The 55,176-nt window shown below is 57.3% G+C and carries 56 protein-coding genes, 1 tRNA gene and 2 rRNA genes (2 of these 59 running past the window's edge); 27 read left to right on the top strand and 32 right to left on the bottom strand.

Features of this window, described 5'->3' with window-relative positions; genetic code table 11:
- On the bottom strand, positions 1 to 3,215 hold the 5' portion of the coding sequence (locus E3E37_RS05940; protein ID WP_167715746.1) for a transglutaminase domain-containing protein. Its footprint begins 13 nt before the window's first position; only the first 3,215 of its 3,228 coding nucleotides appear in the window; its start codon is at positions 3,213 to 3,215; the stop codon falls past the left edge of the window.
- A 114-nt stretch (positions 3,216 to 3,329) separates the two neighbouring features.
- Here E3E37_RS05940 and E3E37_RS05935 point away from each other — a divergent pair, with 114 nt between their 5' ends.
- The 7 genes from E3E37_RS05935 (at position 3,330) to E3E37_RS05905 (ending at position 9,818) form a co-directional block, all read left to right on the top strand.
- Positions 3,330 to 4,115: a BtpA/SgcQ family protein gene (locus tag E3E37_RS05935; RefSeq protein ID WP_167715744.1), complete on the top strand. Its 786-nt coding sequence runs from the start codon at positions 3,330 to 3,332 to the stop codon at positions 4,113 to 4,115.
- A gap of 173 nt (positions 4,116 to 4,288) precedes the next feature.
- On the top strand, positions 4,289 to 5,815 hold the full coding sequence (locus tag E3E37_RS05930; protein WP_167715742.1) for a hypothetical protein: 1,527 nt from the start codon (positions 4,289 to 4,291) through the stop codon (positions 5,813 to 5,815).
- Positions 5,812 to 6,498 carry a hypothetical protein gene (locus E3E37_RS05925; protein WP_167715740.1) on the top strand — a complete coding sequence of 229 codons (687 nt, stop codon included), beginning with the start codon at positions 5,812 to 5,814 and terminating at the stop codon, positions 6,496 to 6,498. Before E3E37_RS05930 ends, E3E37_RS05925 begins: the two co-directional genes overlap by 4 nt.
- A 4-nt stretch (positions 6,499 to 6,502) precedes the next feature.
- Positions 6,503 to 6,886, top strand: a complete 384-nt coding sequence (locus tag E3E37_RS05920; protein WP_167715738.1) for a hypothetical protein — start codon at positions 6,503 to 6,505, stop codon at positions 6,884 to 6,886.
- Between the two features lie 6 nt (positions 6,887 to 6,892).
- A complete protein-coding gene (locus tag E3E37_RS05915) occupies positions 6,893 to 7,549 on the top strand; it encodes a hypothetical protein (RefSeq protein ID WP_167715737.1) in 657 nt (218 codons plus the stop codon).
- 75 nt (positions 7,550 to 7,624) lie between these two features.
- Complete coding sequence (gene glmM / locus E3E37_RS05910) at positions 7,625 to 8,974, top strand: phosphoglucosamine mutase (protein WP_167715736.1); 1,350 nt, start codon at positions 7,625 to 7,627, stop codon at positions 8,972 to 8,974.
- Positions 8,975 to 8,978: 4 nt separating this feature from the next.
- Positions 8,979 to 9,818 carry a hypothetical protein gene (locus E3E37_RS05905; RefSeq protein ID WP_167715734.1) on the top strand — a complete coding sequence of 280 codons (840 nt, stop codon included), beginning with the start codon at positions 8,979 to 8,981 and terminating at the stop codon, positions 9,816 to 9,818.
- Positions 9,819 to 9,825: 7 nt separating this feature from the next.
- Here E3E37_RS05905 and E3E37_RS05900 read toward each other — a convergent pair whose 3' ends face one another.
- The 6 genes from E3E37_RS05900 to E3E37_RS05875 are packed head-to-tail and all read right to left on the bottom strand — an operon-like array spanning position 9,826 to position 12,721.
- Positions 9,826 to 10,392, bottom strand: a complete 567-nt coding sequence (locus E3E37_RS05900) for a metal-dependent hydrolase (RefSeq protein WP_167715732.1) — start codon at positions 10,390 to 10,392, stop codon at positions 9,826 to 9,828.
- Complete coding sequence (locus tag E3E37_RS05895; RefSeq protein ID WP_167715730.1) at positions 10,389 to 10,985, bottom strand: hypothetical protein; 597 nt, start codon at positions 10,983 to 10,985, stop codon at positions 10,389 to 10,391. Before E3E37_RS05895 ends, E3E37_RS05900 begins: the two co-directional genes overlap by 4 nt.
- The gene (locus E3E37_RS05890) at positions 10,982 to 11,128 is read right to left on the bottom strand and encodes a PIN domain-containing protein (protein WP_167715728.1); all 147 of its coding nucleotides are present in this window, start codon (positions 11,126 to 11,128) and stop codon (positions 10,982 to 10,984) included. The genes E3E37_RS05895 and E3E37_RS05890 overlap by 4 nt, the downstream gene beginning before the upstream one ends.
- Positions 11,115 to 11,312 (bottom strand): antitoxin family protein, encoded by a 198-nt coding sequence (locus E3E37_RS05885; protein ID WP_167715726.1) that lies wholly within the window; start codon positions 11,310 to 11,312, stop codon positions 11,115 to 11,117. Before E3E37_RS05885 ends, E3E37_RS05890 begins: the two co-directional genes overlap by 14 nt.
- A gap of 33 nt (positions 11,313 to 11,345) precedes the next feature.
- Positions 11,346 to 11,924, bottom strand: a complete 579-nt coding sequence (locus E3E37_RS05880; RefSeq protein WP_167716330.1) for an AAA family ATPase — start codon at positions 11,922 to 11,924, stop codon at positions 11,346 to 11,348.
- Positions 11,921 to 12,721: a hypothetical protein gene (locus E3E37_RS05875; protein WP_167715724.1), complete on the bottom strand. Its 801-nt coding sequence runs from the start codon at positions 12,719 to 12,721 to the stop codon at positions 11,921 to 11,923. Before E3E37_RS05875 ends, E3E37_RS05880 begins: the two co-directional genes overlap by 4 nt.
- Positions 12,722 to 12,829: 108 nt before the next feature.
- Here E3E37_RS05875 and E3E37_RS05870 point away from each other — a divergent pair, with 108 nt between their 5' ends.
- Complete coding sequence (locus E3E37_RS05870; protein WP_240921946.1) at positions 12,830 to 13,423, top strand: hypothetical protein; 594 nt, start codon at positions 12,830 to 12,832, stop codon at positions 13,421 to 13,423.
- Here the strand turns inward: E3E37_RS05870 and E3E37_RS05865 are convergent.
- The 4 genes from E3E37_RS05865 to pyrB are packed head-to-tail and all read right to left on the bottom strand — an operon-like array spanning position 13,394 to position 16,524.
- Entirely contained in the window at positions 13,394 to 14,962 is a 1,569-nt protein-coding gene (locus E3E37_RS05865) for a D-glucuronyl C5-epimerase family protein (protein WP_240921945.1), read from the bottom strand. The two genes, E3E37_RS05870 and E3E37_RS05865, sit on opposite strands and share 30 nt — an antisense overlap.
- A 44-nt stretch (positions 14,963 to 15,006) precedes the next feature.
- Positions 15,007 to 15,462, bottom strand: a complete 456-nt coding sequence (gene pyrI, locus E3E37_RS05860) for an aspartate carbamoyltransferase regulatory subunit (protein ID WP_167715720.1) — start codon at positions 15,460 to 15,462, stop codon at positions 15,007 to 15,009.
- Positions 15,463 to 15,597 (bottom strand): hypothetical protein, encoded by a 135-nt coding sequence (locus E3E37_RS11725; protein ID WP_255453649.1) that lies wholly within the window; start codon positions 15,595 to 15,597, stop codon positions 15,463 to 15,465. It lies immediately after the preceding gene.
- Positions 15,598 to 16,524 carry an aspartate carbamoyltransferase gene (gene pyrB, locus E3E37_RS05855; RefSeq protein ID WP_167715718.1) on the bottom strand — a complete coding sequence of 309 codons (927 nt, stop codon included), beginning with the start codon at positions 16,522 to 16,524 and terminating at the stop codon, positions 15,598 to 15,600.
- Positions 16,525 to 16,642: 118 nt separating this feature from the next.
- Between pyrB and E3E37_RS05850 the strand changes: the two genes are divergently transcribed.
- Genes E3E37_RS05850 through E3E37_RS05840 form a run of 3 tightly spaced genes read left to right on the top strand, consistent with a single transcriptional unit; the run spans position 16,643 to position 18,223 of the window.
- Positions 16,643 to 17,533 (top strand): thiamine-phosphate synthase family protein, encoded by an 891-nt coding sequence (locus E3E37_RS05850; protein ID WP_167715716.1) that lies wholly within the window; start codon positions 16,643 to 16,645, stop codon positions 17,531 to 17,533.
- Entirely contained in the window at positions 17,530 to 17,868 is a 339-nt protein-coding gene (locus tag E3E37_RS05845) for a VanZ family protein (protein ID WP_167715714.1), read from the top strand. Before E3E37_RS05850 ends, E3E37_RS05845 begins: the two co-directional genes overlap by 4 nt.
- Positions 17,810 to 18,223, top strand: coding sequence for a secondary thiamine-phosphate synthase enzyme YjbQ (locus tag E3E37_RS05840; RefSeq protein WP_167715712.1), 414 nt, complete (start codon positions 17,810 to 17,812; stop codon positions 18,221 to 18,223). Before E3E37_RS05845 ends, E3E37_RS05840 begins: the two co-directional genes overlap by 59 nt.
- Positions 18,224 to 18,439: 216 nt before the next feature.
- Here E3E37_RS05840 and E3E37_RS05835 read toward each other — a convergent pair whose 3' ends face one another.
- From E3E37_RS05835 to E3E37_RS05825, 3 genes are all read right to left on the bottom strand, one after another.
- Positions 18,440 to 18,706: a PLDc N-terminal domain-containing protein gene (locus E3E37_RS05835; RefSeq protein ID WP_167715710.1), complete on the bottom strand. Its 267-nt coding sequence runs from the start codon at positions 18,704 to 18,706 to the stop codon at positions 18,440 to 18,442.
- Positions 18,707 to 18,859: 153 nt separating this feature from the next.
- Positions 18,860 to 20,206, bottom strand: a complete 1,347-nt coding sequence (locus E3E37_RS05830) for a cyclic 2,3-diphosphoglycerate synthase (protein WP_167715708.1) — start codon at positions 20,204 to 20,206, stop codon at positions 18,860 to 18,862.
- 189 nt (positions 20,207 to 20,395) lie between these two features.
- Positions 20,396 to 20,833 carry an aminoacyl-tRNA deacylase gene (locus E3E37_RS05825; RefSeq protein WP_088865290.1) on the bottom strand — a complete coding sequence of 146 codons (438 nt, stop codon included), beginning with the start codon at positions 20,831 to 20,833 and terminating at the stop codon, positions 20,396 to 20,398.
- Positions 20,834 to 20,898: 65 nt separating this feature from the next.
- Here E3E37_RS05825 and E3E37_RS05820 point away from each other — a divergent pair, with 65 nt between their 5' ends.
- Positions 20,899 to 21,354 carry an alanyl-tRNA editing protein gene (locus tag E3E37_RS05820; RefSeq protein WP_167716326.1) on the top strand — a complete coding sequence of 152 codons (456 nt, stop codon included), beginning with the start codon at positions 20,899 to 20,901 and terminating at the stop codon, positions 21,352 to 21,354.
- On the opposite strand, the gene E3E37_RS05815 is transcribed toward E3E37_RS05820, so the two are convergent.
- Genes E3E37_RS05815 through E3E37_RS05790 form a run of 6 tightly spaced genes read right to left on the bottom strand, consistent with a single transcriptional unit; the run spans position 21,351 to position 26,807 of the window.
- Positions 21,351 to 22,142 (bottom strand): extradiol dioxygenase, encoded by a 792-nt coding sequence (locus E3E37_RS05815; RefSeq protein WP_167716324.1) that lies wholly within the window; start codon positions 22,140 to 22,142, stop codon positions 21,351 to 21,353. The genes E3E37_RS05820 and E3E37_RS05815 overlap by 4 nt on opposite strands.
- Before the next feature lie 5 nt (positions 22,143 to 22,147).
- On the bottom strand, positions 22,148 to 23,278 hold the full coding sequence (gene thrC, locus E3E37_RS05810) for a threonine synthase (protein WP_167715706.1): 1,131 nt from the start codon (positions 23,276 to 23,278) through the stop codon (positions 22,148 to 22,150).
- 1 nt (position 23,279) lies between these two features.
- Positions 23,280 to 24,371 (bottom strand): hypothetical protein, encoded by a 1,092-nt coding sequence (locus E3E37_RS05805; protein WP_167715704.1) that lies wholly within the window; start codon positions 24,369 to 24,371, stop codon positions 23,280 to 23,282.
- 54 nt (positions 24,372 to 24,425) lie between these two features.
- Complete coding sequence (psmB, locus tag E3E37_RS05800; protein ID WP_167715702.1) at positions 24,426 to 25,028, bottom strand: archaeal proteasome endopeptidase complex subunit beta; 603 nt, start codon at positions 25,026 to 25,028, stop codon at positions 24,426 to 24,428.
- A 46-nt stretch (positions 25,029 to 25,074) separates the two neighbouring features.
- Complete coding sequence (locus tag E3E37_RS05795) at positions 25,075 to 25,797, bottom strand: ABC transporter ATP-binding protein (RefSeq protein WP_167715700.1); 723 nt, start codon at positions 25,795 to 25,797, stop codon at positions 25,075 to 25,077.
- A complete protein-coding gene (locus E3E37_RS05790) occupies positions 25,794 to 26,807 on the bottom strand; it encodes an iron ABC transporter permease (protein WP_167715698.1) in 1,014 nt (337 codons plus the stop codon). The genes E3E37_RS05795 and E3E37_RS05790 overlap by 4 nt, the downstream gene beginning before the upstream one ends.
- 87 nt (positions 26,808 to 26,894) lie before the next feature.
- Between E3E37_RS05790 and E3E37_RS05785 the strand changes: the two genes are divergently transcribed.
- A complete protein-coding gene (locus tag E3E37_RS05785; protein ID WP_167715696.1) occupies positions 26,895 to 28,847 on the top strand; it encodes a hypothetical protein in 1,953 nt (650 codons plus the stop codon).
- Positions 28,848 to 28,857: 10 nt separating this feature from the next.
- Here the strand turns inward: E3E37_RS05785 and nurA are convergent, their stop codons facing one another.
- From nurA to herA, 4 genes are read right to left on the bottom strand one after another with little or no spacing between them, the layout of a single operon-like run.
- On the bottom strand, positions 28,858 to 30,120 hold the full coding sequence (gene nurA, locus E3E37_RS05780) for a DNA double-strand break repair nuclease NurA (RefSeq protein WP_167716322.1): 1,263 nt from the start codon (positions 30,118 to 30,120) through the stop codon (positions 28,858 to 28,860).
- 51 nt (positions 30,121 to 30,171) lie between these two features.
- Positions 30,172 to 32,829: a DNA double-strand break repair ATPase Rad50 gene (gene rad50, locus E3E37_RS05775; protein ID WP_167716320.1), complete on the bottom strand. Its 2,658-nt coding sequence runs from the start codon at positions 32,827 to 32,829 to the stop codon at positions 30,172 to 30,174.
- Entirely contained in the window at positions 32,819 to 34,129 is a 1,311-nt protein-coding gene (mre11, locus tag E3E37_RS05770) for a DNA double-strand break repair protein Mre11 (protein ID WP_167715694.1), read from the bottom strand. Before mre11 ends, rad50 begins: the two co-directional genes overlap by 11 nt.
- A 9-nt stretch (positions 34,130 to 34,138) precedes the next feature.
- Complete coding sequence (herA, locus tag E3E37_RS05765) at positions 34,139 to 35,908, bottom strand: DNA double-strand break repair helicase HerA (protein ID WP_167715692.1); 1,770 nt, start codon at positions 35,906 to 35,908, stop codon at positions 34,139 to 34,141.
- A gap of 186 nt (positions 35,909 to 36,094) precedes the next feature.
- Between herA and rimI the strand changes: the two genes are divergently transcribed.
- Together rimI and endA are read left to right on the top strand one after the other, a co-directional pair.
- Positions 36,095 to 36,598, top strand: coding sequence for a ribosomal protein S18-alanine N-acetyltransferase (gene rimI, locus E3E37_RS05760; RefSeq protein ID WP_088865277.1), 504 nt, complete (start codon positions 36,095 to 36,097; stop codon positions 36,596 to 36,598).
- Positions 36,595 to 37,110: a tRNA-intron lyase gene (gene endA / locus E3E37_RS05755; RefSeq protein WP_088865276.1), complete on the top strand. Its 516-nt coding sequence runs from the start codon at positions 36,595 to 36,597 to the stop codon at positions 37,108 to 37,110. Before rimI ends, endA begins: the two co-directional genes overlap by 4 nt.
- Here endA and E3E37_RS05750 read toward each other — a convergent pair.
- Complete coding sequence (locus E3E37_RS05750) at positions 37,107 to 37,919, bottom strand: DUF835 domain-containing protein (RefSeq protein WP_167715690.1); 813 nt, start codon at positions 37,917 to 37,919, stop codon at positions 37,107 to 37,109. The genes endA and E3E37_RS05750 overlap by 4 nt on opposite strands.
- 185 nt (positions 37,920 to 38,104) lie before the next feature.
- Positions 38,105 to 39,292 (bottom strand): glycine C-acetyltransferase, encoded by a 1,188-nt coding sequence (locus tag E3E37_RS05745; protein WP_167716318.1) that lies wholly within the window; start codon positions 39,290 to 39,292, stop codon positions 38,105 to 38,107.
- Between E3E37_RS05745 and E3E37_RS05740 the strand changes: the two genes are divergently transcribed.
- Positions 39,291 to 40,376, top strand: a complete 1,086-nt coding sequence (locus E3E37_RS05740; protein WP_371731692.1) for a replication factor C small subunit — start codon at positions 39,291 to 39,293, stop codon at positions 40,374 to 40,376. The two genes, E3E37_RS05745 and E3E37_RS05740, sit on opposite strands and share 2 nt — an antisense overlap.
- Positions 40,377 to 40,381: 5 nt before the next feature.
- The gene (locus tag E3E37_RS05735) at positions 40,382 to 41,869 is read left to right on the top strand and encodes a replication factor C large subunit (RefSeq protein ID WP_167716314.1); all 1,488 of its coding nucleotides are present in this window, start codon (positions 40,382 to 40,384) and stop codon (positions 41,867 to 41,869) included.
- A gap of 50 nt (positions 41,870 to 41,919) precedes the next feature.
- On the opposite strand, the gene E3E37_RS05730 is transcribed toward E3E37_RS05735, so the two are convergent.
- From E3E37_RS05730 to moaA, 4 genes are read right to left on the bottom strand one after another with little or no spacing between them, the layout of a single operon-like run.
- A complete protein-coding gene (locus E3E37_RS05730) occupies positions 41,920 to 42,180 on the bottom strand; it encodes a DUF86 domain-containing protein (protein ID WP_240921928.1) in 261 nt (86 codons plus the stop codon).
- Positions 42,167 to 42,478, bottom strand: coding sequence for a nucleotidyltransferase family protein (locus E3E37_RS05725; protein WP_088865801.1), 312 nt, complete (start codon positions 42,476 to 42,478; stop codon positions 42,167 to 42,169). Before E3E37_RS05725 ends, E3E37_RS05730 begins: the two co-directional genes overlap by 14 nt.
- Positions 42,479 to 42,514: 36 nt before the next feature.
- Positions 42,515 to 43,525: a class I SAM-dependent methyltransferase family protein gene (locus E3E37_RS05720; protein WP_167715688.1), complete on the bottom strand. Its 1,011-nt coding sequence runs from the start codon at positions 43,523 to 43,525 to the stop codon at positions 42,515 to 42,517.
- A 39-nt stretch (positions 43,526 to 43,564) separates the two neighbouring features.
- Positions 43,565 to 44,491, bottom strand: coding sequence for a GTP 3',8-cyclase MoaA (gene moaA / locus E3E37_RS05715; protein WP_167715686.1), 927 nt, complete (start codon positions 44,489 to 44,491; stop codon positions 43,565 to 43,567).
- A gap of 127 nt (positions 44,492 to 44,618) precedes the next feature.
- Between moaA and E3E37_RS05710 the strand changes: the two genes are divergently transcribed.
- Entirely contained in the window at positions 44,619 to 45,365 is a 747-nt protein-coding gene (locus tag E3E37_RS05710; RefSeq protein ID WP_167715684.1) for a hypothetical protein, read from the top strand.
- On the top strand, positions 45,331 to 46,746 hold the full coding sequence (locus E3E37_RS05705; RefSeq protein ID WP_088865269.1) for a ribonuclease E/G: 1,416 nt from the start codon (positions 45,331 to 45,333) through the stop codon (positions 46,744 to 46,746). Before E3E37_RS05710 ends, E3E37_RS05705 begins: the two co-directional genes overlap by 35 nt.
- 14 nt (positions 46,747 to 46,760) lie before the next feature.
- On the opposite strand, the gene radB is transcribed toward E3E37_RS05705, so the two are convergent.
- Both radB and E3E37_RS05695 read right to left on the bottom strand, forming a co-directional pair.
- On the bottom strand, positions 46,761 to 47,444 hold the full coding sequence (gene radB, locus E3E37_RS05700; protein WP_167715683.1) for a DNA repair and recombination protein RadB: 684 nt from the start codon (positions 47,442 to 47,444) through the stop codon (positions 46,761 to 46,763).
- 11 nt (positions 47,445 to 47,455) lie between these two features.
- On the bottom strand, positions 47,456 to 48,091 hold the full coding sequence (locus E3E37_RS05695) for an MBL fold metallo-hydrolase (RefSeq protein WP_167715681.1): 636 nt from the start codon (positions 48,089 to 48,091) through the stop codon (positions 47,456 to 47,458).
- A gap of 134 nt (positions 48,092 to 48,225) precedes the next feature.
- Between E3E37_RS05695 and E3E37_RS05690 the strand changes: the two genes are divergently transcribed.
- The 8 genes from E3E37_RS05690 to E3E37_RS05655 form a co-directional block, all read left to right on the top strand.
- Entirely contained in the window at positions 48,226 to 48,603 is a 378-nt protein-coding gene (locus tag E3E37_RS05690; RefSeq protein ID WP_167715680.1) for an ASCH domain-containing protein, read from the top strand.
- A complete protein-coding gene (locus tag E3E37_RS05685) occupies positions 48,596 to 49,300 on the top strand; it encodes a DUF1614 domain-containing protein (RefSeq protein WP_167715678.1) in 705 nt (234 codons plus the stop codon). Before E3E37_RS05690 ends, E3E37_RS05685 begins: the two co-directional genes overlap by 8 nt.
- 54 nt (positions 49,301 to 49,354) lie before the next feature.
- Positions 49,355 to 50,194 (top strand): ribose-phosphate diphosphokinase, encoded by an 840-nt coding sequence (locus E3E37_RS05680; protein ID WP_167716312.1) that lies wholly within the window; start codon positions 49,355 to 49,357, stop codon positions 50,192 to 50,194.
- A 9-nt stretch (positions 50,195 to 50,203) separates the two neighbouring features.
- On the top strand, positions 50,204 to 50,500 hold the full coding sequence (locus E3E37_RS05675) for a hypothetical protein (RefSeq protein ID WP_167715676.1): 297 nt from the start codon (positions 50,204 to 50,206) through the stop codon (positions 50,498 to 50,500).
- Entirely contained in the window at positions 50,497 to 50,766 is a 270-nt protein-coding gene (locus tag E3E37_RS05670) for a hypothetical protein (protein WP_167715674.1), read from the top strand. Before E3E37_RS05675 ends, E3E37_RS05670 begins: the two co-directional genes overlap by 4 nt.
- Before the next feature lie 382 nt (positions 50,767 to 51,148).
- Positions 51,149 to 52,634 (top strand): 16S ribosomal RNA (locus tag E3E37_RS05665).
- 53 nt (positions 52,635 to 52,687) lie between these two features.
- Positions 52,688 to 52,764, top strand: a tRNA-Ala gene (locus E3E37_RS05660).
- Positions 52,765 to 52,884: 120 nt separating this feature from the next.
- A 23S ribosomal RNA gene (locus E3E37_RS05655) occupies positions 52,885 to 55,176 on the top strand (it continues 738 nt past the right edge of the window).
- Together the 16S and 23S rRNA genes with 1 tRNA gene alongside form the textbook arrangement of a ribosomal RNA operon.

Raw genomic sequence — 55,176 nt, 5'->3', positions numbered from 1 at the left:
CCACCCCCTATCACTTCGAGCACCGAGCGGTAGAAGCGTATGAACTCGTCCCTTGAGACCCTCTCCCCGCTGTACTTGGCCTTCTCAAATATCTCAGTGAGGGTCTCCACTGGCTCCCAGGGGTACATCATGTCCGTTAAAGCCCTCGCTATCTCCCTGGGCGTCAGCTCGTCCACGTCCACCCCGGAGCTTTTTGCCCAGGGAAGGAAGCACCTCTCGTAGTACTCCACCACGGCGTCGTTGTAGCTGGGAAGCACCCTGGCCCTCGCGCTCTCCACGAGCTCTCCGCAGCGGGCCTCTATCGTGTGGTCTCCAAGGGTAAGGGTCAGCCTGAAGTCCCGCCCCTTTCCGAAAGGTTTGCCGTCGACGTACAGCTCCGGCTCACCGTCGCACTCCACGCTTATCTCCATCGTCTCGCCCTCCTGAAACAGGGGTATGCCGTTGTTGAATATTATCTTCAGGATTTTTTCCCGCCTTTTTTCAGCAGGTTTTTTCCTCACGAGCCGATATCTGGCGAGTGCCAGGCCGATTGCCGCTATCAAGCCAATGTAAAGCCAGGGGATTTTCCGCTTTTTGGAGATTATCACGTGAAACCTGCCGCTCGCGGGCAGGTAGTAGGTGGAGCCCCCGAAGGTAACGATGACGGTGGCGTTGGTTCTTTCCTCGGGCACGGGTATCTCAAGGACGGCTATACCTGAGCCGTTGGTCATTGCGCGCATCTCAAGGCCGTTCACGCTGACGTTGAGGTGGATACCGCTAACGGGGTCGTTGACCGAGTTCACAACCCGGAACTCCAGCCGGGCGGTTTTTTCGCCCTTCGCCTCCGACGTCAGCAGTTCTATCCTAACCGGGGAGACCACCTCGACGGTTATCCTCTTGAGAATCCTGCCACCGTGCCTCAGCTCCACCGTCCTCTCGCCGACGGTCTGGAAGGGCTCAATCGTGAAATCGAAGCTTCCGTTGACGACGTTGACGGTGTACGTCTTTCCAGGAAACACGTAGGCTTTAAGACTGGCGTTTTCAATCCCGATGATTTTCCCCCTTATCCTGATGGGCTTTCCGAGTTCACCCGTAACTTTCTCCGGTACCTTCAGGCCAACGGTCGCAACGGTGACGTCAATGGATGCCCGCGAGTAGTTTGAGCTCCCCGGATACCTCAGGGTCAGGACGTGCTCCTCTATCCCGGGGATGCCGAGCCTCAGGGAGAACCCTCCGTCGGTGCGGGTGCTCGTGTTCCCGACGGGCTTCCCGTCGAGGTAGTAACTCACGGTAGCGTTGGCTATCGGCTCTCCGGCCCCATCGACGAGCCTTCCTACGATTGTGACGTTCCCTGGCCCGGCCAGTATCAGTTCCGGCAGCGAAAACTTTGCCAGCCCCTTTACCATGACGACTCGCGTTGTGGTTGAGGAGATGTAGGGGTACCCCAGGGGGGCGATGTAGTACACCGCAAGACTTTTCGTCCCCGGTTTCAGATTACCCGGAATCCTGACCGGGAGCGAAAAACTTCCGTTTGATAGATTTCCGTAGCCTATCAGGATGTTTCTCCTTCCATCGTTCAGGAACACCGCGACCTCCCCGGTGGCTGGCGCTCCTCCTGTGGGAATTCCCCTCACAGTGCCGTTTATTGTGAGCGAATCGCCCGCGGTGAGCGTGTTCGGTACGTCCACACTGACCGAGGTTGATTCCATGACGAAGACCGGCATATGAACCGGATATACCTTTGAACCGCTCATAACGGTCATGTTCACGATGTGCCATCCGAGTGGGTATTCCTGGGGTGAGACCAGCCTGACGTATATGCCGGTCTCGCTTCCCGGTGTCCCCCACCAGGACCACGTTTCAACGAGGGGGGATGTTGTGCTGAGCCTCACGTCCTGTGTGGCGCCCTGCACCGGAAGTCCAAGAGTAGCCTGGCTTCCCTTCAGCAGTCCAACGGCCGCTTGGTCAGGTATGACGGTTATGTCCCCGGGAACGGTTACCGCGGTAATTCGGAGCAGTGAGGCCGGGGCTCCGGCCTCTGTAGATGCCCTAACGAGGACGGGATAATAGCCGGGCCCATCAAAGGGGCCGACGGTGATGTTGTACACCCCGGATCCGTTGATGAGGGCTATCCTTTCGAGGGAGGGAATCTCAACTGTGACCGTTGAGTTGGTTCCGCTCGCAACGCGTTCAAACATAACCGTGATGGTTCCGGACGAGCCGGGATTTACCGTCATCTTGGGGGGATAAACTTTGAGCTCAAACGGCACGTAAACGTTCGGGTCGGGATGCAGGGGGTCAAAGGTCAGCCACCCGGCCCCGTTAAAGTAAACCTCCGCCCAGAAGTGCCTGTCCCTCTCGGTCACGACCTGGGTCTGGGGGACGGCATCCACGTAGGCCCCCTCGACGAGCCTCGCGGGAAGGCCGCTCAGACGGGCGAGGATTACGAAGGCCGAGGCGAAATCGTAGGAGCTCCCTTCCTTTGACTCGAACAGGAACCAGCTCAGCCTGTCCGTGTTGGCCGGGGGCGTGGCGTTTTCCACGTGCCTGTAGTTGTTCGCCAGGTATCTGGCTATTCTGAGGGCCTTCTCGTAGTCCGATAGCGAGCCGAGGGTTATGCTCCCGGCCAGCTCGGCGAGCCGGGTCTCGTTGGGGGCGGACAGGTACTCAGTCATGTTCCCGGCGGTCAGGTTGAGCAAGTAGGGCCACTCGAAGGTGTAGCTGATGGAGGAGAATGAGTATGATGTAACGTTCAGACCCGTCCGGAAAAGGTTGTATTCCGGAACCGCCTCGGCCCCGGCACCGTCAACGCGGGTCGTGTAGAGGAATGTGAACAGATTTCCGCTGAGGGGCAGGAAAGAGGTGACCGTGATCCTGTCCCTTTCGCTGTGGTGGGGGACTTTCATCTCAGGGGGAGCGATGGTGTTGCCCGGCACCACCGTCGCGTTCCTGGTCAGCCACCTCCCGTCCACGTAGTCGGTGTAGACGTTGAGTCTGAGGTAGTGTGTGTGGGCCGCACCGGTTACCAAGAGAACGAAGCGGGGAGAAATAGGAACCTCGATCGGTGGCCCGGTTTCGTTGGTCTCGTTCCCGGGCGGAAGCTTTGGGGAGAGGAGTTCCTCGATGCTCTTGGTCTCGGGGGGAGCCTCGATGAGCGCCGGCCCCAGGACGACGGAGGTAATGAGGAGGGAGAGCAGTGTGAGGGTGAGAAATGCGATGTATTTCCGCCCCACCATGATGTTTCTTACTTCAACCGCGGGTTATATAAGGCTTTGCATCAACGTACTACCATGTTCATCCCTGCCCAAAACCCTTAACTACCCCCGACTCGTCCTTGGGTTGGTGATGTTATGGACTTCGAGAGAAAGCCCCTCATAGGGATGGTTCATCTCAGGCCTCTCCCGGGCTCCTACCTGTACGACGGGAACTTTGATGCCGTCATCGAGTCCGCCCTGAGGGACGCCAGGACGTTAGAAAAAGCGGGCTTTGACGCGGTAATGGTGGAAAACTTCGGCGACGTCCCCTTCCCGAAGGTGGTCGATAAAACCACCGTCGCGGCCTTTACTGCCGTGGCCAAGGCCATAAGGGACGAGGTGAGCGTTCCCCTCGGAATAAACGTTCTCCGCAACGACGGGATCGCCGCTTACTCCATAGCCTACGCCGTCAAGGCCGACTTCATAAGGGTGAACGTGCTGAGCGGTGTAGCTTACACGGACCAGGGCGTAATCGAGGGCATCGCCCACGAGCTGGCGAGGCTCAGAAAGCTCCTTCCAAGCAGAATAGAGGTTTTCGCCGACGTCCACGTCAAGCACGCGGTCCACTTCTTCGACTTCGAGGATGCCATAAGGGACACCGTCGAGAGGGGCCTTGCCGATGCCATAGTTGTGAGTGGGAAGGCAACCGGAAAGCCAGTTGATATCGAGAAGCTCGCCCTGGCAAAGAGGGTCTCCCCCGTGCCGGTGGTGGTTGGCTCAGGGACGAGCGTTGAGAACCTCCCGTCGCTCTGGAAGCACGCCGATGCCTTCATAGTCGGCACCTCGATAAAGCGCGAGGGCAAGGTCGAGAACGAGGTTTCCCGTGAAAGAGCCGGAAAACTGGTGGAACTGGCGAGAAATCTTCGGAAGGCTTCTCCCTAATTCCCCTCCCTTCGAATTTTCTTCTCCGAAAGTCTTATTACCCAAAAACGCGTAACATTACGAAATACGAAGCCCTGTCCCGCTTTTCTTTTCCGCGAGATGGGTTGCGGTGGAAGTGGGGATTATGGTTGGAAATGAAAGGCCTGCGTTTCGGGCGTTTTGGGGATGGTTGTATGAAGATGCTTAGGCTTTGCACCGTGCTCATTGTGTTTCTTCTCCTCGCCCCCATGCTGGCACGTGGAGAGGTCACGGAGCCGTACGTGCGCTCACCCCCGGGTGATTCAGAGCTTACCTCCCTCAATCTAAAGCTGGTGGGGTGGGAGGCCACGACGCTGGGAAGCGATGGGGCATCGACCCTGGCGGAATACGCCTTCGCCTGCAGGGATCCCGGCAGGCAGGACGTTTACAACACGGAACTCTGGATGGGCTACTTCGACGATGCAGGCGCAGAGAAGGGTTTTTACGAGGAGGTCCTGTCAAAGTGGGCCTCCTTTAAGGATGAGGATGAGGTTAAAAGGGACAGCGATGGGGAGCCATACTCGGTGACCCATTACCGCTACACGATTGACGAAACCGGGGGTTCGTCCGACTTCGTGTGGGCGATTTTCAGGAGGGTCGCAACCTACGAGTGCCTCTCCTCCGGGTGTGAGAGCTGGGTTCAGAGCCACCCGGATGAGTCCATTCGCTTTGAGACGATGGTCGAGTATATCGTCGCGAGCGGCCCGTACGTCATCCGGGCGAGGGGCTACTACTACGACGGTTTTCCCTGCGACGTCGAGGGTGCCCTTCCCGCCCTCATCAACCACTACCTCAACACTATCCCAGGGAACAAGGTCTCGATACCCCTGACCGGGGGACCCGGTGCCCCGTCCGGGGGCCCGGAAGTTACCACATCGGCCACGAGTGGAACTGGGGAGGCTCAAAACAGTGATTCGGGCTTTGAGAGGCCGGGGGTGATCCTCAGTCCGGAGGCAAAGGCGAGGATGAACGAAACGCTGGGAAAGCTTGAGGGACTGAGCGGCGGGAACATCGAGGTGGTGCGCATCAAGACTCCGGAAGGGGAACTCGTCAAGGTCATCAACAGGAACGGGAAGGCCAACGGAACTGCCCTGAGCTTCAAGCTGAAGTACTACGGCAACAAATACGTCCTCGACAGGGTCGTTGACGGCTCGATGGACAAGCTGAACGACCTCCTCGGAAGGTACGCACCCGGATTGAACCTCTTCAAGGACTACGTCAAGGCCTTCAAGGACAGCGAGCTCTTCCAAGGCGAAGAGGCCGTCAGGAAAACCGCCCTCGACCTTCACGTGGACGAGAGGAGCGCCTCGCTCTACAACGACATGAGCGGCATCGAAGAGAGGGAGCTCAAGCTTTCCCCCGCGAAAAACGCCGCCCCGTCATCCACGCTGACGAAGCCCTTCGAGGACGCCATCCAGGCCATGGGGGTGGCGGTGAAGAAGGCCGTTGCGCAGGACTACGAGTGGGAGTTCAGGAAGACTGCCGAGAGGGCGGTGCTCTACAAGAAGGCCGGCCTGAAGTACAGCGAGATAATCCGGAACACGGTGAGCGACGTGACCGAGGAGACCTCGCAGTCCCGCAGGGTTCAGACCCTCAACGCCCAGTCGAAGGAGGGCTTCAGGGATCAGGAAGCGAGGATAAGGTTCTACATCAACAAGCTCTTCGAGGAGGGGGTAATATGAAGGGCAAGGTCGTCCTCTTCCTCATCCTTCTCCTCGGGGGCTACCTCTACGCGACTGGCCACATAGAGTTTAATGACTTTGACATCGACTCTTTACGGGAGAAGGCCGAAGGCTCCCCCGGCGTTGAGCGCGAGGCCCTCTCGCTCGGCGCGGAAAGGGTAAGCGTTTCGTCCTCCCCGAACGAGACCCTCGTCCGCCTCGGTGTCCCTGCCATAGACGGAAACCTCACGAACCTTCTCTATGCCGTGGCCGGGAAGGCCTACCGGGCCAACCACTCGGAAGTGGTTCGCGTCGAGGCCTACTACCTCGGAGAGCCCATCGTTGCCCTGACCGTTAGAAACGGCGATTTCGAGAACGCCGAGTTCGAGGACATAAGGAGGCCGGAGTTCAGGATCGAGACCGACCTGGGGCTCTTCGACGTTGTAATCCACGACGTTTCCGTCACGAACGAGAGCGCCAGTGTCTCGCTCGAGTACCTCGCCGACCGCGATGGCTTCTGGAAGGACTACTTCGCCATGTCGCTGGTGGTTCTTGAAGATGCCCCCTGGGTCGGGAGCGTCTCGATAACCTACCTGACCGAAAACGGGAGCGTCACGATGACGATGGGAGTGGGGGACATAGTTGGAATACACGCCGGGGAGATCGAAGACCCCTCGGCGGTTATAAAAATCGAAAGGGGGTGAGAAAATGGGACTGCTCAAAAAGCTCGTGGTCGGGTTCTTCTTGCTCCTCCTCGTTGGGGTGGCTGCTATCTTCGGGATGCAGTACTACTACGAGACGGCATACGACAAGGTCCCTGTCGAGGTTAAGAGCGAGACCGTCAGCGGGGACGTCTTCTACCTTTCGCACGTCCTTGAGCCCGGCAAATACAAGATAACCGCGGACAGCGAGGGAACGGTGGTGAAGATAACCATCCTCGACGAGAACGGCAACGTCCTGACGGAGTCGGAGACGAGCGAGTTCATCTACGGCTCAACGCAACCGTTCCAGGTGAGGATTGACTACGAGGCTCCAGAGAACGTGGAAACCTACGAAGTCTCCGTCGGCATATACAGGCTCGTGAAGAAGTGAGCCGCCATGGGGGAACTCCGCGCCGTTGTCATACTCCTGGCCCTGCTGGTGGTGGCCGGGGGATGCACGTTCGAGAGAACGCTCACTGCCGGGAACGTCACGGTACACTACTCGGGGGACATCTCCGAGGGCCAGGCGGGGGGCGTGGCGGACTTCGTCGGGGGACAACTCGGTGCAACGGGAAGAACCGACGTCCACGTCGGAAAGGCAGGTGGGGTGTACAACGTCGTGGTCACCTCGCCCTGGAGAGGTCCCATCCAGTCCGGTCTCTTCCTTGTCCTCGCCGCCTCGAAGCTTTCCCAGGACGTGTTCGGGGGCGCGCTGGTGAGGCTTCAGCTCGACTCCCCCGACGGGACAGTTCTGGCCTCGGAGATGAGCGAGTACCGCTACGTCGAGGGGGGCGGGTTCAGGGTATGGTACTCCGGCCCGGACGAGGGGACGGCCCGGAGCGTGCTCGATTACCTTCTGAACTCCCGGTTGGATGCCCCGCTGGACGTCATCGTCGAGGGAGGGGGCGGGGTGTACGAGGTGCGCCTCCTGGGAGCCGGGATGCCAGGGAAGTACGCGCAGATGGTTCCTGACCTCGAGGGGCTCCTTGATGGCCTCGTGGTGCTCCGCGTCCTTGATGGTAACGGAACCGAGCTGGCTGAGTTCGACTCCTGAGGCCGTTCCCAACTTGCCGGAAACGTTATATCCCTCCGTCGTTACCTTTCACCATAGCGCTCACGGGTGGTCGAGATGGGGAAGTACTTCGGAACCAGCGGGATTCGAGAGGTCGTCAACGAAAAGCTGACCCCGGAGCTCGCCCTCAACGTCGGAAGGGCCCTCGGGACGTTTCTCGAAGGGGGAACGGTCGTCGTAGGCATGGACACGAGGACGAGCGGCGAGATGTTAAAGCAAGCTTTAATAAGCGGCCTCCTCTCAACCGGGGTCGATGTCATAGACATAGGCCTCGCGCCCACGCCCCTTACCGGCTGTGCAATCAAACTCTATGAAGCGGATGCCGGCGTCACCATAACCGCCTCCCACAATCCCCCGGAGTACAACGGCATAAAGGTCTGGCAGGCCAACGGAATGGCCTACACCCCCGAAATGGAGAACAGACTTGAGGCTATTCTGGAGTCCGGGAACTTCAGGAAGGCCCCCTGGAACGAGATTGGAGCGCTCAAAAAAGCCGACCCGAGGGAGGAGTACATAAAAGCCGCCCTCGATATGGTTCACCTTGAGAATTCCTACACCGTTGTAATTGACGCGGGCAACGGGGCAGGCTCTGTTCTCAGCCCCTACCTCCAGCGCGAGCTGGGGAACAGGGTTATAAGCCTCAACTCCCACCCCAGCGGGTTCTTCGTCAGGGAGCTTGAGCCGAACGCCAAAAGTCTCTCGATGCTGGCCAAGACAGTTAAGGCCATGAAGGCCGATGTTGGAATAGCGCACGACGGCGACGCGGACAGGATTGGGGTTGTGGACGATGAGGGCAACTTCGTGGAATACGAGGTCATGCTGAGCCTCATAGCCGGCTACATGCTGAGGAAGTTCGGAAAGGGGAAGGTGGTAACGACGGTCGATGCCGGCTTTGCCCTCGATGACTACGTTAGGCCACTCGGCGGTGAGGTCGTGAGGACCCGCGTTGGAGATGTGGCCGTTGCCGACGAGCTGGCCAGACACGGCGGGGTCTTCGGCGGCGAGCCGAGCGGAACGTGGATAATGCCGGAGTGGAACCTAACGCCGGACGGCATTTTCGCCGGGGCGCTGGTCCTTGAGATGATCGACAGGCTCGGCCCGCTGAGCGAACTCGCTAAAGAAGTCCCGCGCTACGTGACGCTTCGCGCCAAGATACCCTGCCCCAACGAGAAGAAGGCCAGGGCGATGGAGCTTATAGCCGAGGAAGCCCTCAGGAGCTTCGACTACGAGAGGCTCATAGACATCGACGGCGTTAGGATAGAAGGTGCCGACTGGTGGATTCTGTTTAGGCCGAGCGGGACGGAGCCGATAATGCGCATAACCCTCGAAGCGCACACAGAGGAAAAAGCAAAGGCGCTGATGGAAAAGGCTGAGAAACTGGTGAGGGAGGCTATTAAGGGAGCTTAATCTGGTGATGTTTATGGAGGATATCTTTGATATCCTTTCTCTCTCGAAAGATGGAAATCTTGGAGAGTTGACGATTGTTTTGGTTTTTCTTTTTATTGCTATGTATATTGTAAACATACTTCTTAAGCTTGGTCAATTTGAGCGTCTGACTATTCGGAGGCGGCGTACTGAACTTTGGAGAGTTTTCCAGAAATATCATGAGTTTAATCAATTAATCCATGGTCTAGAACGTGAATTCGCTACTCGGGCAGGTTTCTCTCGAAGTCCATATCGCTCTGTCTGGTATTGGATGCCTCTGGTGTTATCCGGTGTCTTATTGGCCCTTTTAATCACTTTGGGAGGTATTACTTTCAATGAAGCAGCAAAAAAAGTTGCAATAATTTGGTCTATTTTGGCTGTAGCACTTCTTACCATAGCATTAACACAATTTGACTATTCCTCTTTTGAATGGCTTGGGCATTTCTTTGATTTTTCTTTAGGAATGTTATGGCCTACATATCTGTTTCCACTTTTTGGATACTTCAATGAATTCGAAAAAGGATTCTCCTTAGCGATATTTTCGTGGATCCCGCTTCTTTTGGTGCTCTTGGTCTGGTTCCCTCTATTTAAACGGCGAGCTATCTTAGCAATTTGGTATAGCCAAGAATTTTCTCCAAAACGAAAGATGCTTTTAGTCAAGTTACCGTTAGTTGAAGTTAGAACCCCTGAGGCAATTTTCGTTGGGAGAATATCTGATGTTTTTGATCAAAATTATCTGATAATCCGAGATGGAATTAGGGATGTGTTAATTCCTTGGTCTAAAATTTCATATATTGAAATTATAGGGGGGTTTAGGGTTCGGTAAAGTGTTGTCAATTCAACCTCTTCAGCTTCTTCCCTATTATCGCGAAGGTCGCTATCAGCGCCATCAGCATGACCCAGCCCAGGTTCTGGCTCGTCTCCTCTGGCAGGAGCAGGTAGGCGAAGAGCACCAGCGTGGTGAAGGTGACCAGTATCAGAACCAGCCCCTCCCCCCGCGTTCCGGTTCTTATCTTCCCCCTCGGGTGGAAGCTCGAAAAGCGGCTCCACTTTATCCCCGAGACCGTCAGGGTGTCCGCGAAGAGGTGGGAGATGTAACCGATGAAGAACGCTATGCCTGGCCAGTAGCTGTCGGTTATCCAGTAGGCAAGGCCGCCAACGAGGGCGGTTATTAAAAAAGCCGCCTCTATCGTGTGGGTCGCGCCCCTGTGCTCGACGAAGCGGGGCATGACCGTTCCACCGGGGAGCTTGGTAGAGATGTAGGACTTGGGGTGGTCTATGTCGGGCATTAAAGCTCCAAGGGCCGCCATTCCGATGTTGATTAAGCCCATCGGGGCGCCGAAGAGCACCGCTATGAGGTAGAAGAGAACCCCGAAGACAACGTGGGTGTACCACATCATTTTGCATCATCCGGCCCCAGTTCGGCAAGAACCGATTTAACCCTTTCCATGCTGCCCTCAACGTCGTCCTTGTCGAACTCGACGTAAACCCCCTCCGGGAACCTCGCGGTGAGTATCTCGAAGAGTATCCCTGGCATCTTCACGAGCTTGAAACCCTGCTCCCCCACTATCTCCTTCGAACGTCTCACTCTCTCCTTCTTTCCCAGGTAGAAGAACTCCTGCATCGCAGAGTAGGGGTAACCCTCTGGGTCGCTGGAGCTGGTGTGAAAGACACCGCAGGTCGGAGAGCCCTTGACGCCGATGAAGACGACCTTCCCTGGCCTCTCCTCGGTCAAGACCCGGCCTATGAAGTCCGCTATCACCTTGGCCCTCTCCCTCATGCCCAGCCTCCCGTAAACTTCCCGGCTCGCAGGTGCCCTCGGCCAGCCGATCAGCTCGTATTCGGGGCAGGGATAGGCTAAAACCTGCCAGTCCTCGCCTAGCTCTCCGATAAACTTCCTCAAAAGCTGGGCCGTCCTGTACTCCTTCTGTTTCGGCCCGCGGTAGACGTAGAAGGGGCTTAGAAGACAGGGTGCTATGACGAGGAGTTTCATGGCTCCTCACCGAAGGTCTTCAGGAATGGAACCCTCTTGAAGTCGGAGTCAAACGTCAGGATGAGCTTAATCCCGTGCTCCCTGCACGTTGCGGCGATTATGGCATCGTTGGGCAGTAGGTTGAAGACCTCAGAGCGACTCATAGTAGGCCTCCTTCAGGAGTTTGTAGTCGATCCCCTCGACTTTCCTTATGACCATTGAGTCAAGGAGTTCATCTAAGTCTATCTCGATGATTTTTATTCTCACCTTTGCATGATCGCGCAGATGGGGCTTTTTCAGAGGCTTCAGAACACCGTCCTCGTAAATGGCCTCTATGATCTCCTCCATGTTCCCACCATACTGGTTTTGGTGAAACCTACTTTAAACCTTCCCCGCTACCTCCTCGATAATTCTCTCGACCCGCTCCCTCAGCTCCTCCAGCGTCCCCTCGTTGACTATCACGTAATCCGCGAGGCCCTTCAGCTCGCTCGTGTGGTATAAGCGTTCCTCGGCGTCGTCCATGCTTTTAAAGTCCTCAAAGCTCTTTATGCCCTTATCCTTGCTCGCCTTCCTTTTCACCAGCCGCTTGAACCTTATCTCGGGCCTCGCCTCGACGTAAATCACCTTTCCGTCGAGTCTCTTTATCGCCTCTATCTCCTCCCGCGAGCGGACGCCGTCTATGACGATGTTCCTGCAGTTCCTCTTTTTATCGACGGCGAGCCTTATGAGGACGTCCCCGCCGTACTTCTCCTTCAGGTACTTCCCGAACTCTATGAGCCTCTCGCGCGTCGGTTCGGCCTTTTCAGGCAGTTCCGGAATCCACGAGTAGTCGGAAACGTTGTGGGTGAGCAGGTCTATCAGAGGGTCGCTGCAGGAAACCCTGCAGAATCCCTTCTCCTCGAAGAACCTGGCAACGGTAGTCTTTCCGGCGGCGATCTTTCCAACGACACCGACTATCATCTTCTCCACATCCTCCAGATTAGATTGGCCCCGTCGGTCGATTCCATAAGCCCCTCGTAGGTTAAGTCTGTGATGAACCGGATTAAGGCTTTTTTGTCGTATACCACCGGCCTCTCGAAGCCGAAGAGGTACTTCAGCTCGAAGAAGCCGATGTGGAGCAGTCTGAAGGGGTTGAGGAGGTAGATATGTCGCTCGGCCTTCAGTCCAAATGGAAAATCGGCGAGGACGAGATTTGCCCCACGATCCTCCGCGAGGGCGACCAGTTTTCCTTCCTCCGGAAAGAACAGCTCCGCCGGCTCACCCTCAATCGGCTCGTACTTCATCTTTGGAAAGGCGTATTTTAGCCCCACCGCCTCGTAGGGAAGATTCAGCCTTTCGGCGAAGCCGAGCAGGGCCTTCGCGTTGAAGCTCAGGAAGACGAGGGTTCTGACGTTCCCGCTAACCTCGGGCCACTTTCTTGGCGGGAAGCGCTTCTCGGCCTCGATTATCGGAAGGAGAAATTCAAGCTCTGTCCCCTTAACCAGCCTCTCGGCTTCCTCAAGTTTTTTCCTCTTTATCTCCAGGTCGAGGTTGGAGTAGACGGTAACCTGCTTCACCCCGAGCCTCTCGCGGAGCTTTCCGATGACGAAACTGTTGCCTATGACGACGCTCTTGTCCGTCCTGTCGTGGGCGATTATGAAGAGCTTGTCGCCTTCAGGGTCGTAGCGGACCTCGTCTATCCTGAATGGGCTGTCCGGAAAGCCGTTCTCACGCCTTATTGCCCTCACCAGCTCCGATATTCCCTCGACCGTGAACATGGCCCTTCCCTCCTACCTCGCGGGGCCGGCTTTTAAGGTTCTCGCCGGAAGGTTGTTCCGTTATAGGAACAAAAATTTATAAAATCTGGAACAAACCTTCGCCCGGTGATGGGTGTGAGGATGAGTTCGAGAGAGATAGCTCTAATCGGAATGATGCTCGGCCTCTCGCTGCTCTTCGATGTGATGCCGATTGAGATGCCCACCGTCTGGGGTATGAAGATAGACCTCGTGGCGGTTCCGATAATAATGGTTTACCTCCTCACGGGCTTCACCGGCGGCTTAACCGCAGTTCTGCTCCTCTTTGCGGGCCTGAGCGTCGTCTCCTCCGCCAGCTGGCTCGGGGCGATGATGAAGTCCTTCGCGACCCTGGCGGTCATAGTGGGCTTTGAGGTGGCGAAGAGGGCTACAGGCTTCGAGTTTTCCACTGGCAGGGGGGACCTCGTGGCCTTCGCGGTTCTGGCATATCTCGCCGGCCTTGCCGTCAGGATACCGCTCATGCTGGCCCTCAACTACTACGTTGCCCTTGAGATATGGCTCGGCCTCCCGAGGGAGCAGGTGGTTCAGGCTGTCGAGAGCTGGACCGGTGTTCCGTTCTGGGTTGCCATCGGCCTTCCGAACGCGATACAGAGCGCCATAGACGTTTTTCTGGGGCTGGCGGCGACGATACCGGTGTTAAGGAGAATTCCGCATCTGCTCGAGTAGTGCACCTATGTTTTCCGGCTTTAATCCTTTCTTTTCCAGATAGCCGTTCCATTTCTCGGCGTATTCCAAAAAAGTCTCTTCCCCGGTCTTTGAGTACAGCCAGACCAGGAGCTTGATGTGGAGGCGGTGATAAAACTCGCTCGACGTGTCGTAGATGCTGGCGTACCTGCTCCAACTGCCCGTGTCAAAATCCGGAAGAGCTTTCCTGACGCTCATGGCCCCGCTCCAGAAGAGGTCGTACGCCCTCTTGTCCCCCGTGACCTCCCAATAGTAGTACAGCCCCTGCAGGGCTATTATGTGGCCGTTGAGGACGAGCTCGTCCGGGTAGTAGTTGTACTCGAGGTACCACGGTCCGTATTTCGTTTGAGCCACGAAGCCGTTTTCACTCAGCGGAAGTTCAAACGAGTTCAGAAACAGCTCCGCGGTTATGAGATACGTCTCGTTTCCGGTAATGTTGTACGCGGCAGCGTAGAGGCCCGCGGCCATCCCCTGGGCATAGCCGGAGACCCAGGGGACGCTTGCGTTCTGGAAGTGGAAGTACACCGGGAACAGGGCGTATTCGATGCCTTCATATTGGGAGTATACAGCAAAGGGCAGGAGTTCATCCAGTATCTCGGTCATGGCGGCATAGTCTCTCCTCTCAAAATACACGTGGGCCCAGTGAAGGGCCGATACGGGATAGAGGTTGAAGCCTCTGGCGGTGTAGTACACGAAGGGCAGCCTGCTCTTTATGGGGCCGTCAGCGGCTCTGATGGCACCGTAGTAGGGAGAATCGTTTGAGAACACGAGTATTAGATCCTTTCTTCCGGGTACCTCAAAGCTGGAGTAGTAGTAATCTGTGGCAAGGATATCAAGGGTGTACGTTCTTACCGCGGTCTCGCTGAGTCTGTCGAGCTTGGCCATTAGGGCAAGTGATCTGAGATGGTACGTGAGGTCCCTGTGTATCTGCAGGTAGCTCAGGTTCCCGGTTTCCTTCCAGAGCCGTAGGTATCTCTCCCTGAGCTCCCGGTTGGCTTCAAGTTCGTCTGAGAACCCTGCCTGTTTTAGAACGTCTTCCGCGACTGTGTAATCGTCGAGGAACACCGTTGATGGCACATCCTGACCGATGACTCCGCTGAGACCCTTGTCAACCTCCATCAGGAACACTCCAGGTTCGTGAACGGGTGTTAGGGTTACCAGGTAGCTCCTCCCCGGTTCGGTGTCCAAGGAGACGGTTCCGGTTATTTCAAACTTGACCCCGTTCCAGTTGATGGTTGATCCCCTGACACTAAGGTGAACGGTTCCGGGCTTGCCCTCATAGGCCAGCACTGGAACGTTGGTCTCGCTGAGCTTTGCGTCTCCTACCTTAACCCTGAAGAGTGCCATCTCAAAGGCGGCATTTTCGTTCTCTATCATCACATAAACCCGGACGGCAGTGCCGTTTAGGGGCATGGGGGCTGGGGAACCACCATCCTCGGGAGAGCCTCTCCAGTGGGCAAACCCAGCCATCCCTGCAATGAGCACGAGAACTATTACTAACATCGCAGCGTTCCTATCCATACCACTCACGATTAAAAAATGGGGGGAGGGATTTTAAGGCTTTCTCAGAGGTTGCCCAGTATCTCCTCCTCTTCCATCGTCCTCTCGCAGTAGTGGCAGCGAACCTTGAGGGGCTCCTTTGAGACCACGTAGAATTTTGAAACGGTGTATTCGTGGTTGCTGACGCAGTTGGGGTTTGCGCAGCGAAGGATCCCGGTTATCTCGTCCGGAATCTCGACCTTGAACTTCTCCGCGACCTTGTAGTTCCTCACGATGTTGACCGTCGCGCTCGGGGCGATGAGAGCTATCTTGTTCACCTCCTCCTCGCTCAGGAACCTGCCCTCTATCTTGACTATGTCCTTCCTTCCGAGCTTCCCGCTGTGGACGTTCGAGGCGAGAAGGAGAACGCCGCCGTTTGGCCTGTTGAGGCGGAGTATCTCGATAACCTTCAGCCCCTTTCCAGCCGGGATGTGGTCTATGACGCTTCCCTCTCTGATGGCGGTAACCTTGAGCTCGGCCATTCACAGCACCCCCGGAATTTCAGCCCTTGCCTTCGCAAGCGCTGGCGGAAGTTTTGGGGTTTCACCAACGTGCTCAATCCCAAATGCATCCCCCCGCATCATCGAGAGGGGATGCAATCTCAAACCGGCATTCATTCACAGCACCCCCAGCGTTAATCCGAGCAGGGCCATCCTAACCGGAACTCCGGAGAAGACCTGCCTGAAGTAGAGCGCGTGCGGCGTTTTATCCACCTCAGGGTGTATCTCATCCACCCTCGGGAGGGGATGCATTACCCTGAGGCTCTCCTTTGCCTTCTTCAGAACCGCGCAGTTCACCTGATAGCTACCCCTTACCTTGAGGTACTCCTGCTCGTCAGGGAAGCGCTCGCGCTGGATTCTGGTGACGTAGAGGAGGTCAAGCTCTGGAATCGTTTCCTCAAGGTCGGTCGTCTCGTGGACCTTAACGCCCCTCTCACGGAGCTCTTCAACGATGTGCTTCGGCATCCTCAGGAGTTCGGGTGAGATGAGGTAAAGCTCGACGTCGTAGAAGGCCAGGGCCTCCGCGAGGCTGTGGACGGTTCTTCCGTACTTCAAATCGCCGAGCAGGCCTATGGTTAAGCCGTCGATTCTCCCGAAGGCGCGCTTTATGGTGTAGAGGTCAAGGAGCGTTTGGGTCGGGTGCTGGTTGCTGCCGTCGCCGGCGTTGATGACAGGTATCTCCGCCACCTCGGCTGCAAGCCTCGCGGCCCCTTCCATCGGGTGCCTTATCACGATGACATCGCTGTACTGCTCGACCGTCTTTATTGTGTCTGCCAGGCTCTCGCCCTTCCTGACGCTCGTGCTTGCCGCGGAGGAGAAGCCTATGACCGAGCCGCCGAGGCGGTGCATCGCGCTCTCGAAGCTCAGCCGTGTCCTCGTTGACGGCTCGAAAAAGAGGGTAGCGAGTATCTTCCCTCGTGCGTAGTCGAGCGAGCCCTTCTCGTTCAGCTCAGTTTCAAGCCTTTCGGCAACCTTCAAAACAAACTCGATATCCTCCTTCGAGAAGTCCCTTACGCTTATCACATCGCGTCCTTTCCAGTCCATAGAAGCCCTTCCGATGTAAAAATCGATGGGTTTTTAAACATTTTTTGACATAAAGTTGTCCAGACAATCCTTTAAACCTCGGTTCGAAGTTTCAATAACCTGGTTTTAGGGTGGTAGCATGAGGACTCCCAGCGTTTACATAGCCGAGGAGCTGATGCCGTTTCTGAGGGCCAAGATAGCGGAGAGGCTCTACAGCGAGGGTATGAAGCAGTCCCAGATAGCCGAGTACCTCGGCATAACCCAGGCCATGGTGAGCAAGTATCTCTCCGGCAGGTACAAGGTTCCCCCGGCGGAGGTGGCGGGCAAACTGGATGAGGTCGCCAGCGAGGTTTCCAGGTTCATCCTCTTTGGGGGGCACCGTGATGAGGCGGTTCTTCTCGTGGCGAGAAGACTCTTTGAGCTCTTTCAGAGCGGGTTCCTGTGCAGCTTTTATGCCGAGTACGCGGGGGTGAGCGAGGACGCCTGCAGGTCTCTCTTTGCCGTACGTCCACTCAGGGGGGAGATTCTTGAGGTTCTGAACATGGCACTCAACGAGCTGATCAAAAACGGGAGATTCCCCGAACTCATCCCCGAGGTCAGAAGCAACTTTGCCTATGCCCTTCCGTCCCCCAAAGGCATAGAGGACGTTGCGGCGATTCCCGGAAGGATAACGGCCGTTAAGGGGAAGGCCTTTGCGCTGCCGCCTGAGTTCGGGGCCAGCGAGTTCACCGCGAGAATACTCGTTAGGCTGGCCGGGATCAGACCTGAGATACGCAGTGTTCTCAACATCCGGTACGGCCACGACATTGAAGCCGCCCTCAGAGCCGCAGGCTTCAGAATCGCGACGGTTAAAACCGGCGGACTGAGCGAGGATGAGGCCGTGAGGGTTATAGCGGACGTCTTCAGAAAGGACTCCTACGATGCTGTCATCGACGTGGGCGGTTTCGGGGTCGAGCCGCTGGTGTATATATTCGGGGAAACACCTTTTGAGGTCGTGGAGAAGCTCAAGAGGCTGGTGGATAACCTTTGAGGCGAAGACTTCTCTTCCTCTACGTGCTCCTTCTTCTGTTTCTGAACCTGACTCCGAGGGTCCCATCGTCGCCGGTTCAGAACGGGGACAAGCTCGCACACCTGGCAGAATTCCTGCTCCTGGGCTTCCTCGGCCGGCCAGTGTGGCCATATCTCACGCTCCTCCCCTTCCTGCTGGAGTTCCTCCAGCTCTTCGTCCCCGGGAGGACGTTCTCCCTCGCCGACATGGCCGCAAACCTAATAGGCTTCTCCGCCGGAGTTCTGCTCGGGTGGTGGCATGAAGGTCGTAACGAGGGAGCTCCGCTTTTCCACGAGGGGGGAGATCGATCTGGTTGACATAACACGTGAGGTTGAGAAAACAGTTGAAGAATCCGGAATCGAGAACGGCCTCTGCCTCGTCTTCGTCCCCGGGGCAACGGGGGCCATAGTCACGATAGAGCACGAATCCGGCCTTCTGGAGGACTTCAAGAGGGCTTTGAAGGAGCTCATCCCCAAGGGCAGGGGCTACCTCCACGACAGGATAGATGACAATGCCCACAGCCACCTCCGCGCTACGCTCCTCGGGGCGAGTGAGTGTTTCCCCGTCGTTGACGGCAGGCTCGTGAGGGGCACGTGGCAGCAGATCTTCTTCGTCGAGCTCGATGTGAGGCCGAGGCACAGGCGGGTTATTGTGCAGGTCATGGGGGAGTGAGGACTCCCGGCTCTCACACCTTTATAAACCTTGAGAAGTGGGAGTTCTCAGAGTTTTAAAAAGGGAGCTCAGGTCTTGATGGAGTTTTCTGCCTTATCGCTTTTTCTTGAGCCGGACAGAATAAGGGGGTAATAACCCGCCCAAGTTCATTGACTCCGCCCTCGGCGGTGCTCCCCGGGCAAATTTACTTGGGCGTCATGCCTAAAAGGCTTCCGGTCAGTACACCCTGACGGAATCATCGGGAGTGCCGGTTTCAGGCTTCTCCTCGTACTTGCCCGTCCTCTTGACGAGCAGGTAGTACACCAGCGCCCCCAGTATCGTGAAAAGGAACGCCAGGACTATCCACAAAATCTTCTCCAGGTTCGACATCTTCTTCTGCTTTGTGAGGACGTCGTAGATGACCCACACGAGTGCCAGCAGCTGGAGGGCCATGAGTATCATGCCGAGAACCCATACCGCACTGAACATCACGAGCTCGTTCATTGAACCACCCAACAAAACAACGCTTCTGGGTAGAAAAATCTTTCTAGATCATAGGGCGTGAGGTAGGAGATCCTGCAGGTTGCCCCGGATGAGGATCACAGCGGTTCTCTGCGGTGATTCTATGAATATGAAGAAGAGAAATGGAAAAGAAGCTCACTTCTTGAGCTTCTCGCACTTCTCGACGAACTCCTTGAGAATGTCCCTGAGCTTCGGCTCGCCGATCTCCTCAAGCTCGTAGCGGACGCGAACGGCCGGCTTGTTGAGCTTCATGACGCGGCGGAGGTCGATGGGAGTTCCCATGATGACGACGTCTGCATCTGCGCGGTTGATGGTCTCCTCAAGCTCCTTGATCTGCTTGGCGCCGTAGCCCATCGCCGGAAGGATGACGTCGAGGTGGCTGTACTTCTTGTAGGTCTCAACGATCGAGCCGACGGCATAGGGCCTCGGATCGACTATCTCCTTAGCCCCGTACTTCTTGGCGGCTATGTAGCCGGCACCGTACTTCATGCCGCCGTGGGTGAGGGTTGGGCCGTCCTCAACGACGAGAACGCGCTTGCCCTTGATGAGCTCCGGCTTGTCCACGTAGAGCGGTGAGGCACCATCGATGACGATGGCGTTCGGGTTGACCTTCTCGATGCTCTCGCGGACCTTCTGGATGTCGTCCCTGTTGGCGGTGTCGATCTTGTTGATGATGATAACGTCAGCGGCGCGGAAGTTGGTCTCACCGGGGTGGTACTTGAGCTCGTGGCCGGGCCTGTGCGGGTCGGTGACGACTATCCAGAGGTCCGGCTCGTAGAACGGGAAGTCGTTGTTTCCGCCGTCCCAGAGGATTATATCGGCCTCCTTCTCGGCCTCGCGGAGGATCTTCTCGTAGTCAACGCCGGCATAGACAACCATGCCCCTGTCGATGTAGGGCTCGTACTCTTCTCTCTCTTCGATGGTGCACTCGTGCCTGTCGAGGTCCTCGTAGCTGGCGAAGCGCTGGACGACCTGCTTCCTGAGGTCGCCGTAGGGCATCGGGTGCCTTATGGCAACGACCTTGTAGCCCATTTCCTGGAGGATCTGGGCGACCTTTCTGCTGGTCTGGCTCTTTCCACAGCCGGTTCTGACTGCCGTAACCGCTATGACGGGCTTGGTGCTCTTCAGCATGGTGCTCTTCGGGCCGAGGAGCCAGAAGTCGGCACCGGCGGAGTGAGCTCTGCTCGCGAGGTGCATGACGTGCTCGTGGGAGACGTCGGAGTAGGCGAAGACAACGATGTCAATGTCGTGCTCCTTGATGATCTTCTCCATATCATCTTCGCTCCAGATGGGGATTCCGTTCGGGTAGAGCTCGCCGGCGAGCTCGGGCGGGTAAAGCCTGCCCTCAATGTCGGGAATCTGAGTTGCGGTGAAGGCCACAACCTCGTACTCGGGGTTGTCCCTGAAGAACACGTTGAAGTTGTGGAAGTCCCTACCAGCGGCGCCCAAAATGAGAACCCTCTTTCTCTTCTTTTCGGCCATGTTGACCACCTCAAAAGCTGTTAATTCGGCACTGGTGTATCGTTTTTGGCATTTATAACGGTTTTTGTTTAATGGTGCAAGCTTCTGGCGTGAATTATTCGGAACGGCCCTCAGCAAACTGAAAAACATTCAAGCGCCGCTGAATAATCTCCGTCTGAATTTACCTGCGGGGTTAATAACCCGCCCCCTCTACTCGCGAACGTCCATCACCTCGGCCTGCTGGTACTCCAGTATCCTTTCCGGCCTTATCCTGAGGAGCCGATCAATAGCCCCTCCGCCGCCGATGACGTACTCGTTCTCCAGAACCCTCTGATCCATTATCGTTCTGAGCGGCACCCCGATAGGGGGAACACCTCCGACCTCGTAGCCTGTAAGTTCTCTGACTTCCCGGGGGCTGGCAAACCTGCACCCTCCGAACTTCGCCTCCAGCTTTGCCATGCTCACCCTCGATTCGCCGTCAACTATGACGAGAAGGGGCCCGCTTTCGCTGATTATGACGAGGGACTTTATCACCTGTCTCCGTTCAACGCCAGCCTCCCGCGTGGCCTGTTCGACGGTCTTAACTGGCCTCCCGATATCGAGTATCTCCGCCCCCAGGGCCTTCGCAATTTCTTCGATATTCACCATACCAGCACCCAAGTGGAATACGGCGCAACCGTTAATAAGCCCTCCGAGAATATGGAACGATGCCTATGTCGTCGGTTGAGGTCAGGACTCACACGGCCCTGCACGTCGTTAAGGGGGCGGTCGTTAAGGTTCTCGGCGATGGGGCGAAGTGGACGGCGAGCGTTTACGTTGACGGGAACCACGGGAGGCTGGCGGTCAAGTTCGACAGGAAACCAACGCCTGAAGAAATCGCCGAGATAGAGCGCCTCGCCAACGGGAAGGTGAGGGAGAACGTTCCCATCGAGGTCTATGAGCTGCCTAGGGAGGAGGCTGAAAAGCGCTTCGGCGAGGATATGTACGACCTCTTTCCAATCCCGCCGGAGGTTAAAACGCTGAAGGTGGTCGTAATCGAAAACTGGAACGTGAACGCCTGCAACAAGGAGCACACAAAAACCACTGGCGAGATAGGGGAGATAAAAATCAGGAAGGTTCGCTTCAGGAAGAGCAAGGAGTTGCTTGAGATAAGCTTTGACGTCCTTTAGTTCTTCCTCACCCACAGAGCTTCGGCCATACCGAAGTATGTCGGACAGGCGTACGCTGAACTTTTCAGCTCGAATTCAGCCTTTCTCATCGCGCCGAGCATTATTAACATCTGCCAGTAGCTGTCCACCAAGGCGTTCCTCACGAGCTCCTCTGGAACGCTGGGGAGCTCATCGAGGCGGTTCTCTTTAATCAGCTCCATTACCAGCCTGTCGTACTCCTCGCTCTCCTTTCTGTAGCCGTAGGGTCCGTTCGGATCGTGGGCGTGCCCGTGGTCTGCGCTGACTATCAGCGCGACCCTCTTTTCCTCTTCTTCAATGACCTCCCCGAGGACCTCGCCGAACTTTATGAGGGTCTCCCTCGACACTCCCCTTGTGGGGGTCATGAGAACCAGCGGTTTCCTCTCAAGGAACTGGAGCGGGATCAGCTCCCCCCAGCTCAGGGGCCATCTTGAATACTGCCCTTTGAGGGAGGCGAAGTGCAGGTCAACGACGGGCATTTCGGCATCTTTCTCCGCGCGGTAGATTTTTTCGGCCAGCTCAACGTCGGTCTCCCACTCTCCTGGCAGTTCCTTTCCCTCGAAGCCGAGCCACGAGACGAGATGCTCCGCCATTACAACCCCGAGGTGGTCGCTCATCCTCGCGTTGTGCGGGCTTATCAGGACGTAGGAATCAGCTTTCCCGAACTCCTCGCCGATTCCCCTCAGAACCTCCGCCAGCTTCCTCGTTTCCTCGTCAGGAGGCTCAAGAACCGGGTTCCCGTGGGGCATCAGGCCTATTCCGACGAGCATTCCCATCACCCCAAACATCCCTCAAGTCTTTCGAGGGGGCATTCCCTTACCTCCCCGGCCGGCGCGTTTCTCAGAGTTCTCAAACCCGAACCGGTGAGAATGGAGACGACCTTTGCCCCCTCCGGCAGGCTGAGCTTTCTCAAAGCGGCTACCCCTGTGGCGCTCGCGGGCTGGACGAAGAGGCCCTCGCGGGCGAGCTTTCTCTGTGCATCAAGGATTTCCCCGTCGCTCACCGAAACGCAGCCCCAGCCGAACTCCCGGAGGAGCTTTAGAACCGCGTTCCCGCTCGGCGGGTAGGGGTTGGCTATGGCCTTGGCTATCGTCTTCGGGTTGTCAAAGCGCTCTATTCTCTCTTTCCCTCCCTTGAATGCCCGGCATATTGGCGAACAGCCCTCGGCCTGAACGGCGATTAGCCTCGGGAGTTCTTCAATGAGCCCGCTCTCGTATAGCTCAATGAAGCCCTTTGCTATTCCTCGGAAAAGGCCTCCCGAGCTCGTTGGAATCAAAACGTAGTCCGGTGTCAGCTCTTCCGCTATCTCGAAGGCGATGCCTTTGTAGCCCTCTATCCTGAAGGGGTTGTCCGAGTTGATGAAATAAACGCCCAGCCTTTTCCCCAGCTTCAGGCTCTCGAAGTAGAGCTTTCCATAGTCGCCGCGAACCCTGATGACGTCCCCGCCGTAGACGGAAACTGCTTTGAGCTTCTCGTCGCCCGCGCTCTCTGAGACGAGTATCTTCGCCTCCAATCCAAAGCGGGAGGCGTAGGCCGAGACGCTCGCCGCCATGTTGCCGGTTGATACCGTTCCGACAGCTCTGTAGCTGGCCCTGAGGGCGTAGCTCATCGCCAGAAAAGTCCCCCTGTCCTTGAAGCTCCACGTCGGGTTCACCGTCTCGTTCTTGAGGTGGAGCCTAACTCCAAACTCCTCTCCGAGCCCTGAGCGTACAAGCGGCGTGTCGCCCTCGCCGAGGGAAAGCTCAAGGGCCGGTTCCACCGGCCAGAAGTCCCAGAAGCGTTCCCAGGCTGTCTTTCCGATGTAAGGCTCCGCGTTGAACGGCTCGAACTCCACTGGCTCGCCGCACTCGCACCTCTGAACCGGTTCGTCGTAGGTTTTTCCGCAGATTGAACAGACCAGCCTCACATCAGTCCCTCCTTTCGGCGATCAGGAGAACGGAGCTTCCATCAATCCTTATCGTGTAGTTCGCGTAGGTGTTGCCCTCCGCGAGCCTGGAGAGGGTTTCCCCGAAAGTCCTGGCAGCCTCTGGCTTTGAGAAGACAACCATCCACTGGAGCAGGTAACCGCTCGCGTTTTGAGTCAATAGCAGTTTGTCTCCCCTCCAGGAGCTCGAAACGTTCCAGGCCGTCTCGTTGTCAAGCTTCGCAACGTCTCTGAGAAGGAGGTAGACGTAGTATTCGCCGAGCCTGTCTTCCTTGAGGACGCGCGAGTTCGGCGGTGCATCGAGGGTAACGTTGAGTGGGGTGACGTTCTTGAGGTAGAGCTCGGGATGCATGACTTGCTGAGCCGAGACGGGATAGCGGCCGTAGGCCTCGTTAACAAGCTCCCAGCCGCCTTTCTCGTAGAGGTACCTCACGAAGCGGTCGCCGAAGACGTAGGGGAAGATGTGGAGGTCGGTCAATGGCTCCCCGCTCAGGGAGCGTATCTTGTGTATCGGAATCCCGTTCCTCTCGCAGTAGATGTCCGCGACGAGGTCGGCGTCCCCTTCAATGAGGGACTGAACCGCTATGGTGCCGTCGTAGGTGTCTGCCCCGTACTTCGCGTTGAACCACTGCTTCTGGAGCACGTGAACGCTTTCATGAGCTATCGTCCTCCTGGCGGTGTCAGGGTTCGAGGCGAAGTTCTCCTGGATGATGTATATCGTATCCCTCACGGTGGCCGCTATCCAGTTGGCGCTCCGCTCGGTTTCCTTTCGTATGTACCGGTAGCCCGGCGGAAGGAGAAGGGTCATCTTATACGTCAGTTCCTCTGTTTTCATCCTCTCCATGTCCGCCTTGCCGGGCCGCCACTTGGCCAGGGCCTCGTCCTTTGTAAGAACCACTATCCTCGGCCTCTCCTTGAAGGTGAGGTTCCTTATCTCCTGAACCTGGTCAAGTATTTCGTTTACCTCTCCCAGAACAGCGCTTGGATTGACGGTCAGTCTCTCCGCTGCGTAGAGCGCCGAGACGAGCAGGACTATCAGCCCAAGAACCGCAAGCTTCTCTGGGAGATCCTTCATACCACCAACTCGAAAAGAGGATTAAAAAGGGCTTTGGTGCAACCGTTGAACGGTTCACCCCTTGAACTCAACGAACTCCTCCTTCATGCCGTCCTTCGTGATGACGACGACCTGAACCTTCCTGCTGCCGGTGTAGACGTCGCGCTTTCCGGCCGTTCTGACGGCCCTGATGGCGAGCTCCTTTGCCTCCTCGACGCTCATGTCCTTCTTGAAACCGTCCTCAAGGACGGCTATGGCGAAGGGACTGCCGGAGCCAGTCGCTGTGTAGTCATCGAAGATTAACCCTCCCATCGGGTCGAGGTTGGCAAGGGTTGGCTCCTCGACGTAACCCCCTATGATTATCTGGACGAGGTAGGGGAACCACTTGTTCTCGTTGAGTATGTTGCTGAGCAGGTTGGCCATCGCCTTGGTGCTCATGGGCCTGTTCCAGGTGAACTGGTAGTACCTCGCTTCAGCCTCGAGCATCCTCGCGAGGGCCTGCACGTCGCCGACGCTTCCCGCGGTGGTTATGGCAATTCTTTCGGTGATCGGGACTATCTTCCGGATGTTCAGCGTTTCGACCATGTGGTCGAGGGAAGCCTGCGTATCCGCGGCCAGAACGACACCGTCCCTGGCCTTTATTCCCACGGTGGTGGTGCCGGTTTTCTTCGTTTCCATTCTCTCACCCCTAACCCTTCTTCTCACGCCGGGTTTTAAACCTTTGCTAGACGCTGGCGAGAAGAACCCTGTGGCCGTCCACCTCCGCTATCTTTGCCTTCACGCCGTAGACCTCCTCGATAATATCCGGCTCCAGCTCCCCTGGCTTCCCTTCCCAGTGCTTCCTGCCCCTGTGAAGGAGAATGAGCCTGTCGGCATAACGAAGGGCCAGGTTCAGGTCGTGGAGAACGGCTATGACGATTTTTTCCCGGCTCATCTCCTTTAGAAGCTCCATTATCTCCAGGGCGTGGTTTATATCCAGGTGGCTCGTTGGCTCGTCCAGAAGAATCACCTCACTGCCCTGTGCAAGGGCCCTCGCTATCAGCGCGAGCTGGTACTCGCCGCCGGAGAGGAACGTAACCGGCTCCTTCCGGCGCTCCCAGAGGCCAACCCTTTTGAGCGCCCCCTCGACGTTTCCCCGTGTCGCGTAGGTGCCGAGTTCGACGAACTCCTCTATCGTGAAGGCGAACTCGGGGAAGGAGCTCTGGGGGACGTATGTTATCAGCTTGGCCCTTTCCCTGGGCTTGAGTTCGAGCAGGTTCGTGCCGTTGAACCTCACGTGGCCATCTGGACTCAGGATCCCGACCAGGCACTTGAGGAGGGTTGATTTGCCCGCTCCGTTGGGTCCGATTATCGCCAAAAGCTCGCCTTTCTCTGCGCTGAACTCCACTCCCCTAAGGACTTTCCTCTCACCGTAGGCAAAGGAAACACTAACCTCCAGTCCGCTCATGAGTACAGCTCACCCCTCTTGTGCTTCATCAGGAGGTAGAGGAAGAAGGGCGCCCCCATCAGCGCGGTTATGATGCCGACCGGGAGTTCGGTCGGTCTTGCAACTGTCCTGGCCAGCAGGTCCGCGAAAACCAGAAGGGTGCCCCCGAAGAGGGCGCTCGCCGGAACCAGCTCCCGGTGGTTCGGGCCGAGGAGGAGGCGCATTATGTGGGGGCTGACCAGGCCGATGAAGCCGATTATCCCGGCCGTTGAGACTGCGAAGGCAGTCAGCAGGGCTATGGCTCCGATGAAGAGCTTCCGGTAGAGGTGAACGTCCAGACCGAGGGCTATGCTCTCCTCCCCGAAGAGTATCAGGTTCAGCTCGCGCCACTTCCAGGCGAGAAAACCGACACCAAGGAGTGCAACGACGAACATTTCACCCACGTCGCCCCAGTCGGAGCCGTTGAAGGTCCCCATGAGCCACATCCAGGTCACGTGGGCCCTCTCGCCCTGGCTTATCACTAGGTACCACGTCACGGCGCTCGCAAGGAAGCCATACGCTATCCCCGCCAGCAGGAGGGTGTCAACGGGAACGTGGCCGTCAACCTTCGAGACCGTATAGACCACAAAAACCGAGAGGATTGCGGAGACCAGGGCAAACGACCCCATGTGGGCTGGAGCGTAGATCGCCCCCAGCGCGGCCCCTATTCCCGCCCCGGCGCTCACGCCTATTATGTAGGGGTCGGCCAGGGGGTTCCGGAAGAGGGCCTGGGAAGCGACGCCGGCCGAGGCGAGGGAGAGCCCGACCAGATAGGCCAGTAGAACCCTCGGGAGGCGGAGCTCCCACACGATGATGAATGCCTTCGGTCTCTCTCCTGGGTTTACGGGCAATACTCCGGACAGGGCTGATTTTATCCCGTAGGCCACGCTGGCCGTTACGTCAGGGGGGTTTAGGCTGACCGAGCCTACGTAAACGCCGAGGAAGCCCGCCATGAGCGAAAGGGCCAGCAGGGTTGGGAGCCATTTTTTCATGGCAGTGGATTATTTGTCCAGGCGTTTAAATCTTTCGGGCTAAATATAAATAGTTCGGAAGCGTTACCTTATGTTGGTGAGGATACGATGAATAAACTCAAAGCGGTTTTTGCAATACTGCTGCTATTCGGCATGCTCCTCCCACCGGCTTCCTCGGCTGTGATAGTCTCCGAACTCCGGCCGCCTATAATAATCGTTGGCAATATCCCCAGGGATTTCGTGATTGGTCCCTACGAAGAGTTCACCGTGTACTTCTACATAGCGGACGATTTTGGAGTCACGACGGGCAAGGGGAAGGTTGAGGCATACTACCGGATAGACAGTGGTGACTGGAAGCCCGCATATGTCAGAACCGCAGCGGCCGGTGAGAACTGGTCCCTCTACCAGTCAATAATACACCGCTTCTACGGCGAGAGCCAGAACTTTTACGTCTTCTACCGCAAGATAAACCTACCGGGGGCGCCGCCCGGAAGCAGGATAGAGTTCAAGATAGCCGTCACTGACGTAGAGGGGCACACCTCTTACAGCCCGGTTTACTCCTACTACGTTGCCAACCCCGGAGGTCCGAAGGTTCTCATAGTTGACCCATCCGTCGAGGCCATGGCATTTGAGAAGTCCCTGGATTCGCTGGTGATCCAGTTCAATGTCTCTAGGAGCTTTTACCACTACAACCTCTCGGACTTTGAGGCAGTTGCCGAGCCCCTGCTCAAGCTTAAGCCCTGGATGCTCACCGAACACAACTGGGGGGAACTTGCCAAGTACTACAACATAAGAATAGTCTCTCTTGATGAGCTTTCCGAGGCTCTGAAGGAATTCCAACCTCAGGCGGTGGTGCTCTCGAACCTCTGGCTTCCTGAGTGGGGCCTCTCCAAGGACCAGATATCGGCCCTCAGGGACTACCTTGAGACGCACCACGCCGGCCTCGTGGTCACCTCCGGAACGCTCTTTGACGCCACCAACCCGCAGCACATCGGGAGTGTAGACGGCTCGCCGGGTATAGCGGGACTTCTCGGTTTAGACCCGCTGATCATGGCAGGCTCGGCCAAGGACGGGCTCAACCTTACCCGGGCCTCGGTCATGGTTCCCTTCATAGGCACAGGCTATTCCCTCGTGCTCTCGGAGAGGGGACCCTTCAACGGAGGCACCGTTGACGTTGGCACGTACTCAACGGTTGGATGGCAGTACGTACTCTCGTCCACTCACTTCGGCATAGCCAAGAGGAGTGTTTCACGCTTCGCCGCGGAGAACGGCCTCAGAATGCGGGAGATGGGTGAGTCCATCAAGAACCTCACCGGTGTGCAGTTCAACTTCTCGCTCTCCGCATCAATGGTGCTCCCGGAGGTAGTTTCCTCCATGGAGGTTACGGATAAGGGCGTTGTGATGACTCACGGCGGTCTTAAGGTGGAGCTTGCAGTTGAGAGGGGACTTCTCGAACGCATCAGGCTCCTCCATGCCCTGAAAGGTTATGCGCCGATGCTACTGGCCCGCACCAGCGACTACAGCGGCGGAATACTTGCCATGGAGGGCGACTACCGCGCGGTCTACAGCTCCGTTGAGCTTGAGGCCGGTAGTACGGAGGAACTTTCAGTTCTCAGGAAGCTGGTTGACTGGGTTCTGAACTATGAGCCTGTCCAGATGCCCGAGGTGGTTATCCTGGCCAACGACATAGACTGGGGCATCAAGGGCAATCTGCTGGCGGCACACCTCGGTGCACTTGGCCTCTCTGTGAGGCACGTCACGGCCGACGATTTCGAGGCCTACCGGAACTCAAAGATAGTCATAATCCTTGGGGGTCCCGACGCCTACGACGGCGTTGGCGGCTACGTTCGTCAGGTTCTCAGTCCGAACGAACAGAACGCGGTAAGAACGGGAGAAAGGGGAATGTTCATCAAGACCAACGTCTGGACCGAGGGACAGGTGGTCGTGGTTCTTGCCGGGCAGGACAGGTGGCAGACGGGAAGAAAGACAAGGGACTACATGAACGGCCTTGACAAGCAGTACATCAGAATCCTCGCGACCTTCACTGCCCCGGTTTCCTGAGCTCTCTTTTTTACTCCAGTGGACTCCTTCCGTACTTCAGGAAGACCCTCAGTTCGGGGGTTTCGGCCTTTATTATGTTGAGCAGGGCATTCAGCTCCGCCTCAAAGGCCTTCTTCTCGATTTTCACACCCTCGTGGGCCCTCTGGAGAGGCCTGAAGTAGCCGTTCCCCTCGTGCCAGAGTATCTCCGCCAGCAGGTCGTCGTCTATCGTCCTGTTGCTCTGGAGGAGGTATATGATGCCGCCCTTCATGGTGCGGATGTAGGCCATGGGAACGCCGTTCTCGATGTAGTGCTCCACCCTCGGGAAGCTTTTCCTCAGAACACGGGGCATCCTGTGGCTTATCGCCTTCCCACCCTGGGTTATCACGTAATAGCCAGCTCTCTCCTCGCCGTAGGTCTTTCTGAGGTACGCGTCGAGGTAGGGCACGTCAACGATGTCCACACCGAGCTTCTGGGTCAGCTTCCTGTTGTAGAAGCTCTTCGCGACGTAAACGAGGTTCAACTGCAGGAGCATCTCAAGCGAGTACAGGTACTCCAGGTAGCCCAGGACGACGTGAACCGCGTTTCTGGCGTCGTCGATGGAGAGGCGCTTGCTCTCGGCGTACTCTTCGAGGTTCTCCAGTATCTCGGTGGCCCTCACGGTGTCCTCCTCTTTGAGGGCCTTTCTGATTTCCCTGAAGGCACCGTCGTAGTTGATGATTTCCCTCCCTTCCATGGCGGTGTAGTACTCGGCGTAGTCCTCAAGAACCCTGTCGGCCAGGATTACATCGCCGTTTACCCTGTTGCCGGCCCTCAGCTTTCTTTCGAGCTCATCGTAGTGCTCGCCCAGCTCCTCAATGAAGCGCTCCATGAGCTCCTCAAGGCGCTCCTCCCCGAGGGCGCTCTTTATGGTGGTTATCCCCCTTACGCTCTCGGGATAAACCGGCGGCCTGGTGAGCGAGCCGGTGAGCGTTCCGTCCATCATGACGTAGTCAACGTTCCCGAGCTTGGCCGCCAGAAAGCCCAGCTTGTTCTCCAGAGTCTCCATCTGGAGCCTTATGATCTGGTCGGAGATGCCCTGGTTGTACAGCATGGCGTTGGTGTATACCAGCCTGTAGGCCGGGCCGTTGCCGAAAGCGTAGCTGGAAACCGCGTAGAAGATGGTTCCGCTGAGCCTCTGCTTTCCCTGGCTTCCGTCGATGGCATAGACCCGGCTCTTCCTCCTCTCTGGAAGTTCGCGCCACTCGATTTCCCTGAGCTTCCCCTGAGCCTCCGCGTAGCCCCTCTGGAGCATCTCCTTTATCCTGTCAACGCTGGCCCTGTCTATCAGCCTGTACCCCAACGCTCACACCCCCAGCTCGACTTCCTTGACCACCGAAACGCCGTTCTCAAGGCTGACCCTTATCACGCGGTCGGCGGCGTCCTTCAGCTCCTCATCGTGTGAAACGACTATGACCTGCGGTATCTTCCTCAGGTAGCGCTGCATTATGTCCACGAGCCTTCTCCTCCTCTCGTCGTCGAGGTACGGCGTCGGCTCGTCCAGGATGAGGAGGCTTATCTCCCCGGCCAGATAGAGCGACAGCGCCAGGCGGAACGCCAGGCCGAGGGCTATCCTCTCCCCACCGCTGAGGAACCCGAGCCCGTATTCCCTGCCGTTGTAGAGCACCCCGAGCCTTATCCTGTTCTCCTCGGCCTTCACGGTGACCCCCGAGTACTTCTCCTCGGTCAGCTCCTCGAATATCTCGCTGGCTATGTCCCCGACCCTCGCCAGTGCGCCTTCCTTGAGCATGGCCTTGTAGCGCCTCACCTTTTCGCGGAGCTCCTGAACCCTCTCGCGGGCCTTTCTGAGCTCGTCAAGTTCCCTCGCCTTCTCCCTCCTGCGTTCCTTCTCCTCCCTCAGCTTCCCGAGGTTCTCCATCGTCTCGTCGCGCTTCCTCTCAAGGGCCTCCAGCCGGGCCCTCTTCCCGGCCAGCTCCTCCCTGAGCGATGTAAACGCCTCCCTGGTCCTCTCGTGCTCCTCCCTGCTGTAGAGCCTCTCCTTCTCCGCCAGCGCTTCCATGAGCCTTTTCAGCGCCCTGTTCTCCTCGTCCAGCTCCATCTTCACGCCTTCCAGTTCCGTCCTGAGCCTTTCCAGGTTCTTCCTTTCCCTCTGGAGCTCGCTTTCCGCCCCCTTCAGTTCGAGGTAGCGCCTGTAGGTCGGTTCAAGGCCGGCAAGTTTTTCGTCAAGCTCCTCCATCCCAGAGAAGCCCATTTCCCGGAGCTCGTCATCGAGCTTCCTGAGCTTTTCCTCAACGGACCTGAGCTTCCCCTCCGTGAGCGTCCTCTTCTTTTCGAGGGCCTTCACCTTTTCAAGCTCCGCCCTGGCGCTCTCCAGCTCGCCTTCGAGTCTGTTCAGCTCGCCCTTCACCCTCTCGTATTCCTCCGCCCTCTTCCTGAGCTTCTCAAGGTCGTACTCCTTCAGCCTCTCCTCCAGGCCGGATATCTGGTCCAGGAGCTCTTTTGCGGCTATCAGCTCGCGCTCCCTCTTCAGAACCTTCTCTATCCTGACGAGCTCACCCCTGAGCTTTCTCTCCCTCTCGTCGAGCTCCTTCAGGGACAGGGAGACCTCCTTGAGCTCGGCCTGGTACTTCTCGATTATCTCCTTCCGGTGCTTCTCGGTCAGCTTCCTGCCGCAGACGGGACACTTACCCTTCGCCTTCTTCAGCTCCATTATGGCCCTGTTCCTCTCCTTGACCCGGTTTTTCAGGCCGCCGCGTTCTTCGTTTATCTCCTCCAGCTCCCTCTGTATCTCCTCCTTTCTCTTCCTCGCGTCCTCGATCTCCTTGGCCAGGTCTTCTATCTCTTCCCTGGAAAGCTTGAGACGCTTTTTGAGGCCCTCAAGCTGGGATGAGATGGACCTGACATCCTCATACGCCTTGGCGTCCTTTTCAAGTCTCCGGAATTTCCTTTCGAGCTCCTTCTTCTCCTTTTCCAGCTCCCCCAGGCGCTTCTCCAGTTCACTCAGCTCGGCGAGACGCTCATCTATCGCCTCAATCTGCGCCCTGTAGTTCTCGGCGAGCTTCTCGTTTCTCGCCTTCTCGTCGGTGTATCTCTTTCTGAAGTTTGAGAGCCTGAGATAGAGCTCCGCCTTCTCCCTGAGCTCGTTGAACTCCCTCACCTTCTCCTCCAGCTCGTGCAGGCGTTCCTCGCTCTCGGCGATGCGCTTTTCCAGACCCTCAACCCTGGTTTCGAGTCTCTTCCTGTTGCCCTCCCGCTCTTTAATCTCAAGCCGGAGGGAGTTCAGGCTTTTCTCCAGCTCATCGAGTTCCCCGAGCTTTTTCTCAACTCTTTCAAGCTCCCTCTCCAGCTTTGGAATCTGGGGTGAAAGCTCGTTTATCTCCCTGAGGGCGCCCGAGAGCTCCTTTTCCATCTCCCCGATCAGCTCGTCGAGATTTTCCGTGCTCTTCAGGTAGTCCTCTATTGATTTTATCCTGCGTTCGATTTCCTTCCGGACTTCCAGGAGGTTCTTGTAGGCGTTCTCGTACTTGTCGAGGCCGAGAACCTGCCTGACGACTTTCTCCCTGCTCTCGTCGCTCTCAAGGATGGCGTCTATCTCTCCCTGGCGGATGTAGATCGCGTTGAGGAAGACATCGTACGGAACGAGCTTCTCCATCCAGTCCCTCACGGCCTTCTGGCTCGTTTCGGTGGCGTGCTTCCAAGAGCTCCCGTCGTGGTACTTTGCAAAGGCCACCCCGCGGGTTATGTTCCGGTGGAGCTGGTAGCTGACCCCGTCCTTCTCGAAGAACACCGTTATCTCCGTGGACTGGCCATCGACCCTGAGTATGTCCTCCTTTTTGAGGTCCTTGGGCTTGCTCGGCCAGTAGAGACCGACGAGAAGGGCATCGAGGAGTGAGCTCTTCCCCGAGCCGTTCTGACCGACTATGAGGTTTATCCCGCTCGTGAAGCTGACCTTCGTGAGCCTGTGGGAACGGAAGTCTTTGATTATGAGCTTCTCAATCCTCATCTCCACCACCAATCCAGGCGAGAAGGTTGGTTGGTTTGCCCTTTGGCTTGGCCTTCTTCGTCTCCCGAACCTTTCCGGGCTTTTCCTCCTTCTCAGGGGACGCTGGCTCTTCGTCCTTCTTGGGCTTTTCCTCATCCCACCCGCTCAGGAACAGCTCAACTACCTCCTCGACGGCCTCGAACTTCTTCTCTCCCGCAAGCTCTATCGCCCTCAGCTCTATCGGGGTGAAGTAGTCCGACGGCTTTAGCGCCCCTTCGCCGCCGGGGGACTTGAGCTTCCTCTCGAAGCGCGTTCTCAGGTAGAGGTACTTGACATCGAGGATTTCCTGGAAGTGAGAAACCTCGTAGGGCTTTTCCCAGCGCAGGTCGAGTCTCACGAAGGCCTCCCGTGGTATCTTGCTTCTCAGACGCTTCAACTCCCTCTTTGCGGTTTCCTCGTCAGCCCTCAGCTTGATGTCTATGAATGGCCTCACCTTGAGCTCGATGAACCTCGCCCTCCAGTCCTCGACTATGTAGAAGCCCTTCCTCGTGCCGGCCTCGGGGATGAAGCTCCTCCCGTTCCAGCGGTACCTCATCTCGTAGTCCCCGAAATCCCAGCGCTGGAGCGAGCCGGGGTAGACGAGCGTCCCTATGTCGTAGCTGGTGACGAACTCCCTGTGGATGTGGCCGAGGGCGTAGTACAGGTAACCCTTGGGCAGGTCCTCCATCCTCAGCTCGAAGTAGTCACGCTGGCTCTCCGGGATTATTCCCATCATCTTCTCTATGAGCTCCTTTATTCCCTGGTGGAGCATGAGGATGGCGTCCCCTTCCGGCCTGAAGATTTCCGAGAGGCGGTTGCGCTCGAGCCAGGCCGCGCTCATGTACTTCAGCCCGTGTATCTCGACGGTTTTTCCGCCCTCAACGACGCCCTTGACGAGGTACTTGCCACCAAGCCTCTCGCTCGTTAGGTACTCGTTCTCGACCTTCTCCTCCCTCAGGCCGACGAGGTGGAGCAGTCCGAGTCCCTCAAGGAGGTGGTACGCCGAAATCCTCCTCTGGGTTCTGTCGTGGTTTCCCTCTATGGCAAAGACGGGGATTCCCTCTCTCTTCGGGATCTCAAGTATCTCTATGGCCGTCTTTATGGTCTCCGGGCTGGGCCGGCTTGAGTGAAACAGGTCGCCGGCTATGAGGATGAAGTCGACCTTCTCCCCCACCGCCCTCTCCATCGCCTCCCTGAATGCCTGGGCGAACTCCTCCGCCCTGTAGGGGAGGCGGTACTGCTCGAAGCCCAGGTGAACGTCTGCCATGTGGGCGAACTTCATGCTAACACCTCAGAAGTCCAGCTCTATGCCCTCCTCCTCGTAGAGCTCCTCCTTCTTCTCCTCTGCCTTTTCTCGCTCCGCCCTTTCCCTCCAGCGCCTCACGACGCCTATGTCCTCACCGCCGTAGTCCCCGCCGAGCTCCTTGAAGTTGTAGACCTTCACGAGGGCCGGTAGGCTTATGGCTTGGCCGACTATCACGGCCTCGCCCTTGCCGAGACCCGCGATGTCGCTCATGAGCTCGCCGCTGAGCTGTTCGCTGGCCTTTATGACGTAGTTCTGGTCGTTGGGGTTGACTATGCGCATGATGATCTTGGTGTTCGTCTGGCTGAGCACGTCCTCGCTGAGCCTGCTGGGCCTCTGGGACACCAGCCCCATCCCGACGCCGAACTTCCTTCCCTCGCGCGCGATCCTTCCCAGTATCCTAACGGTTCCACCCTTCTCACCGTGGGGTGCGAAGATGTGGGCCTCCTCCACTATTATGAGTATGGGCTCCGAGAGCGCGGGGTAGCTCGTCTCGACCGAGCGAATGAACTCCTCAAGCTCCTTAACCTCCTCCGAAACCGCCGAGATTCTGGTTCCGTACTTTCTCCTGAGGTATTCGAGCCTCTTCCTGGCCTTCTCATAGTCCATCCTCGTCTCGAACATCTTTTCGAGGAGCTTAGCCGCGACGAGCTTCATCTGTCCCTCGTCGAGGGGGCCGAGGTCTATGACGTTCACCATCCCCGCCCTAATGGATGCCACTATGTCCTCCCCCGAGAGCAGGTGGCCGTAGTTCCTGAGGAAGCGGGATATCTTCATGGTGAGCCTCGTTATGGTCTCCCTCTCCGTTGCCTTTATCTCGCCGAGGTCGCGGTACTTGTTCGCGTGGGGATCCCAGTAACTTCCCCCAGCGTTGGCCACCCAGTTCTGGAGGAGGTCGAGGACAGCCTTGACTATCTCTCTTCCCCCCAGGTTGGGGTTCTCGTGGAGAACCGTGTCCCATGCGCGCAGGAGGTAGGAGCGCTGTATCGTGGCGTTGCTCTGTATCTCCATGAGGTCAGCCAGCTCCTCCCCGTCCATCGTTTCGGGCTGTATCCTCGCCTCTATCAGGTTGACGTACCTCGTCCCCGTTCCCGGAAGGCTCAGGCGCATGTAATCCCCGTGGGGATCGAGAACTATCACGGTACCCCTCAGCTCCTCAACCATCTTCCAGAGCATTACCGACACGGTGTTGCTCTTGCCCGCTCCGGTCACCGCCAGAACCGCGAAGTGCCGCGAAACCAGCTCGTCGGCGTTGAGGTATATCGGCACGTCCTCCCTCAGGAGGAGGGTTCCAACCTCAATGAAGCCGTCTCCACCGTAGTAAATGGCCCTGAGCAGGTCGGAGCTGGCTACGTAGACCCTGTTTCCGTTGGGGACTGGGACGCGGTTCGGAACTATCTCGGCCCTCTCGCCCCTGAACTCCACCTTCCCCAGCACGTGGACGGTGACTATGAGGGCCTCGTTTTCCCCTATGCTCTCACCGTACTCCCTGAGGTCAATGTCAAGGGAGGCGAAGGTGCTTTTCCCCTCGCTGAGGAGCCAGTTGATGTTCTTTATTCCCCTGATGGTGCCGATAATCCACTCGACGTCCTCCCCCCAGCGGCAGTCCCTTTCCTTTGCCTCCTTGCACAGTCTTGCAACGACGAAGTCCCCAAACTTGAGGTCGCTATCGGGATGAGCGTAGAACTGGAATGAGTTAACCGTGGCTTCACCGGTCACGATTCCAACCGGATCGTTGAGGTCTTCGGCTATGCGCATAACATCACCTATCGGTTGACTTGGTTTTCGGGGGCTTTAAACTTTACTCCGGAAAGTAGGGGGGAGAATCAGCCAGGAATCCGGTCATCATCCCGCCGTCAGGTTCGAGAGTGCTCATCACGGGGGGTGGCCACCCCCGACGGAGTTCTCCTCAAGTCTTAAAAGCTTTGGTGCGTAGGTTATAACATGAGCGTATCCGTGAGGGAAGCCGGCGGAAGGATTCCGCTGGCAATGGTCGTCATAAGGCCTGCGAAGCTCTTCGACATACCCGATGTCGTCAGGATAGAGCGGCTCTCGTTCAGGGAGCAGTACCCCCGTGGCGTTTTTCTGGTGTTCCTTGAGAACAACCCTGATACTTTCCTGGTGGCCGAGTACCGGGGAAGGGTAATCGGCTACGTGATGGCGTACCTCCGTCCCGACCTTGAGGGCCATATAATGAGCATCGCCGTTGATCCCGCCTACAGGGGAAGCGGCATAGGCTCGGCCCTGCTGAGCGAGGTAATCGAAAGGCTCATAAAGAAGGGCGCCCGCTACATCGGCCTGGAGGTTCGTGTGAGCAACGAAGGGGCCATAAAGCTCTACGAACGCTTTGGCTTCAGGAAGATAAAGCGCATAATCGGCTACTACGCCGACGGTGAGGATGCATACTACATGCTAATGCCCGCTGAAGAGTGGGGTGGGAGGAATTGAAGGAACCCATAGTCTTTCAGCTCAGCGGCGATAGGGTCTTCAGCGAGCGCGAGAAGGCGATAAACCAGTTCTACAACAAGCGCTATTTTGGAGAGGTCGTGAACGGGAAGCTCTTTCTGTCTCTCATAGAGGCCGCCTACCTGATGGAAAAGGGAAAGATACGGGTCTTCGACGGTGACAGGGAGCTCTCCTTCCGGGAGCTGGTGGATCTCGGCAGGAAGCGTGACGACCAGTTCGACATAAAACTCCTCGTCTACACAGACCTGCGCGACAGGGGCTACACGGTGAAGTCCGCCCTCAAGTTCGGCTCCCACTTCAGGGTTTACAGGCGTGGAATGGACGAGCACTCCCAGTGGCTGGTCTGGGTCGTCCCGGAGAACCTCCGCTTCAGTCCAAACGACATAACCGCCCGCGTGAGGGTGGCCCACGGTGTCAGGAAGAACATGGTCATGGCGGTGGTTGATGAGGACAACGACGTCGTCTACTACAGGATTGAGTGGGTGAAGTTTTAGGGCTGGGGTTTCATTCTCTCAAACTCTCTGTACATGAGGTTCACGGTCTTTTCATCCAGGCTTTCCGTGTCCAGGGGAACTATCACCACGGTGTTATATATCGTTGTGTAGTCCTTCAGGGTCGTGAGGAACTTGAAAACCGGGGCGAAACCGTTCTCCAGGATGAGATACTCGACTCCATCGAGGAAGATTATCTTTGGATCGTCGGTCTTCCTTATGAAGTCAACCATCGTCTGGAGAAGGAACTCAAGCCGGGTGGGAGAGACGGCGTTTTTGCTCCTAACGGTGGTGAGCCACAATATCGGGGTCTTTTCGATGTTCAGACGTTCCCTGACGACCTCCGGAGGGTGTCTGGACACTATGAGCCCTGCCCTTCCGCGCAGAAGTTTCGCTATCACGGGGTAACAGTTGGGTAAATTGCACAGGTACAGACCGGGCTTGAGGGGTTCCCCTTCTTCCTTTCCCGTGAACTCTATCACGGGGACGAGTTCGTACCTCTCCGTGAGGACGGTGAGTAGGCTCCACCATCCCGCAATGAATATTGCCGCGGCCAAGAGTGCTAGGAGGTTTCCTATGGCGTTCACCAAATTCACCTGCTCTGAAGTCAGAAGAAGGAGTCCGTTGCTCCTTAGGTCAAGGAGCAGGAAAACAGACTTACCCAGGACGCCCACCAAGAAGGAGAGCATTGCGTAGTCGTAGAACCTCTTGAGCTCGGGATAGTGGGAGATAAATTTTCTTCTGCGGCCGATGGTTATGAGGAACAGGCTTATGAATGCAACCTCCGCAAGCACCGCGATGATTATCGCCATCGGCCACCACCGCTGATAACCCGGTTATTCCACAATACATTGTTTTCTTTCCAACAAATTATATTTTTCGGTAGTGCTTCGAAATTATCAAACGCTGTAAGTTCTAAATTTTCAACATAAAGGGAACATAACATTCGAATAAAGAACCATCTCTGGAGAAAAAGTTGAAAAACAAGGGGGTAACATCACTTCAAAAATCCAGTCTTCTTCCCGAGGTCTTCGAAGGCGTCGAGAACGTACTGGAGGTCCTCCTTGCTGTGGCCGGCCGATGGCTCGAGCCTTATCCTCGCGGTTCCGAGCGGGACGGTCGGGTAAACTATCGCCTGCGCGAAGATGTTGTACTCGTCGTAAAGTCTCCTTGAGAACTCTTGGGCGGTCTTCTCGTCGTAGAGCATGACCGGTGTAATCGGGTGCTTGGTGTTACCGAGGTCGTAGCCAAGCTCCCTCAATCCGTTCTGGAGGAAGTGGGTGTTGTCCCAGAGCTTTTTAACGAGCTCATCGCTGTGCTGAAGTATCTCGACGGCGGCTATGGCCGCGGCAACGTCTGGCGGGTTGGGCGCGCTGGAGAAGAGGAACGGTCTTCCCCTCTGGCGGAGGTACTCGATTGCCTCCTCCGGACCGGCGACGTAGCCGCCTATAACACCGAAGGCCTTGCTGAGCGTACCCATCTCGAAGTCAACCTTGTCGTGGAGCTTGAAGTGGTCAACGATACCCCTTCCGCTGTCTCCGAGGACACCCTCGCCGTGGGCGTCGTCTATGTAGAGCATGGCATCGTACTGTTCCGCCAATTCGGCCATCTCCGGAACAGGAGCGAGGTCGCCGTCCATCGAGAAGACACCGTCGCTGACTATTATCTTCTTCTCCTTGTCCTTGTTCTCCTTGAGCTTCTTCTCAAGATCCTCCATGTCAAGGTGCTTGTAGATAACCTTCGGCGCGCCGCTGAGGCGCATTCCGTCTATAATGCTCGCGTGATTGAGTTCCTCACTGATAAAGACACCGTTGTCCTTCTTGGTTAGCAGGGCACTTAGGGCACCGAGATTGGCGTTGTAGCCGCTCTGGAAGAGTATCGCGGCTTCCCTCTTCTTGAACTTGGCTAACTTCTCCTCCAGTTCAACGTGGAGCTCCATAGTACCGGCTATGGTTCTAACGGCACCGGCACCGACGCCGTAGTCGAGGATTGCCCTTATGGCGGCCTCCTTTATCTTGGGATGGGCGGCCAGGCCGAGGTAGTTGTTCGAACACATGTTGAGAACGCGCTTTCCATCGACGACGACCCAGGGGCCCTGGGCGCTTTCAAGCTTCCTGATGGTCACATAAAGGCCCTTTTCCTTGAGCTCCTTGAGCTCTTCCCTAATCCAGTCAAGCTTCGCCATGAGAACCACCGGTGATTCTTGGACATCGAGGTATAAAAGTTTTGCACATGGCAAAAGGCTTAATACCCCAAAGGCTCATAAGCCTCTAGGTAGGGTGATAGCTATGCCGGAGGAAGTTAAGGAGGTTAAAATCCTTGAAAAGCCCTGGGTTGAGAAGTACCGGCCCCAGAAGCTCGACGACATGGTGGGGCAGGATCACATAGTCAAGCGCCTCAAGCACTACGTTAAAACCGGTTCCATGCCCCATCTCCTGTTTGCGGGCCCTCCGGGCGTTGGGAAGACTACAGCCGCCCTGTGCCTTGCGAGGGAACTCTTCGGCGAGGGCTGGAGGCACAACTTCCTTGAGCTGAACGCGAGCGATGAGCGTGGAATAAACGTCATCCGCGAGAAGGTTAAGGAGTTCGCGAGAACCAAACCCATCGGCGGTGCGAGCTTCAAGATAATCTTTCTCGATGAGGCCGATGCCCTAACCCAAGATGCCCAACAGGCCCTGAGGAGAACGATGGAGATGTTCTCGAACAACGTCCGCTTTATCTTGAGCTGTAATTACAGCAGCAAGATAATTGAACCCATACAGTCGAGGTGTGCCATCTTCCGCTTCAGACCGCTTCGCGACGAGGACATAGCGAGGCGCATAGAGTTCATAGCCGAGAACGAAGGGCTTGAACTGACCGATGAGGGACTTCAGGCTCTTCTCTACGTTGCAGAGGGAGACCTCAGGAGGGCGATAAACGTCCTTCAAGCTGCTGCCGCCCTTGATACAAAGATAACCGATGAGAACGTCTTCCTCGTTGCCAGCAGGGCCCGCCCGGAGGATGTGAGGCAGATGATGCAGCTCGCTTTGGAGGGCAACTTCTTGAAGGCGAGGGAGAAGCTCAGGGAGATACTTCTCAAGCAGGGTCTCAGCGGTGAAGATGTTCTCATTCAGATGCACAAGGAGGTCTTCAACCTGACCATACCCGAGGACAGGAAGGTGGCCCTGGCCGACAAGATAGGCGAGTACAACTTCAGGCTCGTTGAAGGCGCGAACGAGATGATACAGCTCGAAGCTCTGCTGGCTCAGTTCACCCTGATGGGTAAGTGATGGCCATGACGGAAGTGCCCTGGGTTGAAAAGTACCGGCCGAGAAGGCTCAGCGAGATGATAAACCAGACAAAGGCCCTGGGGCAGGTGAGGGCGTGGGTGGAGGCGTGGCTCCACGGAAATCCGCCGAAGAAGAAGGCCCTTATCCTGGCAGGCCCGCCGGGAACAGGCAAGACGGCCACTGTCTACGCCATCGCAAGGGAGTACGGCTTCGAGATTATCGAGCTGAACGCGAGTGACGAGAGAACCTTTGAGAAGGTGGAGCGCTACGTCCAGGCAGCTTACACGCTCGACATCCTCGGGAAGAGGAGAAAGCTGATATTCCTCGACGAGGCCGACAACATGGAGCCGAGCGGAGCGAGGGAGATAGCAAAGCTCATAGACAGGGCCAGAAATCCGATAATCATGAGCGCCAACCACTACTGGGAGGTGCCGAGGGAGGTAAGGAACAAGGCGCAGATAGTCGAGTACAAGCGCCTGACTCAGAGGGACATCATAAAGGGCCTCGTGAGGATACTCCACGCGGAGGGTCTCACGGTTCCAAAGGAGGTTCTCTACGAGATAGCCAAGCGCGCCAACGGTGATTTGAGGGCCGCGATAAACGACCTCCAGACGGTTGTGTCCGGCGGGGTAGAGGATGCTGCCGATGTTCTGGCCTACCGTGATACCGAGAAGAGTGTTTTCCAGGCCCTTGCCCAGCTCTTCGCAACTGACAACGCCAAGCGTGCCAAGATGGTGGTTCTCGGAGTTGACATGTTCCCTCACGAACTCCTCCAGTGGATAGATGAAAACCTGCCCTACGTCTACTACAAGCCCGAGGATATCGCGAGGGCCTACGAGGCACTCAGCAGGGCGGACATATACCTCGGCAGGGCCCAGAGAACCGGGAACTATGGCCTCTGGAAGTACGCTACCGATATGATGACTGCCGGGGTTGCCGTTGCCGGGGTCAAGAGGAAGGGCTTCGTGAGGATTTATCCGCCGAAGACGATAAAGCTCCTCACCGAGAGCAAAGAGGAGCGCTCTCTGAGGGACTCGGTGCTCAGGAAGATAATGAAAGAGATGCACATGGCGAAGCTCGAAGCCCTGGAGACCCTCAACGTCCTGAAGGCGATATTCGAGTACAACCCCGACATGGCGGCCCATTTCGTCGTCTACCTCGATCTTGACCTCAAGGAGGTCGAGTTCATAGTGGGAGATGGGGAGAAGGCCAGAACCATATGGGGCAAGAGCATGAACATCGAGAAGAAGCTCAAGGAGCGCGGGGAGCTTGAGGAGCACGTGAGGGTTGCCTCCGAGAGGGAGCCCGAAAAGGAAGCCGAACCTGAAGAGGGTGAGGGAGCCGAAGAGGAGACAGCGGAAGAGATAAGCGAGGAAGAGCTCCAGAAGGCCGAGGAGGAAATCGAGTCCGTCGAGGAAAGCGGTGAGAAGATAGACAAGTCCAAGAAAAAGGGCAAGCAGGCGACGCTGTTTGACTTCCTGGGGAAATCATAGTTCTTTCAGCAGTTTTTCCATCTTCCCCTTTAACTCCGGGAGCTTGTTCTTCACATGTCCACGCCAAAATACTGATGGATGAGAATGTTCCTGAGGCCGATTATCTTGCGCCATTCTACCTCTGGATGCTTCTCGCGGATTTCCTCCGGAATTGCCCTGCAGGCTTCGCCGATTATTTCAAGATTCCTTACAACTGCATCGAGAACCATTCTGTTGCCCCTGAACTCCTCTAGACTCATTCCCGAGGTGTATTCTTCAATTCGGGTTATTGCTTCGAGGATGTCTTCGATGTACAGTTTATAGTCCCTCAACGCTCACCGCCTCTCTCCAAACGTACTCCTTGACTTTAGGCTTGAGGGCCTCAACGGTTATCAGGTCAACCTCGACTCCGAGGAGCTCCTCAAGGAAAAACTTGAGCTCCATGTAGCTGTCGAAACTCTTCTTCCCCGGCTCAAACTCCACTAGGACATCTAGGTCACTGTCTTTTCTCGCATCTCCCCTCACATAGGAGCCGAAGAGCCAGAGGTGCCTAACCCCAAACTTTCGGAGTTCTTGAGCGTGGGCATGAAGAACGCTTAGTATCTGTTCCAGTTCATTGTGGCTTTCCATCAAGAATAGGATAACGCGGTTGAGGTTAATAAGGATTCACCCGATCTCAACATCGGCGCACACCTTGAAGACGTGGGGCTTGAAGTCGCTCACCTTCTTAACCCTCACCGAGCAGTCCCTTCCAAGCTTTGCGCACTCCTCGAGGATTCTTCTTCGGAAGGCGTCAAGCTCACTCTCATGCACGAAGTCGTAGTAGTGAAGCCACCTTTCAGCCTTGCCCAGCGTTAGGGCGAGGGCATCAACGCCCCTCGGCGTCGGGCTTACCACGCGGTCATACTTTGGTAACTCGGGGAGAACTTTGAAGGCATCGCCGTGGATGAACTCTATCTCGCCCCTCAGCCTCTTCCTGTTCCGCTCGATGTTCTCAAGGCCCAGCTCGTAAGCTTCCCGGTTCAGCTCCACGGCGGTGATTTTGACCCTTTTATAGTGCGCTATAACGAGCGCATAGGGCAGAACCCCCGCAAAGGGAATCAGAACCCTCTCGCCGTCGCGGACGAGCTGGGCCAGGCGATAGCGCTCGCCCTTCATTCGGGGATTGAAGAAGACCTTGGAGAGGTCAACCTTGATCTCGACGCCGTTCTCCCTGTGGACCGTTTCCAGTCTTTCCTCTCCCCAGATTATGGAGTAGTCCCTTATTCGGAAGGCCCCCTCGTGGAAGCCTTTCCTGGCTATGACCTTCAGGAAGGGGTGAACCTTTCTCAACCCCCAGACGATGTCATCAACACGGTGCTCAAGCTCCGGCGGAATCTGGATTATCGCTATGTCACCAACGACGTCGTACCTTCTGAGGTGCTTCAGCTCCTCCTCGCTCAGCCTCTCAGCTAAGACGCTCTCAAGGTTCCTGTAAATCTGCCTTTCCGGCCTGAGGGGAAGCTCCACCGAGAGAACCTCGTAGCCGAGCGAGTGAACCTTCTCATCCTCGATGACGGGTAGGAGGACAAAATCGCCCTCTCTCCTTGGTCTCCTCTTCCCGTCGTAGAGGTTGAGCCTTTTGAGCTTTCTCTTTACGGGCTCTGCCTCTTGCCTGGGAACTCTCAGAGCTGGCAATCTCTCACCGGAGAAAGTTGGGAGGGAGGCTTTTAAAGCTCACTTCCAGTAGGGCTCGCGCATGAGAACGGCTTCCCTGAATATCTCGACGAGCTCCCCATCGCTCGCTCCGTCTCTCAGCGCCGAGGCGAAGTCTATCAGGTCGTTCTTCCTCAGCAGGCAGGTCTTGAACTTACCGTCCGAGGTAACCCTTAGGCGCGTACAGTTGGCGCAGAAAACGGTGTTGTGCATCGCCCTGACCACCTCAACCTCGGCCATGCCGTAGTCCGTCGGGATGAAGTACTTCTTCCGCCTGTGCATCCGTCTCTCGCGTATCTCAACGGCTTTGCTTTCAAGCTCCCTCTCAACCGGCTTTAGAGGGTAGAAGTACTTCCTAAAGAATCTCGTCTCCGTGAATTCCCTCGGCGCTTCCAGCTCGATGAGCTGGAGTATCGCCCCGGTCTTTGCCGCGAAATTAACCATCTCCCATATTTCAGCGTCGTTGAGGCCCCTCATGACCGTCATGTTGAGCTTAACCGGGCTGAGGTACTTGACGGCCTCCTCGACTCCCTCTATGACGATGTCGAGCATGTCAACGCCGGTGATCCTCCTGTAAACCTCCGGTTTCAGGCTGTGAAGTGAGACGTTCACCCTGTCGAGGCCAGCCCTGGCGAGGGGCTTTGCCAGCTCCTTTAAGCGACTTCCGTTGGTCGTCATGCTCAAATCCTTCACGTACGGCTTGATTCGCCTGACTATCTCGATTATATCACTCCTTACAGTAGGTTCGCCGCCCGTGAGCTTGACCTTTTTTATCCCTAAGCGGGAGGCTATCCTGACGAGCCTCTCTATCTCTCCAGGCGTCAGCTCAAGGCTCGCGTTAAAGTGCTGCCCCTCGCGGTGACAGAAGAAGCACCGGAAGTTGCAGTCCCGGGTGAGCGAGATGCGGAGGTTCGTGACTGGCCTTCCAAAGCGGTCGTAGAGGGTCATTCAACCACCGGGGTGATTAGTTTTTTGGCTTAAAAAAAGGTTTTGGGTAAGTGTTTCTGTTTAACTCCCCTCCATCGAAAACTACAAGTAGGGGGAGGGGCAAGATTAAGCCCAGGGGGTTTTCCGCATGAACGTTGAGGAGGTTAAGGACCGACTTTCACACCTTGAGTCCCTTCACTCCACTTTTGAGCGGCAGTTCCCGGCCATCTATGAGGAACGGGACGGCGAGGCCCTTCTGGAGAAGATGAAGGCTCTTTACAACATATCCAGGGAAAAGCTCGATATAGCGTCGTCCCTGTACCGTGAGATGGGGAGCTTCGGCGGCCACATGGAGGAGCAGGCGAAGGAGCTGTACCGCAACGAGTATCAGATGAAGTTCCGCCTTGAGGAGATACTCTCGCTCCTCGCCAAAGAACACGACTACGACACGAGGATAAAGCTGTCAACGGCCCTGGACAGGCTCATCCAGTTCCACAGGGTCTACGACTACGCCGTCAGGAAGGCGCTCGGCGAGATGCTCCGGGAGGTCGAGGGCCTGAGCCTCCTGGCAGGGGGCGAAAATGAGAAAAAGGTACCCGTTGGTATAATGGAGGAGCTCAGAAAAGTTAAGAAACTTGAGGCGGAGCTTGAAACCCTGAAGGTTTTCCTGCTCAGGCTTTACACTCATCCAGGTGATGTGCACAAGGTTGAGGATGCGTTAAGAGACTGGCACTCCAGGGGACTGCTCTGGGTCGAGGCGAGAAACGTTGAGAAGCTCAGCGGCGTCGATGACGCCGAGGGCATACTCGAGGGGCTCACGCTCATCGGAGTGGTGGAAAAGAAGATGAGGGGTGGTGAAGGTGTCTACAGACACAGGAGTTTCAGTTCGGGTTAGGGGCATTTACTCAACGGCCCTTACAAAGCTGTTCCTCGACAGGGGCTTCGGTATTGCACAGCCCAGCAACAGAATCGTCGAGCGCTTCAACCTCGAAAAGACCTACGATGAGTTTGACGTCGATGTTTACGACAAGAAAGACCACCACGGGGTAATCCTCGTTGGGACGAAGGTTGAGGAGGTTAAGGCGGTCCTTGAGGACGAGCTCATTGACGTTTTCTTTAGGAAGCTCCCCTACCAACTCTACGGGATTTACAAGGGGATGGTAGTCAAGAGGGACGAGCGCTACGTTTACATAGACATCGGGAGCGCCATAGGAACCGTGGTCGCCAGCGAACTGCCGCGCGCCATGGAGGGTGATGAGGTTCTGGTTCAGGTCAAGAAGCACAACCTCCTTCCCCAGCTGAGCGTCACGCTTACGATTCCGGGAGACTACGCGGTGCTCATTCCCAAGCCGATAGGTGCGCAGAGGCACGTCAAGATATCGAGGAAGATACGGGAGCAGAGCGAGCGCGAAAGGCTCCGCATCCTGGGCCTGAGCATAGACCTCGGCGAGTGGGGAATCCTCTGGAGGACGGCGGCTGCTTATAAAGACTGGAACACCCTCCGGGACGAGATAATAAAGCTCTCAAAGCTGGCCGACAGGCTGAAGAAGGCCGACTCCTACACGGCCCCATCCCTCATAATCGAGGGAAGGAACATCTACGAGGTTGAGTTTGGAGGGGGCGCAAAGAGAAAGCTCGACGAGATACGGAACAGAGTAATCCCGACCGTTGAGGGACACCACCAGCTCAAGGCCTACGACCCCGAGCTGAGCTTCGCGGTGGAGATAGCGGAGGGAATACTCTCGAAGGTTCCGGGCCAGAGGGAGAAGGTAAAGAGTGGCTTCTGGGAGGCATTGATAGCCAACAAGGGGCCCAAGAAGGGGTGGCTCTTCAGCCTTGAGCACTACAAGCCCGACGGGCAGAGGATAAAGATAGGGCCCGGTGAGATAACCGAGGTCTCCATGAATCCGCTAAGGATAACCTTCAAGCGCCACTTAAAGCCAGGAAAGTTCTATGACGGCCTGGACATTCCCATAGAGTTCGGCGACTACGTCATAACGGAGATAGAGGCCGGCAAGTGGTGGTTTGTGCACCGCTACTACGACAGAAACGGCAACCTCAAGGGCGAGTACTACAACATCAACACGCCGGTGGAGATTTATCCGGACAGGGCGCGCTACATAGACCTTGAGGTGGACATCGTTAAGTGGCCGGACGGGAAGAAGGAGATAATAGACAAGGACAAGCTGACTGAGCATTACGAGGAAGGCATCATTACCGAGAAGCTCTACAGGGCGGTTCTTAGAATAGTTCAGGAAGTTTATGAGAGGGTTTGAGGCCCTTTCCCTCTTTACTCGCTTTTCTCTCCGTCGCCCAGCACCTCTTCAATCCCCTTCTCGGTTATCCTGAAGTAGACCATTCCGCCCTCCGGTCTGAACCTGTGCCTTTCCAGGATTGCCACTCTCAGTCCGGGCGTGTTGAGCTTGTCGAGGCGCAGGATATCCTTCGTCCTGTAGTTGAGGGTGTGCTCGGCGACGGGTTTCATCCTCTCGGCCCTGCTGTCGAAGTGAACCTGGTTGATGACTATCACGGGAATGCGCTTTTTTCGTGCTATCCACAGGAGAACCTGGAGTTGCTTCGCGAGCTCGCCCGTGAGATTTCTCCTCTGCTCCTCTGCCCTGTAATGCGCGGTTATAGAGTCCACCACCACAAGGGAAAAAGAGTCATCAACTACCTTCTTCAGGCCCCCAATGGTGCGCCTCTGCTCCTTGAAGTCGGAGGGGGTGAAAAGGATGAACCTCTGGAGTGCCTCCCCGGCATCCAGACCCCTCGCATCGGCCATTTGACTCAGCCTCTCGGGAGAAAAGCCCCCCTCGGTATCAACGTATGCCACCTTTCCCCGGCTGAGAAGGCCCACCTGGATCGCGAGCGTTGTCTTCCCCGTGGCGAAGCTTCCGTAAATCTGAGTCAGAACCCCCTCCGCAACTCCCCCTCCGAGAAGCTCGTCGAGTGATTTTACCCCAGTGGTGAGCATCGACCCCACCGCTAGATGGTGAGCTCCTCGTAGAGTTCCATGGGCTTAACCATCACCCATATGCGCTTCCTCTTCAGCTCGTCCTGGAGCTTTTCAACGCTTCCCGTGCCGTAGATACCGTAGTGCATGGGGATGACTATCCGGGGCCTTATGTCCTCGATTATCTGTGCCGCCTCCCGCTCGTTTGCCGTCGAACGGCCGCTGATGGGCACCAGGAGCACGTCTATCTTGCCCCTGAGTTTCTGGAGGGTTGGCGTTGAATAGGTATCGCCGGTGTGGAAGAGGGTCTTGTCTCCCTTTACGATGTAGCCTACGGGATACTGGCTCGATGGATGCTCCATGTAGACGGCCGTGACCTTGACGCCGTTTTCGAGTTCTATCGTCTGGCCCTCCTCAATCTCCCTTACCTTCGTTATTCCGTCGCTGATGGCCATCATGTAGACCGGCTTCGGTCCTATGACGGTGGCATCGCGGAGCCTTGAGAGCAGTTCAACCTTGCCGTAGTGGTCAACGTGCTCGTGGGTTATCAGTATGTAGTCCACTTCCCCGATTTTGTCGTCGTCAACATCGGGATACGGGTCGATGAGCAGTCTCACACCCTTCGTCTCGACCCAAAAGCACGCGTGTCCGTACCAGATAATCTTCATCGGTGATACCTCCTCTCGTGGGTTCGGTGAGGTGGACTTAAAGTTTTTCATTGACGGTTCTCTTTGGAAACCGGCCCGGTAGCTTCCGAAAGCCCGGCGTAGATTTTATATACTTCGCTTTCGTCACCATACTGATGTGTGCCGGGAATTCAAACTCCAAGAAGGGTCTGATAGTTCGCGAACCGTTCGCGACCCTCATCGTGGAGGGGAAAAAGACCTGGGAGATTCGGAAATCTCGAACTAAGGTTAGGGGTGAGGTTCTCATTCTCAGCGGGGGCAAGGCCGTTGGCAGCGCCGAACTCGTTGACGTCCTCGGTCCGTTCACCCCAGAGGAACTGGCCCGGCATGGAGACAAGCACCTCGTTGACGCTGATTTCCTGAGGGAGTACTCGGGGGGAAAACCCCTCTACGCCTGGGTCTTCCGCAACGCGAAGAAGTTCGAGGGACCGAGGAAGGTTCGCGTTGCAAGGGGCGCCCAGGTCTGGGCCAACGTGGTGGTGGGGGATGAATAAGAGACGCTTCATAATCCCGCCAGTTTCGCTCCCCGTGCTGCTTCTTATATTCTTCATCTTCCTGGCAGTTTTCATAGTCTTTTCGAGCGTGGTCATGGCCGCCTTTGAGAAGCTCGGAATGCCGCCGGAGGTCGCTTACGCTCTCTTTCTCTTCGCCCTCCTTGGAAGCTTCATCAACATTCCCATAGCCGAGGAGGTCTCCTACGAGCCAGTCCTCGCCCTGGGTGAGGTCCGCTTCTTCGGAATCTCCTACCCTGTCCCCTACTTCGACTGGGCGGAGAGGAGGGTGATAATAGCGATAAACGTCGGCGGGGCGCTGGTTCCCCTGAGCATCGTCCTGTACGAGGTCTTCAGGCTCATCTACTTCGGACAGTTCGGGCTGCTCTTCAATACCCTGCTTGCGACCCTTGTAGCGGCCCTCTTTAGCCACGCCTTTGCCCGACCAGTAAGGGGCCTTGGCATAGCGATGCCAGTATTCCTCCCCCCGCTGATAGCCATAATCCTTGGCTGGCTCCTCGGCGACGGGAATCCTAACCTCGTGGCCTATGTCAGCGGAACGATGGGGGTCCTCATAGGGGCCGACCTGATGAACTGGAATAAGATTAAGAACCTGGGTGCGCCGATGGTGAGCATCGGCGGCGCGGGAACCTTCGACGGCATATTCCTCGCCGGCATAATTGCCGTCCTTCTGGTATGACGGTGGGTTTATAAGCCGTGACTTGAACATTTCAACGGCAAAGGGGTGATGCTCATGTTCGTGATTGGAAGCGGTGGCAGGCATCTTGAGGACGAGATAAAGGCCCTCGGCGGTGAGGTCCTCGACGTTGAGATCAAGAGATTCCCCGACGGGGAGAAGTACGTCCGTGTCCTCGGCTCCTCGCGGGACGTCACCGTCGTGAGCTCAACCTTCGCACCCCAGGATGAACACATAGTTGAGCTCATTCTCCTCGCCGATGCTCTGCGTGAGAGCGGGGTTCAGAGGCTCAGGGCGGTCGTTCCGTACTTTGCCTACAGCAGGCAGGACAGGGTCACGAAGGACGGCGAGCCCGTGAGTGTGAGGGCGGTGATGAGAACCCTCGCCGTTTACTACGACGAACTCTACGTCTTTGACCTCCACAACCCCGAGACACTGAGGTTCTTCCCGGGAAAGGCGGTCAACCTCTCCCCGGCAAGGGCAATTGCCGATTACTTCAGAGAAAAGCTGGGGGATGGCCTCGTTCTGGCTCCTGACAAGGGAGCGCTGATGAGGGCCAGGGCCGTTGCTGAAAAACTTGGCCTTGAGTACAGCCACTTCCAGAAGACGAGAATCTCTCCAACCGAGGTTCAGATGAAGCCGGTGGACGTTGATGTCAGTGGCAAGAACGTGCTCATCGTGGACGACATCATAAGCACCGGCGGGACAATGATAAAGGCCGCGAACCTGCTCAGGGAGATGGGCGCGGAGAAGGTCTTCGTCGCGGCCACTCACGGGGTTTTCGCGGAAGGGGCGATAGAGAGGGTGACCAAAGCCGTGGATGAGCTGGCCGTGACGAACACCATTCCCACTCCGGTGTCAAAGATCAGCATAGTGCCCGATATACTGAAGCTGTGAGGAGGTACTATGGTTCAGGTGTCTTCCCTCGCCGCTCTCTTGACCTTTCTGACGTTTTTTGGGGCTGGATTTATCCTGCTGGCCTATTTTCTGGTGCTTGGACTCGCCGGCACGAACCCTTCTTTCGGTTCCGGAATTTCAATCGTCTTTTCGCTCCTGATTCTCCTTCCGCTAACGAAACGTCTCCTCATCGCCAGCGGACTGGATGAAGGCGCCTCCAGAAAGCTGGCCCTCTTGGTTGGCCTTTTCTCCGTTCTTGTTTTCTGCATGACCATGCCCGGGGTTCGTGGGTGGTGTGGAGGATGAAAGGGAGGGTTGTGCTGTACACCTGGGGATTCATCCTCATGACGCTCATTGCCGCGCTGGATTTTGTTCTCCTGGTGGGTAGGTTGATACCGGTGAGGGGACGTTGGCTGCCCTTCATACTCTCCCTCCCCATTGTGGGTCTTGGCGGTTACGTTGGGTGGGTCGTTGGTGGAGGCCTTGGCCTGAGTCACGATGATGCACTCGCCATGGGGACCGCGGTTTCGGTGATCTCGGGGTTTCTGCTTCTCATGTTTTTCCTCCTCTGATCGTGCAAAAATCTTTTGCCGTTTTTATGTCTAAAATTGTGCATTTTATCGGAGCTTTTTGACAGTTTCTTTTTCAAAAATATTGCCGGAGAGAGGTTTTGCAAAAATTTTTCACTGTGGGGGTTCACCCCTATTGGGTGGAGCGCCCGAACAGGGCGCGACAAACCCGGGCGCCAAGACGGCGGCGTCGGGGGGACAGGGTGCAAAGCACCCACTCATGAACCCCGCCCTCCAGCCCGGGTCACAAAAAGGTGCGCTCCCGAGGAAACGCCGAAAGGCGGACCCCTCGGGGGTAAGGCAGGCCCGACATCCCGACTAAACCCCGGACGGATATTTGGTACTTCCCCTTGAGGGAAGTCCCACCGGCCGTACTCCTTGCTCAATTCCGGTTGATCCTGCCGGAGGCCACTGCTATGGGGGTCCGACTAAGCCATGCGAGTCATGGGGCGCCTTGCGCGCACCGGCGGACGGCTCAGTAACACGTCGGTAACCTACCCTCGGGAGGGGGATAACCCCGGGAAACTGGGGCTAATCCCCCATAGGCCTGAGGTACTGGAAGGTCCTCAGGCCGAAAGGGGCTCTGCCCGCCCGAGGATGGGCCGGCGGCCGATTAGGTAGTTGGTGGGGTAACGGCCCACCAAGCCGAAGATCGGTACGGGCCATGAGAGTGGGAGCCCGGAGATGGACACTGAGACACGGGTCCAGGCCCTACGGGGCGCAGCAGGCGCGAAACCTCCGCAATGCGGGCAACCGCGACGGGGGGACCCCCAGTGCCGTGGCATCGCCACGGCTTTTCCGGAGTGTAAAAAGCTCCGGGAATAAGGGCTGGGCAAGGCCGGTGGCAGCCGCCGCGGTAATACCGGCGGCCCGAGTGGTGGCCGCTATTATTGGGCCTAAAGCGTCCGTAGCCGGGCCCGTAAGTCCCTGGCGAAATCCCACGGCTCAACCGTGGGGCTTGCTGGGGATACTGCGGGCCTTGGGACCGGGAGAGGCCGGGGGTACCCCTGGGGTAGGGGTGAAATCCTATAATCCCAGGGGGACCGCCAGTGGCGAAGGCGCCCGGCTGGAACGGGTCCGACGGTGAGGGACGAAGGCCAGGGGAGCGAACCGGATTAGATACCCGGGTAGTCCTGGCTGTAAAGGATGCGGGCTAGGTGTCGGGCGAGCTTCGAGCTCGCCCGGTGCCGAAGGGAAGCCGTTAAGCCCGCCGCCTGGGGAGTACGGCCGCAAGGCTGAAACTTAAAGGAATTGGCGGGGGAGCACTACAAGGGGTGGAGCGTGCGGTTTAATTGGATTCAACGCCGGGAACCTCACCGGGGGCGACGGCAGGATGAAGGCCAGGCTGAAGGTCTTGCCGGACACGCCGAGAGGAGGTGCATGGCCGCCGTCAGCTCGTACCGTGAGGCGTCCACTTAAGTGTGGTAACGAGCGAGACCCGCGCCCCCAGTTGCCAGTCCTCCCCGCTGGGGAGGAGGCACTCTGGGGGGACCGCCGGCGATAAGCCGGAGGAAGGAGCGGGCGACGGTAGGTCAGTATGCCCCGAAACCCCCGGGCTACACGCGCGCTACAATGGGCGGGACAATGGGATCCGACCCCGAAAGGGGAAGGGAATCCCCTAAACCCGCCCCCAGTTCGGATCGCGGGCTGCAACTCGCCCGCGTGAAGCTGGAATCCCTAGTACCCGCGTGTCATCATCGCGCGGCGAATACGTCCCTGCTCCTTGCACACACCGCCCGTCACTCCACCCGAGCGGGGTCTGGATGAGGCCTGATCTCCCTTCGGGGAGGTCGGGTCGAGTCTGGGCTCCGTGAGGGGGGAGAAGTCGTAACAAGGTAGCCGTAGGGGAACCTACGGCTCGATCACCTCCTATCGCCGGAAAATCCGTCCGGGGGGTCTAAGGGATGTCGGGCCTGCCATCCGTGGGCCGGTAGCTCAGCCTGGGAGAGCGTCGGCTTTGCAAGCCGAAGGCCCCGGGTTCGAATCCCGGCCGGTCCACCACGAAGAGGTGCACATCCCGAGCACGGCTCGGGGTGGAAGGGTCCTAGGCCCCGAACAGGGGTCACGATGAGGACCGTGCACAGGCCGATTGACCCAAAAAATGCCCAGCCCCCTGAGTAGGGGGCAGAAAACCTAAGCCGCCTGGTGGATGGCTCGGCTCGGGGCGCCGACGAAGGGCGTGGCAAGCTGCGATAAGCCCCGGCGAGGCGCAGGCAGCCGTCGAACCGGGGATTCCCGAATGGGACCTCCTGCGGCTCTTGCCGCACTCCCAGTCGGGAGGGGGAACGCGGGGAATTGAAACATCTTAGTACCCGCAGGAAAAGAAAGCAAAAGCGATGCCGTTAGTAGGGGCGACCGAAAGCGGCACAGGGCAAACTGAACCCTTCGGGGAAACCCGGAGGGGATGTGGTGTAGTAGGGCCCTGCATCGGAGCCTCGAGGGTGAAGCCGAAGTCCGCTGGAACGCGGCGCCGTAGAGGGTGAAAGCCCCGTAGGCGTAAGCCCTCAGGCTCCTGCAGGGTTCCTGAGTACCGTCGGTCGGATATCCGGCGGGAAGCTGGGAGGCATCGGCTCCCAACCCTAAATACGTCCCGAGACCGATAGCGAACTAGTACCGTGAGGGAAAGCTGAAAAGCACCCCTGGCAGGGGGTGAAAAGAGCCTGAAACCAGGCGGCGATAGGTGGGTGCGGCCCGAAAGGGTTGACCCTCCCCGAAGGAAACACGGGCGACCGTGGAGTACGAGGGGAGGCGACCGGGGTTGCACCGTCCGTCTTGGATCACGGGGCAGGGAGTTCACCCGAGCGGCGAGGTTAAGGGGTTCAACCCCGAAGCCACAGGGAAACCGACAGGTCCGCAGCCCGTAAGGGCGAGGGACGGGGTGTGAAAGCGCCCGGAGTCGCTCGGGTGAGACCCGAAGCCGGTCGATCTAGCCCGGGGCAGGGTGAAGTCCCTCAACAGAGGGATGGAGGCCCGCTAGGGATGCTGACGTGCAATTCGCTCCCGTGACCTCGGGCTAGGGGTGAAAGGCCAATCGAGGCCGGCGATAGCTGGTTCCCGCCGAATTATCCCTCAGGATAGCCCGGCCGGAGGTAGGTGGTGGGGTAGAGCACTGATTGGGGGTTTAGGGGGAGAAATCCCCCGGCTCCCTGTCAAACTCCGAACCCACTGCCGCCGTAGATGGCCGGAGTAGGGTGACGGTGTAAGCCGTCAACCGAGAGGGGAACAACCCAGACCGGGGTTAAGGCCCCTAAATGCCGGCTAAGTGTTACTCCAAAGGGTGTCCCTGGCCTTAGACAGCGGGGAGGTAGGCTTAGAAGCAGCCATCCTTTAAAGAGTGCGTAACAGCTCACCCGTCGAGGTCAGGGGCCCCGAAAATGGACGGGGCTTAAGCCGGCTGCCGAGACCCCGGCGCACGGACCGATTGGTCCGTGATCGGGTAGGCGGGCGTGCCGGTGGGGTGGAAGCCGGGCCGTAAGGTCCGGTGGACCCGTCGGTATTGTGGATCCTGCCGGGAGTAGCAGCATAGCCGGGTGAGAATCCCGGCCGCCGTAGGGGCCAGGGTTCCACGGCAATGTTCGTCAGCCGTGGGTTAGTCGGTCCTAAGCGGGTCCGTAACTCGGCGCCCGCGAAAGGGAAACGGGTTTATATTCCCGTACCGCGGTGGTAGGTGCGGCAACGCAAGCCCAGAGGGTGACGCCTCGGGGTAGGCGGACCGGTCCACAAGGCCGGCTAAGCGTATAAGTCCGGGGAGTGCCGTAATGGCGAGAACCGGATGAAAGCGCGAATGGCCTCCCGTAAGGGGGGTTCCGCCGATCCCTGGGGCCCGTGAAAAGCCCTCTGGGAACGATCCACCGCGACCGTACCGAGAACCGACACCGGTGCCCCTGGGTGAGAAGCCTAAGGCGTGTCGGGGGAAACCCAGCCGAGGGAACTCGGCAAATTGGCCCCGTAACTTCGGGAGAAGGGGTGCCTGCGGGTGCGTAACCCGCAGGTCGCAGTGACTAGGGGGGCCCGACTGTTTAGTAAAAACACAGGTCCCAGCTAGCCCGAAAGGGTTTGTACTGGGGCCGACGCCTGCCCAGTGCCGGTATGTGAAGCCCGGGTCCAACCGGGTGAAGCACCGGTAAACGGCGGGGGTAACTATAACCCTCTTAAGGTAGCGAAATTCCTTGTCGGTTAAATGCCGACCTGCATGAATGGCGTAACGAGGTCCCCACTGTCCCCGGCTGGGGCCCGGCGAAACCACTGCCAGGCGCATATGCCTGGGACCTCCGGTGGGAAGCGAAGACCCCATGGAGCTTTACTGCAGCCTGCCGTTGCCGTACGGCGGGGGGTGCGCAGCGTAGGCGGGAGGCGTCGAAGCCCGCCCTCCGGGGCGGGTGGAGCCGTCCATGAGACACCGCCCACCCTCTG

Origin of the sequence: Thermococcus sp. ES12 (assembly GCF_012027515.1) — an archaeon.
Classification (GTDB): Archaea; Methanobacteriota_B; Thermococci; order Thermococcales; family Thermococcaceae; genus Thermococcus; species Thermococcus barossii.
This window is presented reverse-complemented; position numbering and strand designations above follow the sequence as displayed.

Bases quoted from the DNA above. Each gene is read 5' to 3' on its own strand.
- E3E37_RS05935 (WP_167715744.1), top strand. From the start codon at position 3,330: ATGGACTTCGAGAGAAAGCCCCTCATAGGGATGGTTCATCTCAGGCCT.
- E3E37_RS05930 (WP_167715742.1), top strand. From the start codon at position 4,289: ATGAAGATGCTTAGGCTTTGCACCGTGCTCATTGTGTTTCTTCTCCTC.
- E3E37_RS05925 (WP_167715740.1), top strand. From the start codon at position 5,812: ATGAAGGGCAAGGTCGTCCTCTTCCTCATCCTTCTCCTCGGGGGCTAC.
- E3E37_RS05920 (WP_167715738.1), top strand. From the start codon at position 6,503: ATGGGACTGCTCAAAAAGCTCGTGGTCGGGTTCTTCTTGCTCCTCCTC.
- E3E37_RS05915 (WP_167715737.1), top strand. From the start codon at position 6,893: ATGGGGGAACTCCGCGCCGTTGTCATACTCCTGGCCCTGCTGGTGGTG.
- glmM (WP_167715736.1), top strand. From the start codon at position 7,625: ATGGGGAAGTACTTCGGAACCAGCGGGATTCGAGAGGTCGTCAACGAA.
- E3E37_RS05900 (WP_167715732.1), bottom strand. From the start codon at position 10,392: ATGATGTGGTACACCCACGTTGTCTTCGGGGTTCTCTTCTACCTCATA.
- E3E37_RS05895 (WP_167715730.1), bottom strand. From the start codon at position 10,985: ATGAAACTCCTCGTCATAGCACCCTGTCTTCTAAGCCCCTTCTACGTC.
- E3E37_RS05890 (WP_167715728.1), bottom strand. From the start codon at position 11,128: ATGAGTCGCTCTGAGGTCTTCAACCTACTGCCCAACGATGCCATAATC.
- E3E37_RS05885 (WP_167715726.1), bottom strand. From the start codon at position 11,312: ATGGAGGAGATCATAGAGGCCATTTACGAGGACGGTGTTCTGAAGCCT.
- E3E37_RS05880 (WP_167716330.1), bottom strand. From the start codon at position 11,924: ATGATAGTCGGTGTCGTTGGAAAGATCGCCGCCGGAAAGACTACCGTT.
- E3E37_RS05875 (WP_167715724.1), bottom strand. From the start codon at position 12,721: ATGTTCACGGTCGAGGGAATATCGGAGCTGGTGAGGGCAATAAGGCGT.
- E3E37_RS05870 (WP_240921946.1), top strand. From the start codon at position 12,830: ATGGGTGTGAGGATGAGTTCGAGAGAGATAGCTCTAATCGGAATGATG.
- E3E37_RS05865 (WP_240921945.1), bottom strand. From the start codon at position 14,962: ATGGATAGGAACGCTGCGATGTTAGTAATAGTTCTCGTGCTCATTGCA.
- pyrI (WP_167715720.1), bottom strand. From the start codon at position 15,462: ATGGCCGAGCTCAAGGTTACCGCCATCAGAGAGGGAAGCGTCATAGAC.
- E3E37_RS11725 (WP_255453649.1), bottom strand. From the start codon at position 15,597: ATGAATGCCGGTTTGAGATTGCATCCCCTCTCGATGATGCGGGGGGAT.
- pyrB (WP_167715718.1), bottom strand. From the start codon at position 16,524: ATGGACTGGAAAGGACGCGATGTGATAAGCGTAAGGGACTTCTCGAAG.
- E3E37_RS05850 (WP_167715716.1), top strand. From the start codon at position 16,643: ATGAGGACTCCCAGCGTTTACATAGCCGAGGAGCTGATGCCGTTTCTG.
- E3E37_RS05840 (WP_167715712.1), top strand. From the start codon at position 17,810: ATGAAGGTCGTAACGAGGGAGCTCCGCTTTTCCACGAGGGGGGAGATC.
- E3E37_RS05835 (WP_167715710.1), bottom strand. From the start codon at position 18,706: ATGAACGAGCTCGTGATGTTCAGTGCGGTATGGGTTCTCGGCATGATA.
- E3E37_RS05830 (WP_167715708.1), bottom strand. From the start codon at position 20,206: ATGGCCGAAAAGAAGAGAAAGAGGGTTCTCATTTTGGGCGCCGCTGGT.
- E3E37_RS05825 (WP_088865290.1), bottom strand. From the start codon at position 20,833: ATGGTGAATATCGAAGAAATTGCGAAGGCCCTGGGGGCGGAGATACTC.
- E3E37_RS05820 (WP_167716326.1), top strand. From the start codon at position 20,899: ATGTCGTCGGTTGAGGTCAGGACTCACACGGCCCTGCACGTCGTTAAG.
- E3E37_RS05815 (WP_167716324.1), bottom strand. From the start codon at position 22,142: ATGCTCGTCGGAATAGGCCTGATGCCCCACGGGAACCCGGTTCTTGAG.
- E3E37_RS05805 (WP_167715704.1), bottom strand. From the start codon at position 24,371: ATGAAGGATCTCCCAGAGAAGCTTGCGGTTCTTGGGCTGATAGTCCTG.
- psmB (WP_167715702.1), bottom strand. From the start codon at position 25,028: ATGGAAACGAAGAAAACCGGCACCACCACCGTGGGAATAAAGGCCAGG.
- E3E37_RS05795 (WP_167715700.1), bottom strand. From the start codon at position 25,797: ATGAGCGGACTGGAGGTTAGTGTTTCCTTTGCCTACGGTGAGAGGAAA.
- E3E37_RS05790 (WP_167715698.1), bottom strand. From the start codon at position 26,807: ATGAAAAAATGGCTCCCAACCCTGCTGGCCCTTTCGCTCATGGCGGGC.
- E3E37_RS05785 (WP_167715696.1), top strand. From the start codon at position 26,895: ATGAATAAACTCAAAGCGGTTTTTGCAATACTGCTGCTATTCGGCATG.
- nurA (WP_167716322.1), bottom strand. From the start codon at position 30,120: ATGCTCCAGAGGGGCTACGCGGAGGCTCAGGGGAAGCTCAGGGAAATC.
- rad50 (WP_167716320.1), bottom strand. From the start codon at position 32,829: ATGAGGATTGAGAAGCTCATAATCAAAGACTTCCGTTCCCACAGGCTC.
- mre11 (WP_167715694.1), bottom strand. From the start codon at position 34,129: ATGAAGTTCGCCCACATGGCAGACGTTCACCTGGGCTTCGAGCAGTAC.
- herA (WP_167715692.1), bottom strand. From the start codon at position 35,908: ATGCGCATAGCCGAAGACCTCAACGATCCGGTTGGAATCGTGACCGGT.
- rimI (WP_088865277.1), top strand. From the start codon at position 36,095: ATGAGCGTATCCGTGAGGGAAGCCGGCGGAAGGATTCCGCTGGCAATG.
- E3E37_RS05750 (WP_167715690.1), bottom strand. From the start codon at position 37,919: ATGGCGATAATCATCGCGGTGCTTGCGGAGGTTGCATTCATAAGCCTG.
- E3E37_RS05740 (WP_371731692.1), top strand. From the start codon at position 39,291: ATGAGAACCACCGGTGATTCTTGGACATCGAGGTATAAAAGTTTTGCA.
- E3E37_RS05745 (WP_167716318.1), bottom strand. From the start codon at position 39,292: ATGGCGAAGCTTGACTGGATTAGGGAAGAGCTCAAGGAGCTCAAGGAA.
- E3E37_RS05735 (WP_167716314.1), top strand. From the start codon at position 40,382: ATGACGGAAGTGCCCTGGGTTGAAAAGTACCGGCCGAGAAGGCTCAGC.
- E3E37_RS05725 (WP_088865801.1), bottom strand. From the start codon at position 42,478: ATGGAAAGCCACAATGAACTGGAACAGATACTAAGCGTTCTTCATGCC.
- moaA (WP_167715686.1), bottom strand. From the start codon at position 44,491: ATGACCCTCTACGACCGCTTTGGAAGGCCAGTCACGAACCTCCGCATC.
- E3E37_RS05710 (WP_167715684.1), top strand. From the start codon at position 44,619: ATGAACGTTGAGGAGGTTAAGGACCGACTTTCACACCTTGAGTCCCTT.
- radB (WP_167715683.1), bottom strand. From the start codon at position 47,444: ATGCTCACCACTGGGGTAAAATCACTCGACGAGCTTCTCGGAGGGGGA.
- E3E37_RS05695 (WP_167715681.1), bottom strand. From the start codon at position 48,091: ATGAAGATTATCTGGTACGGACACGCGTGCTTTTGGGTCGAGACGAAG.
- E3E37_RS05690 (WP_167715680.1), top strand. From the start codon at position 48,226: ATGTGTGCCGGGAATTCAAACTCCAAGAAGGGTCTGATAGTTCGCGAA.
- E3E37_RS05685 (WP_167715678.1), top strand. From the start codon at position 48,596: ATGAATAAGAGACGCTTCATAATCCCGCCAGTTTCGCTCCCCGTGCTG.
- E3E37_RS05680 (WP_167716312.1), top strand. From the start codon at position 49,355: ATGTTCGTGATTGGAAGCGGTGGCAGGCATCTTGAGGACGAGATAAAG.
- E3E37_RS05675 (WP_167715676.1), top strand. From the start codon at position 50,204: ATGGTTCAGGTGTCTTCCCTCGCCGCTCTCTTGACCTTTCTGACGTTT.
- E3E37_RS05670 (WP_167715674.1), top strand. From the start codon at position 50,497: ATGAAAGGGAGGGTTGTGCTGTACACCTGGGGATTCATCCTCATGACG.